Source organism: Mammaliicoccus sp. JADD-157 (genome assembly GCF_049310805.1).
Taxonomy (GTDB): Bacteria; Bacillota; Bacilli; order Staphylococcales; family Staphylococcaceae; genus Mammaliicoccus; species Mammaliicoccus lentus.
The window spans coordinates 115,344-173,014 of the sequence record NZ_JBMOVZ010000002.1; the positions used below are offsets into that span (position 1 = coordinate 115,344).

A 57,671-nucleotide genomic window follows, 5' to 3' on the forward strand; every position below is an offset into this window, starting at 1 on the left:
TCGATTTGTATAAGTCTTTAATTTCTTGCTCCATCATTTCTAATTGATCATCTTCATTTTTAAAATATATTATATAACCAAATTTTTTCAACAATTGTTGTACATCATATAAATTATTCATCTTTAACTCCTAAATGCTGCGATTTCTTTTTTCAAAGCACTGTAATTTTTATTATTTCCATTTAATTTTATCGCTTTGTTATTAAATTTCTCTGCTTTATCGTAATCATCTTTTGCACGATAACCTAATGCGAGTTGATAATTTAAATCTGCTGAGTCTGGAAAAGCTTTTAATCCTTTTTCCCATTCTAGTATAGCCTCGTCTAATGACTTATCATTAGCTTTAATTAGACCGCTAAGTATATATGTTTCATCTGACTCAAAGTGCTTATTTTTTATATGTGTAATCATCTTTTCAGCGCTATTAAAATTCCCTTGATTCATAGCATCTTTCGTTAATTCATCATAAATATAATGTTGTTGCCTATTAAAAATTACGATTATGAGAATAATAGTTAATACGAAAAATCCAATGAAATATAACCATTTACGCTTATCGTTGTCCATCCATTTTTGAATGCAATACATAATGATAGCACCACCGATAAATCCACCTAAATGAGCAAAATGGTTAACATTATTTATGAATAACGTAAATAATGAAATAATCAAAATACCTATAAATGTTTGTAAAACAAATTGTTTATTAATATTACTTTTAGTAAATAGATAAACGATAAACGCACCAATTAACCCGAATATTGCGCCACTAGCACCAATCGAAATAGAAGTTGTATCAATACTTAAAGAAACGATGCCAGCGAATAAACCGGAAATTAAGTATATCGTCCCCATCTTTATAGAACCTATGGCTCCTTCTATCAATTTACCAAATACGATTAACGAGAACATATTCATCAGTAAATGTGTGATGTCTGCATGTAAAAACATGGAGGTAAACAATCTATACCATTCGCCATGCACCACATTGAAATGAACGAGTCCTCCATAATCTATTAAGCTAATTTGTGAATCTCGCTTAAACACTAGAACTATTGATAACCATACAATGACATTAGTTGCGATTAAAAAATATGTTACTGGTGAAAATTTCAACATAAATTTATCTATAAAACTAGCGTTTAATAATTTATTTTTATATGTTGTAACAGACATTAATTTATTACGTTTAATTTGATGTTTTGTCACTACATGTGATGTTACTTTCTCAAAATCTTTAATTTCATTAATAACATAGTATTTAATTTTAGGACGACTAGTTTGCTTAAACTCTGTTAAGTCCATCTCTTTATCAGATATATAAAATACATCTAACTGTTCAAAACTAAACCCTATAAACTCTATTAAATTACTAAGATGGTCTGTGACTTTTTTAAAGTCAAAGTCCACTTCTTGATGAGTTGGTGTTTTATGTATAAATCGTTTAACTGTTTTTTTAGCTTCATGAGTCAGCCAAATTTCGTCATTATCCTCATCAATTGATAATATTGTATAACCTTCTGTGTACACTAAATAATAAATCGACTTCCACATTCTTTTTAATTTTTCCATTTATTTTTCTCCATATACTTCTCTTGGTAATAATAATTCTTGTACTGGTACATCATGACTTTCTATATCAAAACCATGAATTTGTATTGGATATACTAAACTTAAAGTTGAACCAGTATAATCCGCAAGATATTTGTCAAAATATCCTCCACCATAACCAATCCGATAACCATCATGACGAAATACAACACCAGGTACAATAATTAAATCGATATCAGCACTTATTTCCGTTTCTTTAGTAATAAATCTTATTCCTTTTGAATCGAATGATATAGAATTCATATCGTATAATCGCTGAAACTTCATTTCTTTTGTTAAGTAATTTGTTGTCGGTACATAAACTTCTTTATTTAATTTAAGCAATTCTTCGATAATAGGATCCGTATTCACTTCATGGTCCATGCTCAAAACAATTGCTACAGATTTAGCTTGTATAAAATAATCATGTTTAAATAATTGTTCATATAAATCTTCATCAAAAGTTAATTTTTGAGCTTTAGTTTGTTCTTTCATTTCTTGAAGTACTTTTTTTCTAAGTAATTTTTTAGTAGTCATGGTCTTCTACACTTCCTAAATAAATTATTTAAAACCACGTTAGACACCTTTAATAATAACATAAGAAATACAGGGTAAGGTAGTTGTTGCACCTTATAAATTCATTTTCATTATATAAAAATAAAAAACACATAACTATAAAATAGCCATGTGTTTTCATTCGTTTTATTATTTAGTTTCTCTATGAAGAGTGTGTTTACCGTCGCGAGCACAATATTTTTTCATTTCGATTCGCTCTGGGTTATTACGTTTATTCTTTTTAGAGATGTAGTTTCTTTCACCACAATCAGTACATGCTAAAGTTACGTTTACGCGCATGATGAACCCTCCTGTTCTTATTTCAATTAATATACGACCTTTTTATAATACCATCTATGGTTACAGAATTCCAGTATTATTTTTCAATAGATTCATAGTGTTCACCTGTTATATAGTAATAACAACTTTCACTTATATTTTTTATATGGTCGCCTATTCTTTCTAAATACCTTGCAGCTAAATGTGCTTGAGTCGAAATAAATGGATCATCATCTATTAAATAAGTTGTATTACTAATTTCTCTATACAAATCATCAATATCTGTATCTCTTTCAATAATCTCTTTGATTAATAATATATCTTTATTTCGAATTGCATTTTCTAAATCTTTTAACATTAACATCGCTAATTTACCCATTGTTTTTAATCTTGTAAGAATAAAATAATCAGTAATAATAACACGCTTCCTAATTTGTGCAATGTTCGTTGAGTTGTCCGCCATTCTTTCTAGTTCAGAAGCAATTTTAAGTGCAGAAATCATAACGCGCAAATCTGTAGCCATTGGTTGTTGTTTTGTAATTAACATTACTACTTTTTCATTAATATCATATTCCATTTTATTAATTTTACTATCATAAGCAATAAGTGCTCTAGCGTTTTTTTTATCTTCATCGCTTAACACTGACACAGACTGTTCTATCATATTATATACTTCTTTACCTAATTCAAATAAATCTTCTATAAGTGCTTTCAGTTCGCCTTCGTACTTTTCTCTTATAACCATATTAACCAAATCTCCCTGAAATGTAATCTTCAGTTTGTTTGTCAGCCGGATTAGAAAAGATTTTGTCAGTGTTATCAAATTCATTTACGTATCCATTTAAGAAGAAAGCTGTTTTATCAGAAATTCTAGCTGCTTGTTGCATGTTATGTGTAACAATAATGATAGAGTATTTTGATTTTAAGTCTTGTACTAACTCTTCAACTTTAAGAGTTGATATTGGATCTAAAGCCGATGTAGGTTCATCCATTAAAATAACATCAGGTTCTATTGCTAAACAACGTGCAATACAAATTCTTTGCTGTTGTCCCCCAGATAAACTGTAAGCATTTTGATCTAATTTATCTTTACACTCGTCCCAAATTGCAGCGCCTTTTAAAGAACGTTCTACAATTTCATCGAGAATTTTTTTATCTGTAATACCATGAATTCTAGGTCCATAAGTTATGTTATCATATATTGATTTAGGGAATGGATTTGGCTTTTGGAACACCATACCAACATTCGTTCTTAATTCTTCAACACTATATTTCTTATCAAAAATATTTTTATCTCTATAAATAATTTCTCCAGATGTTTTTACACTTGGAATTAATTCAATCATACGATTTAACGTTTTGATATAAGTTGATTTACCACAACCAGATGGTCCTATAATTGCTGTAACTTCATTTTCAGCAATATCTAAATTTATATTTTTTAAAGCATGGAAATCACCATACCATAAATCTAAATTGTTTGTTTTGTATACAATATTTTTTTCTTGTTCTATAATCTTTTTATTTTCTAAGTTTTCATTTGATGTAGCATTTTGAGATAACTCTCTTATTTTAACGTCTGTCATCATTATGACCCCTCTTCATTTTGATTTAAAGTTTACGTTGATATTTATTTCTAATATATATAGCTATTGAGTTCATTATTATGAGTATGATTAACAATACAATAATTGCCGCTGATGAGACCAATTGGAATTCAGCTTGTGGCAGTTTAGCCCAGTTGTATATTTGCATTGGTAATGCCTGGAATGAATCAAATATACTATTTGGTGTTTTCATTAATATGGCTGGTATACCGATTACTACTAATGGAGCAGTTTCTCCTAACGCTCTCGATAAAGCTAATATGGTACCAGTTAATATTCCTGGTATAGAAGCTGGCAATACTACATTTTTAATTGTTTGCCACTTAGTACTGCCTAAGCCTAAAGAAGCTTCTCTAATAGACGAAGGCACTGATTTTAGCGCTTCTTGACTAGCTACAATGATAATTGGCAATATCATTAAAGACATCGTTAGTGCTGCTGCTATTACCGATTTCCCTAATGATAAATTCTCAAATCCTGCGCCTCGAACAAATATTGTTAGCCCTAATAAACCAAAGACTACTGATGGTACACCTGCTAAGTTAGAGATGTTCACTCTAATGAATTTTGTGAACCAATTTTCTTTAGCATATTCCACCATGTATATAGCTGTTCCTACTCCAAGAATGATTGATATTGGTGCAATCGTCATCATTAACCAAAGTGTACCAATTAACGCACCTTTAATACCTGCACTGCTTGGTGTCGTAGATGAGAAATTAGTAAAGAAATCCACATTAAGATGTGTTATTCCTTTTCTAAATATATCAAATAACAAAATAGCTAATACGACTAAACCTATTAGTGTACAAATTAAAAATACACTTTTAATAACTTTATTCTTCATTAGCCTAGTAGGTAATTTTTTGCGAACTATTGATTGATCTACTAAATTTGTATTCGACATATTAATACTCCTCTCTAAAGCGCTTCGTTACCCACTGAGAAATGATGTTCATAATAAATGTGAATAAGAACAATGTGAAACCAACCGCATATATACTGTAATAAATATCAGAACCATATGTTGCGTCACCAGTTGCAACTTGAACAATAAACCCTGTCATGGTTTGTATAGAACCTATTAAACTAAATGATGAATCCGGTGTGCTACCAGCTGCTAGTGAAACAATCATTGTTTCCCCAATTGCTCTAGAAATCGCTAATACAATTGAAGCAATGATGCCTGATAACGCTGCAGGAAACACTATTTTTGTAGCAAGTTCAAATTTAGTAGCTCCTAAACCTAATGCACCCTCTTTAATAGAATCAGGTACTGAACTCATAGCATCTTCACTCATACTTGTAATCATTGGTATAATCATAACCCCCACGACTAAACCTGGACTAATTGAGTTAAAGCTGCCTAATTCTGGGAAAATGCTTCTTAATATTGGTGTAACAAAAGTTAAAGCAAAGAAACCATAAACAATAGTTGGTATACCCGCTAAAATTTCTAAAATCGGCTTAATAATTCTTCTTGATTTATCCGATGCATACTCACTTAAATACAGTGCTGCTCCTAATCCAACTGGTACAGCAAAGACTGTTGCAACTGCAGTTACTTTTAAAGTACCGAGAATTAGAGAGAAAATTCCGTATTTAGGATCGGAAGAAAACGGCGCCCATTCTTTTGATAGTAGGAATTCCATTGGATTTACTCTTGTAAAGAAAGTTACTGTCTCAGTTAAAAGTGTAAATAATATCCCGATAGTTGTAAGTACTGAAACAGAGGCAATAAGTAGCAATACAATTGGAACTGCTTTATCAGCAAATACTTTTCCTTTATTATTATTATTTTTCTTTATTAATTCTTGAACAGAAGTTTGTTCTTTCATACAATTGACTCCTTCATTTTGAAAAAGGGCGACATTAAGACGCCCTTAGCTTTGATTGATTTTTAATTATTTTTTAAACTTTTCTAATGTTTCTTTATCTTTGTCATATTCTTCATCTTTAAGTGGAACATATCCTGCATCTTTAGATGCTTTCTTAGAATGTTCAATTACATATTCCATAAATCCGTGGAATGCATCATTTTCTTCTAGTGATTTATTTTTAGCGTATACAAACAATGGTCTACTTAAAGGATAAGAATTATCATTTATTGTTTTTTCTTCTGGTGCTATTGCTTTATCTTTATCGTCTTTAATTTTCACTGCTTTTAATGAATCTTTATTTTCTTGATAGAAGTTATATCCAAAGAACCCGATTGAATCTTTGTTATCTTGCACTGATTTAACAATAACGTTTGTATCAGCATTTTTTTCTGATTTTAAATCTTTCTCATCTAATACTTCTTCACTAAAGAAATCGTAAGTACCGTGAGATTGGTCTGGTGAAAAAGCTTTTATTTTTTTATCTGGGAATTTAGAATTTACATCTTTCCAAGTTTTAGCTTCACCATTATAAATTTTTGCTAGTTCATCTTTACTCAATTCGTCTACAAAATCATTTTCTTTATTAACTGCTACTGTTAAACCATCTTGAGCTACTTTAAATTCTGTATATTCTATGTTTTCTTTTTTAAGTTTCTCTTTTTCTTCATCTTTAATTTCTCGAGATGCATTTGCAAAGTCTGTTTCACCAGCGATAAATTTTTCAAATCCTCCACCAGTTCCCGAAACCCCGATTGATACTGACACATCAGGCTGATCCTTTGAGAATTCTTCATTTATTTTTTCCATTACAGGTGCTACTGTTGAAGAACCATCACCTTTAACTTCACCACTTAATTTATCGTCTCCAGAAGATTTGCTTTCTCCTGAACTAGATTTTTCTGCTGCGCCTCCACAAGCACCTAATAATAGTGCAGAACTTAATGCAGTTGTAGTTCCAATCAATTGCCATTTTTTCATGTCAAATCCTCCTATTAATTACACCCTTAATATTTATTACATCTTCACTTTACAATTACTTTATTAATTACAAATAAACCTAATGTAAAGTTTGTGTTAAGACGTTATGAAAACGTTTATATCGTCATTAGTTGTGACAAATATAAGTCGAAAAGGCATAAAACAGCTAAATATAGCTGATAAAATAAAAAAGGAGCTTGGAACATAAATCCTAACTCAAAATAACTAAGTCCTCACTTTACTGATTTATTCAGTTAGAAATGAGATATTATTTTTATATAAACTTCAATTTTGTTCGTACATGCTTGCCTAGAGTATCTACTCTCTTCTTATTCTTCATAAACAATAAGCGCGAGTAGTAGATTGGTTGATTATGTTGCACGTGGACCTTCTCTTGCAACATTCGCTACTTTATTTACACAAATAAGAGGCTGAGACAAATTAATTGTCTCAGCCTCTTTATGAATTACTTCTTATCTTTAAAGTAATAATTTATGATATCTCTACCTAAGTCCCCACCTGGTAACCATGGTTCTGGTACTGGTTGGTTTGTATATGTGATTGAGAATGATAACTCAGGGTCTTTAGCTGGTGCATATCCTACATATGTCGAGTTAACCTGTGGTTTACCATCTTTAAATACTTCTGCTGTTCCAGTCTTACCTGCTGATCTAACTACAGTATCATGGAAACTAGAATACCCTGTTCCTTCTTCTTTATTAAATGCCATATCGAAACCTTTTTGGACTTGTTTTATTTCTTTATCATTATTGTTTACTTTGTTCATCACTTCACCTTTAAATGATTTCTTAATAGGTCCAAGTGAATCTTCATTAGTAGAATTTCTAATTTCTTTTGCTAAGTGTGGTTTTAAGCGGTAACCATCGTTAGCTATTGTAGAAACATATTGTGATAATTGTATTGGTGTATAAGTATCAAATTGTCCAATTGCTAAATCAATATAATTACCTGGATTATCTTTAATAGGTTCGATTTGACCTGCTGTTTCATTTGGTAAATCTATACCTGTTTTAACACCTAACCCTACTTGGTTTAACCCTTTTCTTAATTTAATACCGGCATCTTCCACATCAGATGGTAATGACATACCACTATTATATGGTGTGCCCGCTAATAATAATGCTGTTTTATACATAAACACGTTTGATGAATGCATAAGTGCTTCAGCATCTGTTATTCTCTTCGTACCATCTTGGTTAAAGTAAGAACGTTTCGTTAAACCACCACTAAATTTTAATGGTTCATCGACCATTGAATCTCCAACTTTTAATGCGTCGTTTTGATAACCCGCTAATAAAGTAGCGCCTTTTACAGATGAACCAACTGTATATTGACTTGTAATATTACCGATATGATTATCAGTAATTTTGCCATTTTCATCAATTTCTCTACCTGCCATTGCAAGTACATCACCATTTCTTGGGTCTTGTACAACAACCATCACTCGATCCATATCTTTGGCACCTTTATTTCGTAATGATTCTATATGTTTATCAACATATTCTTCAACTTTTTTCTGTAAATCTATATCGATTGTTAAGACAAGATCATTACCTCTAGATCCTTCAGATATAACTTCAGAACTTGTTATTTTTCCGGATTTATCAGTAACGTATTTCATTTTTTTCTTAGAACCTTTTAGAATATCTTCATATTGGTATTCTAAATATGATTTACCTACTCTATCGTTTCTTGAATATCCTTTTGATAAATAGTCGTTTACTAATTCTTTCGGTAAACCTTCCTCTTTGCTAGAAACATCACCAAATAATGTTCTTAGTGTTTCTTCATATGGATATCTTCTTTCCCAGTCCATTGTCGTATTAACACCTGGTAATTCAGATAAATGTTGAGATACAGCAGCATATTCTTCATTGCCTACATCTTCATTTTTTATGACTACCGGGCTTAACTGAGAACCTGAATTCATTTCTCTAAAAATAGCTAAAACTTGTAAATCGTCTTTAGATAATTCATCTGTATATTTCTTCGTCACTTTATTGTATAAAGCTTCATCATAATCATCTTGACTTATGTTACCGTCAGAGAAAAGTGCTTGTTCATCTTTCATAAGCTTTTGCACTTTATCTTGATTTTTGATAATCCAGTAATCTTGTTTATCTCGATCTGTGATACGAGAAGTATCCATTTTTATTAAATGAGATAATTTTTCTGCAATATCTAAAATATCATCCTGACTCGTTCTTCTATCTCTAGTATATGTAATTGCTTTCTTAGATTCATTATCGACTAGTACTTTTCCATTTCTATCGTAAATTCGACCTCTAGGGACCGATTCGTTCACAGTGATTGATTCTGTACTATCAATTGTTCTCTTATACTCAGCACCTTTTACAATTTGTAAATACCCTAATCGCATAATTAAGACTGAGAATAAAATGACAACTATCCCTAAGATGATACTTACGCGTTTATTCATTAAAAGTCGAAATTCTTCTTCTTTAGATTTCTTTTTTAATCGTTTCAAGAACTAAACCTACCTTTTCAACTCTAATATAATACTTTCATAATATATGATTATAGCTAACAATGCCATTGATATAGTTGAAATTTTATAAAAAAAGAGAGCGAGAGGAAAATCTCTTTTTTCTAAAAAGATTTCGTTATCTCACCCCAGCTTGGATGATTAGGAATGAAAAAAGCTTGATATAAGAGAATTTCAATCCAATCAACTACTGCCAATAAAAAACAAGTCCGGGACAATTAATTATGCCCCGGACTCTATTAATAAATTATTTTGCTGCTTGGTATAATTCGTTTACTTTATCCCAATTTACAACATTCCAGAATGCACTGATATAATCTGGACGTTTGTTTTGGTATTTCAAGTAGTAAGCGTGTTCCCAAACATCTAATCCTAATACAGGAATTTTACCTTCAGATAATGGGTTATCTTGGTTTGGAGTTGAAACGATTGATAATTCACCGTTATCTACAACTAACCATGCCCAACCTGAACCGAAGCGTCCAGCTGCTGCTGCTGCAAACTCTTCTTTAAATTTGTCTAATGAACCGAAAGTAGAACTGATTGCATCTACTACTTCGCCTGATGGTTCAGAAGCATTTGGAGTTAACATCTCCCAGAATAATGAGTGATTGTAATGTCCGCCACCATTGTTTTGAACTGCAGTACGGATATCATCTGGTACAGAATTTAAGTTTTTAATAATATCTTCAATAGATTTACTTTCTAAGTCAGTACCTTTAACTGCATCATTTAGTTTTGTTACATAAGTGTTATGGTGTTTCGTATGATGAATCTCCATTGTCTCTTTATCGATGTGTGGTTCTAATGCATCATACGCATATGGTAATTTTGGTAATTCAAAAGCCATAAATAATCATCCTCCTCATTTGTTTTACATACTTATCTTATCAAGTTTATTCTATTTTAACAAATCTTTTGTTTATTAATATTCAAAATATTTAGTTTAGTATTTAATCATGTTGCACTTAAATCGATTTATCATTATTATTAATTAAGAATGAGGTGAACGCATGCAATATGTTAATGAATTAAAGAGATTGATTAAGCATCCAAAAAAATATCCCATGTATAGAATTACTAAATTGAGATATGTTTTTCTACATATATTACTACTGAGTATAATTCTAATTGTACCGAATACTATTCAGTATTTTCAAATCACTCAAAATATATCTACATTAGCTCACGAAGAAGTTGATGAAATTCCTAAGTTTAAAATACATAATAATGAAATGAAACTGTCTGAAGAAAAAATCATTAAACTAAATGATAAACATTCTATTGTATTTACTAAATCACAACAATTTAAAATGAAACCCGAACATCTAGTCGTCTTTAAACCACAGGACATAGAAATATCAAATTATAATGATCATACTAAAATAAGTTATGGTTCTTTATCAAGTGTAATTCATGATGAAAAGGATTTATCTAGTTTTATCGATACTATTAATGCTTCCAAATATTTTTATTTCTCTATCATTATCTTACTATTATTGTTTATACAATTTATGAGTATTTCATTTAAAATTGCTATAGTTGCTTTTATAGGTCACTTAATTAGTATCCTGTTAAATAAAAAATCTAGATATATGACTTGGTTTAAAATGGTAACATTTATTATATCTATTCCTACTTTAGTCTTATTATTAGGTATTCTTATTGGGAACGCTTTATTAATGTTTGTATCATGGTGTATAATAATTGTGGGCATTATTGTTACGGCATATTATTTACCAAACGGAAAGAAACGTGCTAGTCTTAAACAATAATAAATTAAATAAAGGGGTCTTATCATGTCACAAATCACTCATCGTACTAAAACGAAGCCAGTTAAAGTGGGCAATTTAACAATAGGCGGTTCTGATGAAGTAGTTATTCAAAGTATGACGACTACTAAAACACATGATGTTGAAGCAACAGTAGCAGAAATCAAACGTTTAGAAGAAGCAGGTTGTCAAATAGTCCGTGTAGCTTGTCCTAACGAAGAAGATGCTTATGCTATTAAAGACATAAAGTCACAAATTAACATTCCACTTGTCGTGGATATACATTTCAATTATAAATTAGCATTAATTGCAATTGAAAACGGTGCTGATAAGATTCGTATCAATCCTGGTAATATAGGTAGAAGAGAAAAGGTAGAAGCCGTTGTAAAAGCATGTAAAGAAAAGAATATTCCAATAAGAATTGGCGTTAATGCTGGCTCTTTAGAAAAACATATTATAAAAAAATATGGTTACCCTACTGCAGATGGTATGGTAGAAAGTGCATTACACCATATTAAAATACTAGAAGATTTAGATTTCCATGATATTATCGTATCTATGAAAGCTAGTGATGTTAACTTAGCTATAGAAGCTTATACTAAAGCAGCACAAGCTTTTGATTACCCGTTACATTTAGGTATTACAGAAAGTGGTACATTATTTAATGGTACTGTTAAATCATCAGCAGGTTTAGGTGCTATTTTAAGTCTAGGCATTGGAAATACTTGTCGAATTTCATTATCTGCTGATCCAGTTGAAGAAGTTAAAGTAGCTAAATCTTTACTTAAAGCTTTCGGCTTAGCTAGTAATGCTACTACTTTAATTGCATGCCCTACTTGTGGACGTATTGAAATTGATTTAATATCCATTGCCAACGAAGTTGAAGAATATATTTCTAACCTTCAAGTACCTTTAAAAGTAGCGGTATTGGGTTGTGCAGTAAATGGTCCTGGCGAAGCTCGTGAAGCTGATATAGGTATAGCTGGAGCACGTGGAGAAGGACTTTTATTCATGAAAGGTAAAACAGTTCGAAAAGTGCCAGAAGAAACAATGGTGGAAGAATTAAAAAAAGAAATCGATAAACTGGCAATAGAAATGGAAAAAGCATAAAGTTCAACAAAACAGGAAAAACAAATTAAGGCACAATAAATTTTATTTATTGTGTTTTTATTAAATTTATAAAAAGGTGATTTAAATGACTCGGAAACCAAGATTAGGAATAGATATTGATGGTACAGTTACATGTCCCAAAACTTTCGTTCCTTATTTACAAAAAGATTTTAATGAGAAATTACGTTATGAAGATATAACTGAATACAATTTAGCTAATGTATTAAAGTGTGAGGAAGAAGAAATGTTAAACTGGTTCAAAAATAATGAATCTTATATATATCAAAATTCCCCAGTTGCTGAAGGCGCTAAAGATATATTAAACCAGCTAAAACACGAATATGAATTATATTACATCAGTGCCAGACACCACTATTTAGAAGATATAACTAAGACTTGGTTTGATACACACAATATTCCTTTTGATCAAATCATATTAACAGGGAGCCACGATAAATTAAAGGTTACTAAAGAACAACGTATTGACGTATTCTTTGAAGATAAATTGGATAATGCTTTAGATATTAACGAAAAGCTTAATATCCCGGTCTTTTTATTCGATACGCCTTATAATCAAAAATCACTTAATAAAGGCATATATAGAATTAATAATTGGCATGACGTATCAAGCATTTTAAGTAAAATATAAAAAAGGACTTCTTCACTAGATTTAACAACTAATGAAGAAGTCCTTTTAATTTATCCCGTTTTACAATTTTCGCATTTACCGTATACTTCTAATTTATGTGAAGTAATTTCAACATTTCCTAACTGTTGTTTGATTACATCCATTGGACAAAAATCAATAACTTTTGTGTTTCCGCATGATTCACAAATAAAGTGATGATGGTGATGATCTTGACATGAAATTCTAAACTTCATTTCTCCATCTATTTCCGTACTTTCTATAATATTTAGAGATTTAAATAAATATAAGTTTCTATAGATAGTATCAAACGATAAACCTTTATAATCATCTTTCAAAGCTTCTTGAATATATTTAGCCGTTATATATTTATCTTCATTAACAAATAATGAAATAATATCGCGACGTTTATTTGTATATTTATGTCCTTCACTCTTCAAGATTTGAATGGCCTCTTCTACTTTCAAGATGATAGCCTCCTTTTTTTATCAATACTTTACTATAAGTAATACTTCCTAATAACTCTATTATCAATAAACCTACTATAATACCACCCGGAGAAATATTCAAATAGAATGAAAGTATTAATCCCAGTATCACAGATAATTCACCAAATAAGATACTTAATCCTATTAGTTGTTTAAAGCCTTTTGCTAGTCTCATACTCGTAGCAACTGGTAAAGTCATTAAACTACTGACTAATAATATTCCTACAACTCTCATTGAAGCGGAAATAACTAGCGCTACAATGACAATGAATAATAATTGAATCCACTTAGGCATCCCTATTACTCGAGAATATTCTTCATCAAATGATAAAACGAAAAGCGATTTATACAGCAACATAACAAATATTAATACGATGATTGTTATAGCCAATATCGTAAATAAGTCACTTAAATTTACAGCACTAATTGACCCAAATAAATAACCAAATAAATCTTGATTAAAGCCACTAGCTAAAGAAATAAAAATAACACTTATTCCAATACCTGCACTCATAATAATAGGTATCGCGATTTCTTGATAATGTTTGTATTCAGTTCTTAACTCTTCAATTAATAATGCACCAGCTATCGAAAAGATAATACCGAACCATATAGGATTTACAGCAGCAAACACTGGACTAATGCTCATAAAGAACAGTCCCATAGAGATACCACCAAGCGTCACATGGCTCAATGCATCCGCGATGAGAGATAATCTTCTTACAACGATAAAAGCACCAATTAAAGGCGCAATTAGCCCAACAAGAATACCACTAATAAACGAATATCTTATAAAATCAAAATTCATAAAAGCATCGATCATACACAGCACGACCTTTCGAGCTCATATGATTGTGTATGCTGTTCATACGTAACCCAATACGCATTAGAATCATTGGGTGTACCTTCCATATATCATAACTCCTAACCATTTTTGTTTTGTTTATTATACTTTAGTTTATGTAGCAAGAAGCTAATCACTTAAAATCATATTTATCCTATTAACTAACATTTTCATTTAAGTTACACAATTCTTACTTTTTTATTAATAATTCTTATAGTCATTTAAAGTACTATTAGTAGTGTAAATCGTATTCATTACTAAATCAACCTTAATTGCTTTATAAAATAAAATTTTAACCTCAATGTATTATTTTAAAATAGTAATAAAAAATAGCCGCTTGTGTAGCACCACAAACGACTAAACTTCAATAAGCTATGGTAAGGTAGACCTATTATTATCTATGGCCTAACATTTTACACTTAGTACACCATCCAAAGCTACTGAGTGTTTTTAGATTTATATAGTAACATTACATTTTGTAATGCGCAATATTTTTTGTCTATTCGCTTATGGCTTCTTCTTCAACACAACAACTTCTATCGTGCTGATGGTCTACGAACTGGACTGGATGTCCATATATTTTAGAAATCGCTACTTCATCTAATGATTTGAATGATTCGCTGGTTCCATGGAAATGTATGTGTTGGTTTAGGCATGCTACTTTACTTGCTGTGTCTGCAACTACACCAATGTCGTGTGTTACTAAAATAATTGTGATTCCCTCTTCTTTCAGTTGTGTTAATAACTGATAGAATTCTGATACGTGTCGTGCATCTATACCAACAGTTGGTTCGTCTAATATTAAAATGCTTGGTTTAGATATTAAAGCACGTGCGATAAAAGTTCTTTGTTGTTGCCCTCCTGATAATTGGGCTATATTTTCATTTTTTAAATTACTTATATTTAAACGTTCTAATATTTCATCGACTTTTGCTACATCATCTTTATTAAACCATTTAAACAAACCTTTATTTTTAGTTAATCCACTCATAACAACTTCTTTTACAGTTGCAGGAAATCCTGAACTAAATGCGTTAGATTTTTGAGATACATAACTTATTTTTTCCCATGATTTATATTGGTTTATTTTTTTACCACTTATATATATATCACCCTTTTGTAAAGGTAATAATCCTAAAATTAATTTTAATAACGTAGACTTACCTGATCCGTTCGGACCTACAATAGCTAAAAAGTCTCCTCTGTATATTTGGATATTAATATCTCTTAATGCTAATTTACTAGGATAACTATAACTTATGTTTTTTAATTCGAAAATTGGTGTTTCATTTTCCACATTATTCACCTCGTCAATAGATTACTATACAACGATTATTTATAAATGTAAATAGTAATGTTTACGAATAAAAAAGAATGCTATATGATTAGCATTCTTTTTTATTATTGATTAAATATTTTATCTTTTAAATCTGGATCAAATGTACCATTCTTTATCATTTCAATCTCAAATTTATATGGTGGTTTTTTATTTTTCTTATCATCACCGACATATGGTGTTTCTAATATTTTTGGCACGTCATTGAAAGCTTCATGGTTTACAATATAATGCAATGCATCATAACCAATAGAACCAAAACCTATATTTTCGTGTCTATCTTTTCTCGCACCTTGTGGGTTTTTACTATCGTTAACATGTAGCACTTTAATTCTATCAAGCCCTACAATTTTATCGAACTCATTTAATACACCGTCAAAGTCTTCTTTAACATTATATCCAGCATCATTTGTATGACATGTATCAAAACATACTGATAACCTTTCGTTATGTTCTACACCATCAATGATTTGAGCAAGTTCTTCGAAAGTTTTACCACATTCTGAACCTTTACCTGCCATTGTTTCTAAAGCAATACGAACATCATTATCGTTAGTTAAAACTTCATTTAAACCTTCAATAATTTTTTTAATACCTTTTTCTTCTCCAGCCCCAACGTGAGCGCCTGGATGTAAAACAATATCTTTCGCCCCAAGTGCTTCAGTACGTTCAATTTCAGATTGTAAAAATTCTACGCCTAAATTAAACACTTCAGGTTTCGTTGTATTCGCAATATTAATAATGTAAGGTGCATGAACAACAATATTTGAAAGGCCATACTCTTTCATAGCTGCTTGACCATTTTCAATATTTAAATCTTCTATTTTTTTGCGTCGTGTGTTTTGAGGCGCTCCAGTATAAATCATAAATGTTGAAGCATTATAACTAGCAGCTTCCTCTGCTGCTTGAAGTAACATCTTCTTACCACTCATAGAAACGTGAGATCCAATTAACATATCTGACACCTATCCTTTTCTACTTTGCTTTTTTGTACGTTTAGAATGTGCTTTTTTCTCTTTGAATTTCAACTCATCTAATTCTTTCTTGAATTTCTTTTTATATCCTGGTTTTACTTTATTTTTGTTGTTACGTTTAATTCTTTGTTTTAAACTTTGTTCTATATTATTTTCTTTTTTAACACGTCTTGTACGTTTTTGACGATCTTTAATCTCGACAAATTCACCATTTTTTATATCAACGTGATTAAATTTATAGTTTTTCTTTTCGATTTGCGTAATTAAATCATCTTCATCAGGCGTATATAAAGTAATAGCAATACCTTTATAGTCTCCACGACCTGTACGACCAACTCTATGTGTAAAGAAGTCAATTTCTTTTGGCAAGTCATAGTTAATAACATGGCTTACACCTTCAATATCGATACCTCTTGAAGCTAAGTCACTCGCAACAACAAATTCGAAGTCTAACTGCTTAACACGTTTCATTTGTTGTGTACGTTCTCTTGGTGATAATCCACCATGAATAACACCAACTTTATAACCATGTTCAGATAAATAAGCCACTAACTCATTTGCTCTATCACGACTATTAGCAAAAATAATCGCTAAGTATGGATTAATAACGTCCATTACTTTTAACATTTTCGCTTGTTTCTCTTCACCTTTAGTAGGTATTAAATAAAAATCTATATTATTTTTATTAGATGATTCTGTTTCAATTTCAACAAATTCTGGTTTATCTAAATATTTATTTAAAAATGGATGTAATGCTTTAGGTATAGTTGCACTAAATACAGAAATTTGAGCAGATTTATCAAGTCTACTAGCAATGCTGTCTACTTTAGGCATGAATCCTAAATCAATCATTAAATCCGCTTCGTCAATTACTACTGATTTTGCTAAATGTAAATCTAATGCTTTTTCTACAGCCATATCATCAATTCTATTTGGAGTCCCTACCACAACTTGTGGCGTGTTCTTAGACTTATCTATATCTCTTGATTTATCTGTACCACCAATATATAAATTGACTTTTATACCTTTTTTATATTCCGCTAAATGAGATGCAGCGTCATACAATTGTTTAGCTAACTCTCTTGTTGGAGCTAATATAATAACTTGTGGCTCTTTTAAATCTACATCTATTTTATCAAATAGTGGTAATAAAAATGCATGAGATTTACCCGTACCAGTTTGTGATTGTCCTATTATATTTGAACCCTTTTTAATTTTTGGTATTACACGTCGTTGTACTTCTGTCGGCTGGTTAAATTTCAAATCTTTAACTGCCTCAACTAATTCATTTTCTAATTGAAAATGTTCAAACGGATGCTTAGACATAAGCGACCCTCCTCGTTTCTTTTTCACTTCATATATTATATAGTAAATGAAAGTAATATGATAGAGTTTAAGGTTATTTTGATACTTTAATTAGTTTCAATCATTCTTGACACTTGTTATAATGATTAAGAATAAGGGGGGCTTTGTATGGAAATCGTTAAAATAACGCCTAGAGGATATTGTTATGGTGTTGTAGATGCCATGGTTATTGCACGAAATGCTTCATTAGATAAAACGTTACCGCGTCCGATATATATTTTAGGTATGATTGTTCATAATAAACATGTGACTGAAGCTTTTGAATCTGATGGTATTATTACTTTAGATGGCCCAAACAGACTAGAAATTTTAGAACAAATCAACGATGGAACTGTTATATTTACTGCGCACGGTGTTTCTCCAGAAGTTAAACGTCGCGCCAAAGAAAAAGGGCTTGTATGTATTGATGCCACTTGTCCTGACGTAGAAAACACACACCAATTAATTAGAAATATGAAATCAAATGGCTATAACGTTGTTTATATAGGTAAAAAAGGCCATCCAGAACCAGAAGGTGCAGTAGGAGTAGCACCAGATATTGTACATTTAGTTGAAACAATTGATGATATTAATGCTTTGCCCGAGTCTTTAAAAGACAAAAAATTAATCGTAACTAATCAAACTACAATGTCTCAGTGGGATGTTAAACACCTTATGGACGAATTAAAAGAACAATATCCAAATATCGAAATACACGAAGAAATCTGCTTAGCGACTCAAGTTAGACAAGAAGCTGTTGCTAACCAAGCAAACCAAGCTGATTTATTAATTGTTGTTGGCGACCCAAAAAGTAACAACTCTAATAGATTAGCACAAGTCTCTAAAGAAATTGCACATACAAATGCCTATAGAATTTCAGATATAAGCGAACTAAAAGTTGAGTGGTTGCAAGGTGTGAGTACCGTTGCAGTAACAGCAGGTGCTTCCACTCCTACACCAATTGTTAAAGAAGTAATTGATTATATTAAAAATTATGACCCAACAAATATTGACGTTGAAAAACTTAAAAGTAATGTGCCAGTTGAAAAAATATTACCAAAAATTAAAAAACCAAAGCCTGTAGAAATTATGAAGTAATAATGATTAAATATTATAAGTTGCAGTGAAAGATTCCAAATCGGTGGAGTTTTTCACTGCTTTTTTATAGGGTAAGTATTAAGTAGATAAGTTTTATTGGATTAATTAAATAAAAAAAGTCTGCGACACAAACCAATGTCCCAGACTAATTGATTAAACCTATTAATTGTACTTTTAGTTTATTACATATATTCGTAAGGATCAGTATTAATATTTGATGATACAACGTTTATTTCACCATTAGTCCAATCTTCTAGTAATGATTTTAATCCGTCTTTCAGGACATATTCACTATAGTGATTGGCATCTAATACGTTTATACCATCCATTATTGAATCTAAAGCTTCATGATGTTTCACATCGCCTGTAATAAATAAATCAGCCTGTTTATTTTTAGCGATATGAGCATAACCAATACCTGCTCCACCTACTATAGCAATTCTCTTAATAGTAGCTTTTTTATCACCTATAAAACGAACTGCTGGTATATCTAACTGTGTTTTATAATGTCCAACAAAATCCTCTACAGAAAGTTCTTGTGGTAATTCTCCTATAATACCTAAACCTACTGAAGAAGCTTTCTCCATTTTAATAAAATCAAAAACAGGTTCCTCATAAGGATGATATTCGTATAATAATCGTGTTGCTAAAGCTTTATCTTTCCCATCAATCATTAACTCTAATTTCGTTTCATAAACTATTTCTGTTTTATTAGATGTACCTATATGGGGATTAGCATTTTCACTTGGCTTGAATTGGCCTTTACCTTGTGATTGGAAAAATACATTACTATATTCTTCTGTTTGAGCTAATTGATGATTATCAAATGCCTTTTTCATTTCTTCTACGTTTTCATCTGGTATAAATATTTGCAGTTTATAATATGTTTCATTTTGCTTATCTAAAATTTCCATATTAGTAAGTCCTATTTTCTGACCTATCATATAACTTACACCTTTATCATACACATCTAAATTTGTATGAAGAGCAATTAATTGTATGTCATTTTGGATTAATTTTCTTATAATCGGTCCATAACTATCATTTGTGATGTTTTGAACACCTTTAAAAATTAAAGGATGATGTGCGATAATCGTATTGATATTTTGTTCAATTGCTTCATCTACTACTTCGTTCGTGCAATCGAGAGTTGTTAGTATACCATTCACTTCATTTTCTTGGTTACCAATCAACAAACCTACATTATCCCATGATTCACTACTTGAGAATGGTACATGCTTATCTATTACTTGTAATAAGTCTTTAATAATCATCATAGCACCTCTTTAATCTGTTTTATTTGCGCCTGTATTTCATTATAACGAGCTTGGTCTTTATGATTTTTTAGCTGATTACTAATATTCTCTAAAGATTCAATTTCTCTTTCCCATTTTTCATAAAATAATTCATCTTTTTCTATCATCAATTTAGGACCAAACTTTAATTCATTCTCACTTAATTGCATTTTCCCTTTTTTAGCAACAATAATCTCGTATATATGCTTTTTATCTTTAATCAATTGCTCTGTTTCAATGTTGTATCCTAACTTTTGCAATACTTGTCTAATTGGTAACGCATGTATATTAGCTTGTAATATTAAATCAGGGTAATGTGTCAATTTTTCTTTACCTTCATCTAATATTTGAGCAATTAAAGGTCCACCCATACCACATATTGTAATAACATCTACCGTATCATTTACAACTTCTAATCCATCGCCTAACTTTATCTCAATAGACTTCGAAAGTCCGTGTAACTCGGTGTTTTTTTGAGCTGATAGAAATGGCCCTTTAACAACTTCCCCTGCGATAGCTTCTTTTACTAAATTATTTTGAATGGCGTAAATAGGCAAATAAGCATGGTCTGATCCTATATCTGCTAATTTATTATGATTTAAGTACTCACTAACTTTTGTTAAACGTTTATTTATTTGGATCATGACATTTTCCTTTCATTAAAAAAATCTTTTGCCAAGGCAAAAGATTTTTTATTATTATTTAGCATCTTCTTTTAAATATTTGACAAGTGTGTCTAAATCTTTGTCTGAAATAGTCGCTTCGTCATGCGCAGGCATTGAACCTTTACCATCACGGATGATTTTTTTCATTTCACCAGCGTCTTTAGAACTACCAGCTAATTTAGGACCCATTCCACCTTCAAGATTTTGTCCATGACAACTTGTACAATTATCTTTTGCAAATGTTGCAGCGTCAAACTTCTCAGTTTTTTCACCGCCACCTTTGCCTTCTTTTTCTTCATCCTTGTTAGCACCATGTGCTGACATGAAGAATATTAATCCCACACCGAGTAATAAAATCAGAATAAACGGGAAAACAGGATTACGATTCATTCATACAACCTCCCTTTTATTAAACCTTCATACAATTATATTTTATATTAAAACAACGCATTGTCAAAGGCTTTTTGGGATTAATATTAACTTTTACAAATTAGTCCATAAAATCTTTCAAGCGTTTACTTCTTGATGGGTGTCTTAATTTGCGTAAAGCTTTTGCTTCGATTTGTCTAATACGTTCTCTTGTTACACCAAATACTTTTCCTACTTCTTCTAAAGTACGTGTACGACCATCATCAAGACCAAAACGTAATCTTAATACATTTTCTTCTCTATCCGTTAATGTGTCTAAAACATCCTCTAATTGCTCTTTTAATAATTCATAAGCAGCGTGGTCAGAAGGACTTTGTGCATCTTGATCTTCTATAAAGTCACCTAAATGACTGTCATCTTCTTCACCAATAGGCGTTTCAAGTGACACTGGTTCTTGAGCAATTTTCAAGATTTCGCGTACTTTTTCTGGTGGTAAATCCATTTCTTCACCAATTTCTTCTGGTGATGGATCTCTACCTAAATCTTGTAATAATTGTCTTTGAACACGAATTAATTTATTAATCGTTTCTACCATGTGTACAGGAATACGTATAGTACGTGCTTGGTCAGCTATAGCTCTAGTGATAGCTTGACGAATCCACCATGTAGCATAAGTTGAGAACTTGAATCCTTTGTTAAAGTCGAATTTTTCTACAGCTTTAATAAGCCCCATGTTACCTTCTTGAATAAGGTCTAGGAATAACATACCTCTACCAACGTAACGTTTAGCTATACTTACTACAAGTCTTAAGTTCGCTTCAGCTAAACGAGACTTCGCTACTTCATCGCCTTTTTCTATTCTTTTAGCTAATTCAATTTCTTCTTGTGCTGTTAATAGATTTACACGTCCTATTTCTTTTAAGTACATTCTTACTGGGTCATTTATTTTTACACCTGGAGGAGCACTTAAGTCATTTAAACTTAATTTATCATCAGTATCAGTAGAATCTTTTTCGTTAATAAGATTGATTTCATTTTCATTGATCAAATCAAAGAAATCATCCATTTGATCTGAATCCATTTCATAATTTTGCAATTTATCAGCAATTTCTTCATGACTTAAATGTCCAGCTTTTTTACCTTGTTCAATTAATTGATGCTTAACTTGTTCAATTGTTAAAACTGCTTCATTGTTAGCGCTATTGATTTTATTTAATTCTTTGTCAGACATGAATAGGCCTCCCGGTTATTTAACTCTTACATTCTATTCCGATTATATTGTACAATTTGTTCCAAATACTGTCTTTGCAACGCCATATCACCTGATTGCATTGCTTTATTTAATTGTTCATTTAAATATTCGATTGTATTTTCTTTAATTTCTTCAGGACTGATTATATTAATATAGTCTTCAATTTCTTCACTTTCTGGATCGTCATTAATAAGCAATGAATCGAGGTACATAACGGTTTCCATAATATTATGATCTTCAATGTAACTCGAAAAATCACTAATATTAAAGACATCGTTATTCTTATAATACCCATTTAAACGTGAAAAAATCACTCTATTATTCAATGAAGTAAAATCTTCTTGATTAATCCTAGAATGATATTCTAAAAATAACTGTTTTTGATTCATAAAATGTTTTATTAATGCTTGTTCAGCTCTACCGACTTTATCTAGTTTTTTTTCCTTGAAATCCGGAACATATTGGTCATAATCGATAGTATTTTGAACTATATTAGGCGAGAGTTGATTTTTTAGACTGTTAACATCTACTTTATACAAATCAGCAACTTGTTGCAATACTTTTTTTCTTAAAAAGTCTGAGCGAATAAGATTTATATCATTAATTAATTCTTCTAAGTGTTGCTCGTGTTTTAAATCGTTGTTTTCATTAGCATAATATAATTGTTGTGCTTTAAATCCAACAAATGATTGTTTTTGGCTATCTACAAACGATTTAAACGCTTCGTTTCCGTACTCTGTAATATAATCATCAGGGTCCATTTTTTTAGGTAAATGAACTACATAAACATTTATGCCTTCATTTAATAATATTTTACCTACATTTAAAGCCGCTTCATTCCCTGCGAAATCTCCATCATACAGCAAAGTTACATTAGATGCCAGTTTTTTGACCATAATAATATGTTCTTTTGATAAAGCTGTTCCCATTGTTGCTACAACTTGCTTTATATCCGCTTGATCTGCTTTAATAACATCCATAAAGCCTTCTAATAATATCACTTCATCGTTTTGTCTAATAAACTTTCTTGCTCGATCGATATTATAAAGCATTTTTCTCTTTTGAAATATAGGAGTTTCTGGGCTGTTTAAGTATTTAGGTGTCTGATCTGTATATGTACGCCCTGAGAAACCAACTGTTTTACCTTGAAAGTTTAATAACGGGAATATTATTCTATCTCTAAATCTGTCGAAATAATCAAAAGTTTCATCATTCCTACTTAATAACCCTGCCTCAAACGCTAATACTGCATCATATCCATTTTTTTCAAGAAAATCATGGGTAAATTTAGAATGGTTAGGGGAATAGCCAATTTTTCTATCATTAATTAATTCATCTGTAAATCCTCTAGATTTTAAATATGCTAAAGCTTCTTCGCCTTCTTCAGTATGTTTCAAAATATAATGAAAGTTATTTGCCATTAGTTCGTGCATTTCAATCATTTTTATATGATCGTCTACTATTGCCTCAGAAGAACTCGGTTCATTACTTTCAACATGAATATCTACTCTACTTCCAAGTTCTTTTACTGCTTCAACAAATGGAATATCCTTAATTTCTTGAATAAATTGAAAGACGTTACCACCTTTTTTACAACCAAAACAATGACATATTTGTTTATCTTCAGAAACAGAAAAGGACGGTGTTTTTTCATCATGGAAAGGGCAAAGTCCAATATAATTACGACCTCTTTTTTCTAACTTTACATATTCACTTACAACATCTAATATGTCATTTTTTTCCCGAATTTCGTTTATTGTTTCTTGTTCAATTCTCATTATTTCACCCTTTAGCGGTTTTGTTGAGTAATGATTTTTATAATATCATTAGCTGTTTCTTCTATTGCTTTATCTGACACATCAAGTACAGGACAGCCAATTTTATCAACTACTTCTTCAAAATAGTGTAACTCTTCTTCAATACGGTCATCTTTCGCATAATTTGCATCATCACTTAAACCTAATTGTATTAATCTCGCTCTTCTAATGGCATTTAAATTTTTTTGATTAATTTTAAGCGCTATACATTTTTTTGGATCAATATCAAATAATCCTTCTGGAGGTGCTACTTCCGGAACTAATGGAACGTTCATCACTTTATATCTTTTGTGAGCTAAGTATTGCGATAAAGGGGTTTTAGAAGTTCTAGATACGCCTATGAGTACAATATCTGCTTTAGGTAATCCTCGTGGGTCTCTTCCGTCATCATATTTAACAGCAAATTCAATAGCTTCTATCTTCTTAAAATAATCTTCATCTAATTTATGAATATTTCCTGGTTCATTAAGAGACTTTTCATTTAACTCATTGCTCAGTATTGTCATTAATGGCCCCATAATATCTACGTTTTCTATGTTATGTTCTTCTAGTTGTTCCTTTAAGTAATTTCTCATATCAGGTTTAACCAATGTATATACAACGATTGATTTTTGTTCTAAAGCAAGTGATACTACTTCATTAATATTATTTTCATTTTCGATGTAAGGTAATCTAACAATATCCAATGCATTACCTTCTGTTTTAAATTGTGAAGTACATGCTTTAGTTACAAGTTCAGCTGTTTCTCCTACTGAATCAGATGCAATGATTATTCTAATTTCTTCCATTTGAAATATTCCTCCTACTCGTCTTCGATAAGTGAAACAAAAGCTCTAGTTATAGTAGTTTTTGTTATTCTACCTTTAACCTTCAATTTATTATTTTTTACTTTTTTCACTACTGGTAATGCATCAATTTGCTTATCAATTAATAATTTAGCAGCATAGATTAATAAATCTTCTTCTAAACAAACTGTAATATTTGGCATGCGGCTCATATTTATACTTACTGGTGTCTCTTTTAAGCTTTGACCACCAATTGCTGCTCTTAAAAGGTCTTTTCTTGAACATACACCTATTAAATAACCTTCTTTATCGATAACAAACAATGTTCCTACATCTTCTAAAAACATTTTACAAATTGCTTCATATACTGAAACACTTTCTTCTATAACAACTGGTATAGCCATAGATTCTTTAATTGTTATTTTTTTGATAGAATCACTTAATAATTGTGTACTAGATTTCCCTGTATAAAAATACCCTACCCTCGGTCTGGCATCTAAATATCCAGCCATTGTTAAAATAGCGAGATCCGGTCGTAAAGTTGCTCTCGTTAAGCTTAATCGTTGAGCAATTTTTTCTCCTGTTATCGGGCCATTATTTTTCACAATTTGAACGATTTGCTCTTGTCTTTGATTTAATTCGATTTCTCTCACCCCTTCAAACACAACTCAGTTATATTGATTATAACATGACTGATAAAATATACTCAATTTGAATACTTGTTTTTACTTGATTAGTACCAGATTGCGTGCTATATTTTAATTAACTTTGAAATTAAAAGCGAGTTAAGGACGGTGAAAGCTTAACAATAAAGTTTTGGCTTACAAATATATATATAAAGTGAGTGGCTACACTAATTTGGGTGGAACCGCGGGTAATATACTCGTCCCAAGGCATTGATACTTGATGTCTTGGGGCTTTTTTAATTAAATGAGGAGTGAATTTTTTTATGACAAAAGATATGGATAAGATAGTTACGTTAGCGAAACACAGAGGTTTTGTATTCCCAGGAAGTGAAATTTATGGTGGTTTAGCTAACACATGGGATTATGGTCCTCTAGGTGTAGAATTAAAGAATAATATCAAAAAAGCTTGGTGGCAAAAATTTATTCAGCAATCTCCGTATAACGTTGGTTTAGATGCTGCAATTTTAATGAATCCAAAAGCTTGGGAAGCATCAGGACATTTATCAAACTTTAACGACCCAATGATTGATAACAAAGATTCAAAAATTCGTTATAGAGCAGATAAATTAATTGAAGATTACATGCAAAATGTTGAAGGCGATGAGAACTTTATTGCTGACGGCATGAGCTTTGATGAAATGAAACAGTTAATTGAAGACAAAGGTATCACTTGTCCAGAAAGTGGAACAGCTAACTGGACTGACATTAGACAATTCAATTTAATGTTTAAAACTTTCCAAGGTGTAACAGAATCATCTACAAACGAAATTTTCTTACGTCCTGAAACCGCACAAGGTATTTTTGTTAACTACAAAAATGTTCAGCGTTCAATGCGTAAAAAATTACCATTCGGTATTGGACAAGTTGGTAAATCATTTAGAAATGAAATAACACCAGGTAACTTTATTTTCAGAACAAGAGAATTTGAACAAATGGAACTAGAATTCTTCTGTAAACCAGGTACTGAAATTGAATGGCAAAATTACTGGAAAGATTTCGCAGCAAATTGGTTAACAGATTTAGGTATTAAAAAAGAAAATACTAAAATGCGTGATCATGATGAAGATGAATTAAGTCACTATTCAAATGCTACAACTGATATTGAATATAAATTCCCGTTTGGTTGGGGAGAACTATGGGGTATCGCCTCAAGAACAGACTATGATTTAAAACAACATAGTGAATTCAGTGGTGAAGACTTCAATTATCACGATCAAGAAACAAATGAAAAATACATCCCTTATTGTATTGAACCATCACTTGGTGCAGACCGTGTAACATTAGCATTTTTATGTGATGCTTATGAAGAAGAAAACGAAGGTGAAAAAGAGCAACGTACAGTAATGCATTTCCACCCTGCTCTAGCACCATATAAAGCAGCAATTTTACCATTAAGTAAAAAGCTATCACCTGACGCTATTAAAGTTTATGAAAAATTAAGTGCAAACTTCGCAATCGACTTTGACGAATCACAATCTATTGGTAAACGTTACCGTCGACAAGACGAAATTGGTACACCTTACTGTATTACTTTCGACTTCGACTCATTAGAAGATAATCAAGTAACAGTACGTGACCGTGATACAATGGAACAAATTCGTATGCCAATTGATGAAGTTGAAAACTTCTTAGCGGAAAAAATTAAATTCTAATTTTTAATTTAGAAAATAAACACCCCTTAAATGAGCGTTTAAATCTCATTTAAGGGGTCTTTTTATATTTTTAAATTTTCAAGTTGCTTTATTAACTTTTTGGTTTTAAAAATAACGCCTATATATTCATCGTACATATTATCGATAAGGTTTTGTATTTCTTTTTTTATATCATCATTGATTTTAAAACTATTTAAATTCTGTATTGGTAATTGATACATTAAATTCATAAGATACAATGCTCTATTTGAAATTCTAAATGCATGCTCATCATGAATTAATGCCTGATTACTTAAGGGACCATTATATATAAAGCTGTAAGCATTAAGTTGTTGTTGATCCATATCACCTGTTACAACACATGCATTAAACCTTGGTTCATAACCATATTTAGGCATACATTTTAAAGCAACAATCATACTCATTGTGTCAGCGTTAACACCCTTCTCTACCGCTTGAAAAACACCTAGCAATAATTCATAGAAAAATGCATCATGCTCTTCAGCTTCAAGTGCTTTATCTATTACTTCTATGCAATAAGCACCATAAGCGCTTTTAAATATATCACTTTGCATCATTCTATGACTATTAATAATGTCAGCAGAAGTTAAAGTGCCCATTCCTTTAAATTTAGAAAAAATAAACAAGCCATGTACAAAGGGTTGAGTAGCACCTTGTAAATGATGACTTGTTTTTTTTGCACCTCTAGCCATAAGCGGAACTTTATGACCATGTTCATTTAAAATTGTAATGATTTTATTATTTTCACCGTAATCTACAGAGCGAATGACAAAACCTTCTTGTTTATAAAGCACTTTATCATCGCCTCCATTCTCATTAATACTCGTCTTCGCGATAACCCATTTGCTTAATAAAGTTAGGTTTATTACGCCAATCTTTTTGTACTTTAACCCATAAATCTAAATAAACTTTAGAACCTAACAACATTTCAATGTCTCTACGTGCCCGTTTACCTATTTCTTTAAGCATTTTTCCACCTTTACCGATAATAATACCTTTTTGTGAATCACGTTCTACATAAATTGTTGCTTCTACATGAACTTTTTCATTTTCAGCTTTTGTCATTTTATCAACATTTACACCTATTGCATGTGGTATTTCTTGATTCGTCAAATGCAAAGCTTTTTCTCTGATTAATTCTGCTACAACAAATTGTTCAGGGTGATCAGAAATTTGGTCTTTTGGATAATACATTGGACCTTCTTCAAGATATTTTTTGAATTGAGCTAATAACGTTTCAATATTTAAGCCTTCTAAAGCTGATATTGGAACAATTTCTGCAAATTCCATAGTTTTTTGATATTTTTCAATTTCAACTAACAATTGGTCAGGGTGTATTAAATCAATTTTATTTAAAACTAAAAACACTGGTGTTTTAGTTTGTTTAAGTAACTCAATGATATATTCATCACCTTTACCTATGCTTTCATCAACATTTACCATAAACATGATTAAATCCACTTCTTTTAAAGTGTTTTTCGCTATTTTCATCATGTAATCTCCTAAAGCATGTTTAGGTTTATGAATACCTGGAGTATCAATAAATATCATTTGTGCATCATCCGTTGTTAATACACCTTGTACTTTATTTCTAGTAGTTTGTGCTTTATCTGACATAATCGCAACTTTATGACCTATAACTTTATTCATAAATGTTGATTTGCCGACATTAGGTCTACCTATAATAGATATAAAACCTGATTTAAATTCGCTCATTTATCCTAAATCCTTTCCTGAGAAACCGAGTGGTAATAATTCATTAACAGTCGTTTCAATTCTTTCTTCTGTTTGATTTGTTAAAAATACTGGCATATCATCGTCACATAGTTCTTTAAGTACTTGTCTACATGTTCCACATGGTGAAGAAGGTTTATCAGCATCAACTGTAATTGTAATACATTTGAAATCACCAGGTCTATAACCATCTGACATTGCCGCCACTAAAGCTGATCGTTCTGCACAAATAGTTGATGGATAGGCTGCGTTCTCAATATTTGCGCCATAGTATGTTTTCCCGTCTTTCGTTATTAAATAAGCACCTACATTGAATTTAGAGTAAGGTGTATACGCTCTTTTTTGCGCTTCTCTAGCACCTTCATACCATTCTTTTAAAAATTCCATATTTTCCATCCCCTTAAAAAATATTTAACAATTTAGGTAAAAATATTATTATCCCGATAATGATAGCCATAATAGATGCTAATAATACTGCTAAAGCAGCTGTATCTTTAGCGTGCTTTGCTAGTATATGAAAATCATCAGTGTACATGTCTACAATGTATTCTATTGAGGTATTGAGCACTTCTGTTATTAAGACTATAAAAATGGCAATTAAAACAAATAACCATTCATACATATTTAACTTAAAAACAAAACTCAAAACAATAACAATCAGTGCCATTAATAAATGAAATAAAAAATTATTATCTTTCTTTAGAATCGTAAAAAGTCCTACTACAGGAAATTTAAACCTATTAAAAAATTTATTCACGTGTAAGTCCAAACTCAGTTAAAATTTCATCTTGTCGTGAAAACATTTCTTTTTCTTCTGATTCTGTCATATGATCATAACCTAGTAAGTGTAAAAAGCCATGTAATGCTAAAAATCCTAATTCTCTACTTAAGCTATGATTATATGATTCTGCTTGCTCTTTAGCAACTTCTAAACAAATTATGATATCACCTAATATTCTAGGCATATCTAACCCTTCAATCTCTGGTTCATCTTCTTCTAGAGAAAATGAAATAACATCTGTTACTTTATCTTTATCTCTATAGTCTCTATTGATTGCTTGTATTTCGCTTTCATCGACAAATGAAATAGATAATTCTGCTTCTTCTTCAATTTTTTCCTTTTTAGCAGCAAATTTTAATAGTGATTCTATTTGTTCTTTCGTTTCTTGATTAATGACGTTGTGATCATCAATAAAATCCATTGTTAACATGCTATTTCTCCTCTTCATAAGCGTTAATTATTTTACCAACTAATGGGTGTCTGACAACATCAGTTTGTTCTAAGTAAGTAATTTCAATACCTTTAATACCACTTAGCTTTTGGTCCGCTTCAATTAAACCACTTTTAACGCCTTTAGGTAAGTCAATTTGTGTTCTATCACCCGTGACTACCATTTTTGAGCCAAAACCTAATCTTGTTAAAAACATTTTCATTTGCGGTAAAGTTGTGTTTTGGGCTTCGTCTAATATAACGAATGCGTCATCAAGTGTACGCCCTCTCATATAGGCTAAAGGAGCAATTTCGATTGTACCTCTTTCTATTAAGCGCGCTGTTTGCTCAGTCCCTAATATAGTGTGCAAACCATCATAAAGTGGTCTTAAATAAGGATCGACTTTTTCTTTTAAATCGCCAGGTAAGAATCCTAAAGATTCTCCAGCTTCAACTGCTGGTCTTGTTAATACGATTCTTTTAACTATACCTAAGCGTAACGCTCTTGCAGCCATTACGACAGCTAAGAATGTTTTTCCGGTACCTGCTGGTCCTATACCAAACACTAAATCATTATTCTTAATGTTATTAATATATATTCTTTGGCCCATTGTTTTGGCTCTAATTACTTTACCATTACTATCTTTCGCAACTTCTTCGTCGTATAAATTGACTAATTTATCAATTGTACCTTTTTCAGCCATTTTCACTGCTGCTTGTACATCATTTATCGTTATATTCGAACCACTTTCAATTACTTTAAGTAAATTCATTAATACACGTTCAGCTTTTTCAACATTTTCTAAACGTTTACCACGAACACTTATTTCTTGTCCTCGTGTTAAAATATCCACCTCGAGTTCTTCTTCAATATATTTTATATGCTCATCTCCATTACCTAGTAATGCTTGAGCTTGATCCATACTCTCGATTTGAATTAGTGTAGGCATTAAATAACTCCTTTATTAGTTGAATTGTTACCACTTTAAATGTACCAAACCTTTGTCTAACGTGCAATCTTATGCACTTTATTTTGAATATTATTTAAGTTTTCCTGTGATTTAATCATTTTATTTATTTTTTGAAATTCACGTAACCTATTACTATTATTTAACTTAATATTCGGATTGATTCGAATTAATGTAATAATAAATTCTCTTTCTTCTATTGGAGAAACTTTTTCTATAATTTCTCCTTTGTATACTATTTCTATCATACTATTTCCTTCGATAGATTTCGCCATATTTAACTGTTCAATATTAAATATATTATATGTTTTTTTGAAAAGACCTCTACGTATAGTCAAGAAGTGTTCTTTTACACTATATCTCTCTAGAAGTATATTAATTATAATTAAAAACACTAGAACAAAAGTAATAAAAATTAGTAATTTATTACTTATAAGTAACGGAATTAAAGATATTAAAAATAGTAAAATTGATATCATTATAGATGAAACACTTAGTTTCTTTTTAAATATCATTTTTATCACACCTTTGTTCTTACTAAGTTTATTGTAATTCTAAATCTACAATTTGTGAATAAAAACTAAAGGTATTATCAAAATAAAAACTCAGAGAAAATTCTAGTTGTAAGAATTTCCCCTGAGTTATGCTACTCTAATAAATGTTAATCTCTAGCTATTCATCTTATTTGATGCCCTCTGGTCTTTTAAGAATTTCTGACCAAATAATACCGTTAACAACATTGTTCTCGTCAATATTTACAGCTTCATCATTAAATTTATGTTTACTATTTAAGTAGAGTTGTTTAACCATCGTTCTTCTAGTTCTTTCAGAAAGTTGAGTATTATGAATAATCTCATTAGCTTCTTCTTCAAGCTTTTCAAAGCTTTCCTGTTGAACTTTAGATAAAGATTGTTTTTCTTCTTTACTAAATTCTAATAAATTTTTGATTGCTTCTTTTTGACGCTTTGGTTTATTTTTATTAATTTCTTCTTTTCTTTTATTAATCAATTCATTTTCATGAGCATCTGTTGACTGAGCTTGGCTTTGAGTTTGTCGCTGAGATTCACTATTATTTTGCTTTGTATTTACTTGCTCAACATCTATCCCTTGTTTCTCTAGATGAGTGGATAGTTGTTTAGCTAATTGTTTATAGTGGTTAGACATTCGATCAGTCGAACTAGTTTCAGCCTTTTCTTTATAGGAATAGAACTTTTTAACTAATTCTTGTAATTCTAGTTGAGCATTATCCACTTGATTACTAGCTTGTCTTTGGACTGGCTTTTTACTCGGATTTGGATGTGCAGGCCATTGAGTATTTTGCTTTTTCTTTTTATTTTTAGCGCCATTTTCAACTATGCCACTAATCACACTAATAATAATCCAAATAACAAAGATTATAATGCCTATCTCCATTTAAATCACCTCTCTTATTCGTTCGGTGAATTTGCGTCTTGTGGATTAGTACTCTTATTTATAGCTTCTCTCATACCAGTATCAGCTTCTATATTTTTTAAATTATAATAATCTTTAACGCCGATATTGCCTGATTTAAGTGCTTCAGCCATTGCAAGAGGTACTTCAGCTTCAGATTCAACAACTTTAGAACGCATTTCTTGTACACGTGCTTTCATTTCTTGTTCTGTAGCTACAGCCATTGCACGACGTTCTTCAGCTTTAGCTTGTGCAATATTTTTATCTGCAAGTGCTTGCTCAGTTTGAAGATCTGCACCGATGTTTTTACCGATATCCACGTCTGCGATATCTATAGATAAGATTTCAAATGCTGTACCTGAATCTAAACCTTTACTTAACACTGTTTGTGAAATACTGTCTGGATTTTCAAGTACTTTCGTATGATGTTTACTTGAACCAATTGTTGATACAATACCTTCACCAACACGTGCGATGATTGTATCTTCACCAGCACCACCAACTAAGCGATCAATATTTGCTCTAACAGTAATTCTAGCTTTCGCTTTAACTTCAATACCGTTCATAGCAACACCAGAAATAAATGGTGTTTCAATTACTTTAGGGTTAACTGACATTTGTACAGCTTCTAGAACGTCACGACCAGCTAGATCGATAGCTGCACCACGTTCAAATGCTAAGTTAATCTCAGCTCTTTGTGCTGCAATAATCGCATCTACTACTCTATCAACGTTACCTCCAGCTAAATAGTGAGATTCTAATTGATTTGTAGTTAATGCTAAACCTGCTTTATGTGCTTTAATTAACGGATTAATAACTCGTCTTGGTGAAACACGTCTTAAACGCATTCCGACTAATGTTCCTATTCCTACTTTAACGCCTGCAGCTACAGCTGAAATCCATAATCCAACTGGTACAAACGAGAATAGAATCATAAGTAATACAATAACAATTACCGCAATAATGATTATGGCGATTAAACCTGATAACATATGCAACTCTCCTTAATTTAAATTTCTCTTACGACTACTCTTGTACCTTCAACCTGTACAATTTTAACTTGTTGGTCTTTTTGAATAAAATTACCATCAGAAACAGCATCTATTCTATCATCATCAACAAGGATAATACCTGAGGGTCTCAACGCTGTAAAAGTTGTACACACTTTACCAATTAAATGACTTCTATCATCATGTGATGTATAACCTGACTCTTTGTTTGTAGAATCTCTAAGAATGACTTTTTCAAAGAATGGTATTTTTCGATTAAAACCTTTCACTAATATCACCCACTCTATAGTTGTTAAAATTAAAGCAACTGCAATAATAGCGCCCATGATTAATAAATTATCACCAACTAATATAAAACTACCGATAATTGCAATAAAACCAAGGATACCAAGTACAGCGCCTACAACAAATAATTCAATAATGACTAAAATAACACCAATTGAAAACAATAAAACGGACATTAAACTAATTTCATCAACTATTACAAAACCTATAAAAAATATAAGTGTACATATAAAACTTGCAATGCCGGCAAAGTTTATACGTTCTGAATATAGTTGATAAAGTGCGCCTAGAAAAATAATACAAGTCAAAATCAATGTAATAATTGGCGAAGATATAAAGTCACCAAATGAAGAAACACTTTGACTTGAAACAATACCTAAATTTATGTTGTTTTGAATAAACATAAGTATGTATTCATACGCTGATGTCAATATTACCACCCCTCTATTTCATTATACAATAAATCACCAGTGAACTAAAACGTATATATCTTTTATTCTAAATATTTTATAGAAAATTTTTTTATTTTCAATTTTTACTATATTTTATTTAGAAAAAAGAGATGGATTGAAAAAGCTTGATATATTTATATTTTACTTAAGTCAGCTATTGCCTATATAAAAAAGCAGTCCGAGACTTATAGGTCTCGGACTGCTTTAACATTTAATTTACGCAAATAGATTTCATTATAATTAATTAATATTCTTTGAGGGAGTTCAATAGAAAATTAATTATTTAAATTTACGTTTGCGAGCTGCTTCTGATTTCTTCTTACGTTTAACGCTAGGTTTCTCATAGAACTCACGTTTACGCACTTCTTGAATCGTACCGCTTTTTGAAACTGTACGTTTAAAGCGACGTAATGCATCTTCGATTGATTCGTTTTTACGAACTACTGTTTTAGACATCTGTATTTCCCTCCCTCCAAATATCAACAAAGCTTTATATGTCAGTTACATAGTAAATATATTACTATGTACTTAAACATTATAAAATAAGTCATTTTTTAAGTCAATAATCATTTGCAATGAATCTTAATATGCAACTAATCTTTCGTCTTTATTTGTTGCATGATTGATTACTTTTACAAGTTTTCCTTTATTAATTGGATAACCTGGTTCTATTACTTTAACTTTTACTAATTCTCCAATTAGAGATTCATCTCCATCAAATTCTATCTTCATGTAATTATCTGCATAACCAACTAATTTACCATCTTTAGAGCCTTTTTCTTCAGGAATGACTTCTAATACAGTTTGGTCAAATTTTGATGCATAATCTTTTGCAAGTTGATTTGATAGTTCTATAAGTCTATGAACACGGTCATTTTTAATGTCTTCATCTACTTGATCTGTCATTCTTGCTGCAGGTGTACCTGTTCTCATTGAATATGGGAAAACATGCAGTTCAGAGAATTGATGCTTAACTATGAAATCATAAGTTTCTTGGAACTCTTCTTCAGTTTCACCTGGGAAACCAACTATAACATCACTTGTTACTGCTAAACCAGGTAATGCTTTATGAAGTTTTTGTAGTCTTTCTGAAAAATGAGCCATAGTATATTTTCTTCTCATACGTTTCAATACAGAATCAGAACCGGATTGTAATGGAATATGCAAATGCCTTACGACTTTTGTAGATTTATCGATAACATCGATAACTTCATCTGTTAATTGACTCGCTTCTATAGAAGAAATTCTAATTCTTTCTAAGTTTTCTACTTCTTCTAAATCACGTAATAATTGCGCTAAGTTATAATCTTTTAAATCTTCACCATATCCACCTGTGTGAATACCAGTTAATACGATTTCTTTATATCCTGAATTTACAAGTGTTGTCGCTTGGCTAACTACTTGTTTAGGATCTCTTGAACGCATTAATCCTCTAGCCCATGGAATAATACAAAAAGTACAGAAATTATTACAGCCTTCTTGAATTTTTAATGAAGCACGAGTTCGGTCAGTGAAATAAGGTACTTCTAGTTCTTCATATTTTCTATTCTTCATGATGTTTCCAACACCATTTATTGGCTGTCTGCTTGTCTTATAGTCTTCAATATAAGAAATTAACTTATGACGATCTTGAGTACCTACAACGATATCTACCCCTGGTATCGCCATGATTTCTGCTGGAGATGTTTGCGCATAACAACCTGTTACACATACTACTGCATCAGGGTTTTTACGAATAGCTCTTCTTATAACTTGTCTACTCTTCTTGTCTCCTGTGTTAGTCACTGTACAAGTATTTATAATAAATACATCAGCGTTTGTTTCAAACTCTACTCTTTCGTAATCATTTTCCTTAAATAATTGCCAAATTGCTTCAGTTTCATAATGATTAACTTTACAACCTAAAGTATGGAATGCTACTGTAGCCAACTATATTCACCTCATTAATTCTAATTGATAGCTTAAAGCAGCTAAAGCATACAATGGAGCGGTTTCAGCCCTTAATATTCTCGGTCCTAGACTTATGTTATATCCATCTTCAAATAAAGCAACTTCTTTTTCAGAAAGCCCACCTTCTGGCCCAAAGATGATTAAAACTTTTTGTCCCTTTTTTAAGTTAGAACCAATTTGATGTAAATTACTTGTTCCCCCACGTTTAGCTTCTTCTTCATAAGCTATTAATACATAATCATATTCATTTATAATATCACAAACAGAATTAAAATTCGACATATACCTGATATCTGGGATAGTCAAACGCATGCTTTGCTCACTTGCTTCTTTAATGATTTTTTGCCATCTATCAATCTTTTTAGACTGCTTTTTATGATCTAATTTAACTACAGAACGTTCAGATTGAACAGCAATAAAATAGTGTGCGCCCATTTCTGTTGCTTTTTGAATCATCCACTCATATTTATCGCCTTTTATTAATCCGCTAGCGATTGAAATCTCGACAGGTAATTCTGTCTGTCTCGTCGTATCTTCTAATGTCAGTACTTCTATATTTTGTTCATGAAAATCTATAATTTTGCAAATCATCGATTTTTGATCATTAAAAGTGATGATAATCTCATCATCAACTGTCATTCTCATTACATTTTTTATATGGTGTATGTCTTCGTTATTATGTAGAAAAAAACGCTGATTTAACTCAGCGTTTTCAAGTAAGAAGTATCTTTGCATTGTTCTCCTACTTTCTAGCTCTTATTGAAACCCAGCCGTTTTCTTTTAAAACTTTCTCAATTTTAAAACCAACTTCGGTTAATCTGTTAGTGATTTCATCGCATTTCTCATCAATGATGCCAGATGTTATAAAGAAACCACCATCGTTAAGTCTATCGTAACTATCTTCTATCATTAAATCTATAACATGCGCTAAAATATTTGCAATAATAACATCGTATTGCTCAGTTTCTTCTGTTAATAAATTCCCAGTCTCAACTTTTATACTATTTTCGCAATGATTTTTTTCAAAGTTTTCTTTAGCAACTTTAACAGCTAAGTCATCTAAATCAATAGCTTTGATAGATTTAACGCCTAATAAATAGCACCCAATGCTTAAAATGCCTGAGCCGGTACCAACATCAATCACTTTATGATTTGGCTCTACAACTTCTTCTATGTGTCTTAAACACATACTTGTAGTTGGATGATCTCCTGTACCAAAAGCCATCCCTGGATCAAGTTCTATACATAAACTGTCATCAGCGTTTTCATATTCTTCCCAACTAGGAACAATCGCAAAGCGTTCTGAAGCTTTAAAAGGATGAAAATAATTCTTCCATTCATTTTCCCAGTCTGATTCTTGAATGACTGTCTTTGAAAAAGCCAATACTTCCGGTTTAATACCATCAATATTTGAAATTGTATTTTTTATTTCTTGTTCTAGCGATTCAGTAAATACTAGTTCACTAAAATAACATTTCACTCTAATATCATGATCTGGGTAATCATCAGGATTTAATTCATATATTTCACCATAAACATCGATGTGTTCTTTATCTAGTTCAGATGAATCTTCAATAACAACACCATTTGCACCTAATTCATTTAATAGTGCTGTTACGACAGGTTCTGATTCTTCATTTATCATTATAGAATACTCAATCCAATTCACGGGCTATTCTCCTTTAAAGAACTTTTTAGCTCTATCTTTTAAACTTGAAGGTTGTTCTGTTAATGTTTCTCCACCAATTTCAGCGAATTCACGTAGTAATTCTTCTTGACGTTCTGTTAATTTATCCGGTGTTACAACTTTTACAGTTACGAAATAATCACCTTTACCATAACCATGAACATTTTGGATACCTTTTTCACGTAATCTGAACTGCTTACCAGTTTGTGTTCCTGCAGGTACTGTTAGTGCCACGCTGCCATTTAATGTCGGAACAGTTACTTCATCACCTAATGCTGCTTGAGGGAATGATAGATTTAAGTCGTAGAATATATCGTCTCCATCACGTTTGAATTTATCATGAGGTCTAACTCTAAATACCACATATAAATCACCTGCTGGACCACCATTAACACCTGGTCCACCTTTGCCTGCTAAACGAATTTGTTGATCATTATCTACACCTGCTGGTACTTTAACTTTGATTGTAACTTTTTTGTTTTGAGTACCTTTACCGTGACAATCTGGACATTTCTCTTCAAATTCTTGTCCAGTACCATTACATTCAGGACAAACTTTTTGCGTTTGCATTCTACCAAGAATTGTATTTTGTTCTACTGTTACATGACCTTGTCCATTACAATATGAACATGTTTTCTTCTTAGTTCCTGGTTTAGCACCGTTACCATGACAAGTATCACATTCTACATCTTTACGAACTGTAATATCTTTTTCAGTACCAAATACTGCTTCTTCGAATGATAACGTCATGCTATATTGTAAGTCATCACCTTGTCTCGGTGCATTAGGATCTCTTCTTGCACCGCCACCAAAGAATGAACCAAATATATCTTCGAATCCACCAAAGCCAGAGAAGTCTTGACCTCCAAATCCTTGTGATCCTCCACCAAATCCTTGTTGTGATGCATTATGTCCAAATCTATCATATTGAGCACGTTTATTTTCATCACTAAGAATTTCGTATGCTTCAGATAATTCTTTAAATTTGGCGTCAGCACCTTCTTCATGGTTTATATCTGGGTGATACTTTTTTGATAATTTTCTATAAGCTTTTTTAATTTCATCTTGTGAAGCATCTTTAGATACACCGAGTACTTCATAGTAATCTCTTTTAGCCAAAAAAATCTCTCCTTTACACATTAATATATTACTAGAAAAACTTGAATTAAAAAAGCCAAAGCCAATCACATTGACTTTGACTTTTTAATGAGTAATATTATTGTTTTTTATCTTCGTCGTTAACTTCAGTATACTCTGCATCTACTACATCATCATCTGAATTCCCTTGTCCTTCAGCTGATTCTGCACCTTGTTGTGCTTGAGCAGCTTGTTCATACATTTTCACTGATAATTGTTGAACGATTTCTTCAAGAGCATCTTTTTTAGTTCTGATATCTTCAATATCGTCGCCTTCTAATGCTTTTTTCAATTCTTCTTTAGCATCTTCAGCTTTAGTTTTTTCACTTTCGTCAACATTATCACCTAAGTCAGATAATGTTTTATCTACAGTGAATACCATTTGGTCTGCTTCGTTTCTTAAATCGATTTCTTCACGACGTTTTTTGTCTTCTTCCGCATTTTTCTCTGCGTCTTTAACCATACGGTCGATTTCATCGTCTGATAGTGAAGAACTAGATTCGATTGTGATTTTTTGTTCTTTATTAGTACCTAAATCTTTAGCTGTAACATTTACAATACCGTTTTTGTCGATATCGAATGATACTTCGATTTGAGGTACACCACGTGGAGCTGGTGGTATATCAGTTAATTGGAATCTACCAAGTGTTTTGTTATCAGCTGCTAATTGACGCTCACCTTGTAATACGTGAATGTCTACCGCTGGTTGGTTATCAGCTGCTGTAGAGAATACTTGAGATTTAGATGTTGGGATAGTTGTGTTTCTTTCGATTAATACTGTAGAAACGCCACCCATTGTTTCAATACCTAATGATAATGGTGTTACGTCTAATAATACAACGTCTTTAACATCACCAGTTATAACGCCACCTTGAATAGCAGCACCCATTGCTACTACTTCATCTGGGTTGACACCTTTGTTAGGATCTTTACCGATTTCTTTTTTAATTGCATCTTGTACAGCTGGTATACGAGTAGAACCACCTACTAGAATTACTTCATCGATATCTGAATTAGATAATCCAGCATCTTTCATAGCTTGTCTAGTTGGTCCCATAGTTTTTTCTACTAATTCACTAGTTAAAGCTTCGAATTTAGCTCTAGTTAAAGTAGTTTCTAAGTGTAATGGGCCATTAGCGCCACCTGAGATAAATGGTAATGAAATTTGTGTTGAAGATACACCTGATAAATCTTTCTTAGCTTTTTCTGCAGCGTCTTTCAGACGTTGTAAAGCCATTTTATCTTGTGATAAATCAATGCCATTTTCTTTTTTGAATTCTTCAGCTAAATATTGAATGATAACGTCGTCAAAATCGTCACCACCAAGTTTATTGTCACCAGCAGTTGCTAATACTTCGAATACACCGTCGCCTAATTCTAGAATAGACACGTCAAATGTACCGCCACCAAGGTCAAATACAAGTACTTTTTGATCTTGCTCTGTTTTATCTAAACCGTATGCTAAAGCTGCTGCAGTTGGCTCGTTAATAATACGTTCTACTTCTAAGCCAGCGATTCTACCAGCGTCTTTAGTTGCTTGACGTTCAGAGTCATTAAAGTAAGCTGGAACTGTGATTACTGCTTTAGTTACGTTTTCGCCTAAATAACTTTCTGCTGTTGATTTAAGATTTTGTAGAATCATTGCTGAAATTTCTTGTGGAGTATACTCTTTATCTTCTACTTTTTCTTTGTAATCAGTACCCATATGACGTTTTACTGATTGAATTGTATTAGGGTTAGTTACTGCTTGACGCTTAGCAACTTCACCTACTTGAGTTTCACCGTCTTTAAATGCTACTACTGATGGTGTAGTTCTATTACCTTCAGGGTTTTGAATAACTTTAGGTTCTCCACCTTCTAATACTGATACTACTGAATTTGTTGTACCTAAGTCTATACCTATTACTTTACTCATAAGAAAATTCCTCCAATTATTTATTTGCGTTTTAAATTCAATTAATTATTCATTTACTTTAACCATTGCTGGTCTTAAAACGCGTTCTTTTAATTTGTAACCTCTTTGTAGTTCTTCAGTAATAACACCTGATTCAAAATCAGGATTGCTATCTTGCATAACTGCTTGATGTACAGTTGGATCAAATTCTTTATTCTCTGACTCAATTTCTTCTAGACCATTTTCTTTTAATGATCTCAATAAGTCATCATAAACCATTTGTACACCTTTTTTAAATGATACGAAATCTTCTGATTCGCCTTCTTGTTTTAGTGCGCGATCCATGTTATCCAATGCTGGCAACACATCTGTTAAAACACGTTGTGCTTGGTAATCTTTCGCCACACTAGCTTCTTGTTTCATTCTACGCTTGTAATTTTCAAACTCAGCATACAAACGTAAGTATTTTTCTTCTTCTTCGTTTAATTTTTCTTTTAATTGTTCGAGTTCAGTTTCCGGAATTTCGACTGTTTTTTCAGTCTCTTCAACCTCTTCTACATTTTCAACTTCTTCATTTTCGTTACCATTAGTTTCTTCAGTGGCAACGTTTTGAGTTTGTTCAGACGACTCGTCGAATTTTTCATTTTGATTTTCTTCCGTCATTTCATGCCCTCCATTTTCTTTCCTTATTTAAAAATGATTCAAAAGTTGAATCACTTTATTGTAATGCATTGCAGTTGGACCTATAACGGCTAAATGACCGCTTATATCTCCCGAAATCTCATAACTTGTACTTACTATTGAAATACCTTCTAAGTCCTGATTAATTTCCTGTCCAATGTTTACGCTAATGGAATCATTAGCTGTTTCGTTTAAAAATTGGGCAATTCGTTCAGATTCCAGATACTTTAAAATTGACTGTATCATGGACACATTCGAAACGTTTAACGCCTCAATCAAGTGCATTTTTCCACCTAAAAACATTTCTTCATTTTGATCATTAATTTGTGTAATTAGTGCGTACTTAAAATTATTTATAAATTGTTGATCAATAAATGACAACGTTAATGATTCTAACGTGTTTATCAATGTAGATAAAGTATTTTGCTTAAAATGTAGATTCAAGTAATTCATAAACTTTTCTATTTGTTCATGTGTTATGAGTTTAGAAATTTGTAAATGAACTTTCTCTACATATCCATCTGCAAAAACGATAACACTCATTAAATGATTAGGGTTCACTCTAACGAAATGAATTTCAAAAATATGTCTTGAAAATTTATTGGGTCCTAATACAACAGTCGTATAATGAGAACGATTGGATATTTCCAAAGCTAACCATTTTAGCATTGCATTAACATCATATTGATTATCATCATAAAATTGGTTGAACCAGTCTATTGATTGTTTACTACGTGATTTAACCTTTAGTAATTGGTCAACATAATGTCTAATTCCTTTTTCAGAAGGAACTCTTCCTGATGAAGTATGTGTCTTCTCGAGGAGTTCTAATTCTTCTAATTGTTTCATCTCATTTCTAACTGTTGCTGGGCTTATAGGCAATTGATGCCTTTCAATAATCGACTTAGAACCAATTGGCTGGCCTAACTCAACATAATCCTCAACAATTACATTTAGTATTTGTAATTGTCTCTTAGTAATCATGTTATCACCTCGATTAGCACTCTATCTATCCAAGTGCTAATTATAATTTATCAAATTGGTCAAAGTAAGTCAACATTAAACCCTCGAATTTTTGAAAGATTTTTCATTCTTTTATTTAAGTTAATAAAAACTGCTCAAATACTTCGTTACCAATGATTTGACCACGTTCACTTAAGTATAAATAATCTTCATTTTCATTTAACAAACCATTTTCCAATAAATTATTAACCTTTTGACCAAATACTTCTTCAATCGTTTGATCAAATTTTTTATAAAATCTAGATTTTGAAACACCTTCAGTCATGCGTAAGCCTAGGAACATTTGCTCTTCCATTTGCTCTTTTAATGTAACTTCACTATTTTGCAGTACAGGCATTTCTCCATTAGTTAGTTTATTTATATATTGATTAACCGGATTAATATTACTATATCTCACACCGTTTATATATCCGTGTGCGCCAGCTCCGAAACCATAATATTCTTCATTCTTCCAATATACTTTGTTATGAAGTGATTCATGGCCTACTTTAGAAAAATTAGATATTTCATATTGATGTAGAGGTGATTTTTTTAATTTATTTTGTAAGTGTTGATACATTTCTTCACCTAAATCTTCATTAGGTAATTTTAATTTTCCTTTTCTATATAAATTATAGAATTGAGTTTTAGGTTCAAGTATAAGTGCATAGCTTGAAATGTGATCAACATCAAGTGATAACGCTTTATTTATTGATTCATCAAATTGTTTCAACGTTTGACCAGGTAAGTGAAACATTAAATCTAAACTAACTGAGCCTATATTATGTTTTTTAGATAACTTAACTGCTTTTTCAATATCGTCACTATGATGTGTACGTCCTAATATTTCTAATAAACCATCATCAAAAGTTTGCACTCCAAGTGATAACCTATTAACACCATATTTTTTTAAAAGTTGAATTTTACCTTCAGTTAGTTCATCCGGGTTTGCTTCAAATGTATATTCATCAGTTACAGTAAATAAATCATTTATTGATATTAGTAGTTTTTCTAATTGAACTTCTGATAATGCTGTTGGCGTCCCACCTCCAACAAAAATTGTTTCTACAACTTTATCTTTGCGAGTAGACATTTCTTTTATTAAGCAATCTAAATATTCATCAACAGGCTGATTGGCTATAAAAAACTTATTAAAATCACAATAAGTACAAATTCTAACGCAGAAAGGTATATGAATATATACACTTTTAGCCATTTAAATCCTCCTTTAAAAATAAAAACAGCTACTTAAACGCAGCTGTTTCTTGTTTAATCTTCATCCATTTTCAGTACTGCTAGGAATGCATCTTGTGGAATCTCAACGTTTCCGACTGACTTCATCTTAGCTTTACCGGCTTTTTGTTTTTCAAGTAATTTACGTTTACGACTAATGTCACCACCGTAACATTTTGCTAATACATTTTTACCCATAGATTTTATGTTTGTACGTGCTACTATTTTATTACCAATTGCTGCTTGAACTGGCACCTCAAATTGTTGTCTAGGAATTAATGTTTTAAGTTTATCTACAATTGCTTTACCTCTTTCGTAAGCAAATTCTTTATGCACAATAAAGCTTAACGCATCTACTTGGTCTCCATTTAATAAGATATCCATTTTCACAAGTTTACTTTCTTGATATCCGATTAATTCATAGTCGAAAGAAGCATAACCTTTCGTATTAGACTTCAATTGATCAAAGAAATCAAATACAACTTCAGATAAAGGAATTTCATAAATAATATTCACTCGAATATCATCTAAATAATCCATTGTAACGAAATTACCACGTTTTTTCTGACATAATTCCATTACTGCTCCTACATAGTCACTTGGTACCATCATAGTCGCTTTAACATACGGTTCATAAATCGTGTTGATTTTTTGTGGATCTGGGAATTGTGAAGGGTTATCAATTTCAACTTTCTCTCCATCTGTTAATTCACATTCGTAAATAACTGATGGTGCAGTTGCTATTAATTCAATGTTAAATTCACGTTCAATTCTTTCTTGTATGATTTCCATGTGTAATAATCCTAAAAATCCAGTTCTGAACCCGAAGCCTAATGCTTGAGATGTTTCTGCCTCAAATTCTAAAGAAGCATCATTCAATTGAAGTCTTTCTAAAGCTTCTCTTAAGTCATTATATTTACTATTGTCTATTGGATAAAGCCCACAGAATACCATTGGATTCATTTTCTTATAACCTTGAAGTGGTTTGTCTGCAGGTCTGTCAGCATTTGTTATCGTATCACCTACGTCAGAATCAGCAACATTTTTAATAGATGCAATTATATATCCAACATCACCTACTGATAAAGTTTCAACTGGTAATGGTTTAGGTGTATTAATACCTACTTCCGCAACTTCAAAAGTTTTACCTGTGGACATCATTTGAATTTTGTCTCCGGCTTTAACTGACCCTTCAACTATTCTAATTGAAGAAATTACACCTCTATAAGCATCGTAAGTAGAATCAAATATTAATGCTTGTAGTGGATTTTCTGGGTCACCTTCTGGTGGTGGTACTATTTCAACGACTTTCTCTAATATTTCTTCTATACCAATATTAGCTTTCGCACTTGCAAGTACCGCATCACTCGCATCTAAACCAATAACATCTTCAACTTCTTGCTTTACCCTTTCCGGTTCAGCAGCAGGTAAATCGATTTTGTTTATTACTGGAATCAACTCTAAGTCATTGTCTAAAGCAAGATAAACGTTTGCTAAAGTTTGTGCTTCGATACCTTGAGCTGCATCTACGATTAGAATAGCCCCTTCACATGCAGCTAATGAACGTGATACTTCATAAGTAAAATCGACGTGTCCCGGTGTATCAATTAAATGTAGTATGTATGTTTCCCCATCTTTCGCTGTATAATTTAATTGAACAGCGTTTAATTTGATAGTTATACCACGCTCTCTTTCTAAATCCATTGAATCTAATAATTGAGACTTCATATCTCTCGTCTCAACACTTTTCGTATTTTCCAAAATTCTATCAGCTAATGTTGATTTTCCATGATCAATATGAGCAATAATAGAAAAGTTTCTTATTTTCTTTTGGCGCTCTAGGCGTTTCATTCTGTCCATTTGAACTCCAACTTTCTCGTTAATTTTACATCTTCAGATGTAAGTAGCATCTTTGATATGATACCTTCTTTATAGAATAAATGCAAACCAATTACCAAACTGTTCATAAAGTGTTAAGCTTTATAAGGAATATGTAAATAATGATTGCACTTAAGGCGTACATTTGATAAAATATTTTTTGTTGCAATCAAATTATTTGATCACGGACAACATATTTAGGAGGTGACTCTCATGCCAAACATTAAATCTGCAATTAAACGTGTTTCTGTAACTGAAAAGAAAGACGCTGCAAACATTTCACAAAAAAATGATATGCGTTCAGCTGTTAAATCTGCAAGAACTGCTATCGAAAATAATGCTGATAACAAAGGTGAATTAGTTTCATTAGCTATCAAAAAAGTTGATAAAGCTTCTAAAAAGAACTTAATTCATTCAAATAAAGCTAACAGAATTAAATCTAGCTTAATGTCTAAAGCTAACTAATTAACAAAAGCTACAGTTCATCTGTAGCTTTTTTATTTTTAAATTTTCAAGATAAACAACTCTAAAATTAAAACTTTATCCATGTATGAAGATTTTAATTCATAATCAGTATCAGCACATATATCTATCGTCTTTAACAGTCTTTCTAAAGATAAATTTCTTATAATTCTTAAGGCTAATTTCACTCTATAAGGATGTACTCCTATTGTTTTAGCAATTTGTTGCTCACTGTAACTTTTGCCAGCTAATATTTTACATTGATAGTACAACCTATAATTACTTGTTATTAATGCTAACAACTTAATAGGCTCTTCTTTCAAATTTATTAAATCTTTTAGCAATTCAATAGACTTCTCTTTTTTTCCTTTTTGTATATACTCCGTTAATAAAAATACATTTTGTTCAAGAGAACGGCTAACTATTTCAGTAACATCTTTTTTATTAATAACTGGTTCATCACCAATAAATAAAATTAATTTTTCTAATTCTGCATGTATAATATTAAATTGAATACCAGTTAACTCTAAAAATGCGACGAGTGCGTCTTCTTTAATGTCTTTATACTGCTCGTTTAAATATGACTTAATCCATTGTTTCATTTCTTGTTCTGACATTTGCTCTATTTTATTTAGTGTTGCATTCTTTTTAACAGTTTTTACGAGTTTCTTTCTTTCGTCTAATTTTTCGTTACTTACATCAAAAACTACTAGCGTATCTCCATCATATTGCTCTATAAATTCAAGTAAAGCATCAGTACTATGGTTAATGCTATTATTCACTTTTTCACCTGTAAATAAGTAAGCATTTTTAATATGAACAACTTTCTTGTCTGAGAGGAAAGGTAAAGTTAACGCTTCTTCTATTGCATTAGAAATGGGTGTTTCGTATAAATCATATTTGGCGTAATTGAATTCATCACGCCCTTCTTTTAAATATTGATTGATAATTTCGTTAGATTTTTTCTCTATTAATGCATCTACTGCACCATAATTTAATACAATATTATCTTTCAAAATAAGTCTTCCTCTCTTATAAAGTTCTAATTAAGTATAGCATTTTTAAGCTTATTATCATATAATGAATGTAAGTATAGGAGGGAGTCATATGAACAGATTTGAAGGTGAAAATACTCAAGGGCGTAACAATGACGTTAAAGACTCTGGATTAGGTTTTATTGTAGGCTTCTTATTTTTAGCAGCGATTTATATCATTGCTCAAGTATTCAGCTTACTACCTAACTAATAGTACATATTTATATTTTTTAATCAAGGCTGGGACATAATAATGTCTCAGCCTGATTTATTGTAATCGTATAAACCATTAGTTGTTGATATCCCAGCTTTAGTCAATGTGATTGTTATCCCCCCCATATCTTGCGTGTTTAATATTTTACATTTATGGTTTTGAAGTTTTTTAATAGTTACTTTTTTAGGTAAGCCATATTTATTTCCTCTACCAGCACTTATAATACATAACCTAGGTTTCACTCGAGATAAAAATTCTTCAGTTGAACTCGTTGAACTACCATGATGTCCAACTTTTAAAATATCATATTGATGATCAATTTTATTTAAAACTGTTCGTTCATTATTCTGCGTTGCATCTCCTGTAGAAATTATCTTCTTATTGTAAACTTCTAATTCCGTTATGATTGAATTTTCATTTTTATCAGGATGACTTTTTGTATCCTGATTATAAAACCTATAAATCGCTTTACCTACTTTTATATTTTTCAACCCTACACTATCAATAATAGTTATTCCTTTTTGTTCAAGGCTACTAATTAGTAACTTCAATTCTTTGTTATCCCAAGTTCTTTTATTTATTATTAGATTTTTAATGTTTATTTTTTGGCTTAATTCTTCTAGTTCTCCCATATGATCTAAATGTGGATGTGATACAATTAAATAATCGATTTTTCGAATGCCTTTTTCATGAAGTTCAGGTATTAATACAGACTTTGTATAAGAAAGTTCATTATCTTTGATTTGCCAGTCTTTTTTATTTGATAACATTTTACCGCCTGTATCTATCATTACAATTTGATTTGTATCTTTATGATATGAAACCATTGCATCCCCTTGTCCCACATCCAAAAACCTTAATATCACTCTCTCTTCTTTAAAATCATAAGTTACAGTTATAATAACTAATATAAAAATAATAATAGCTTTAAAAATTTTCTTTTTAAGAATATACATACTTATCATCACACAAATAATAAATATTAGAAAATACGATATATGAGAAAGATTCCTTACTACAATATCTTCTATATTGAAATTATTTATTATTTGTATAATATCAATAGTTATACTTAACATTAAATCTGTTAAATATATCAAAATATTAGGTACAAAGCCGATTGTTACATAGATAATCAAAAAAATCATAACTAGAGGGAATAATATTAATTCAAACCAAGGAATAAAAAAGAAGTTGGTTAATAAACCTAACCATTGAAAAGTATTAAAATGCATAATAAGAATAGGAAAAGTAGAAATTTGAGCTATTAAGTTAATACATATTAGTTTATAAATGAAATGAAATGTTTTAATAATGGGGATAGTAAGTAGTAAAAATGTAGAAACTAAATAAGATAATTGAAAACCTATGTCATAAATTATAAACGGTTTATACATGACAGACAAAATAAAGGTAATTGAAAGAATTTGTAGTGAATCAAGACGTGTAAACTTTTTAATCACAAGATATAACATTACAACAGCTACTGCTCTAATAACACTTGGACTTAATCCTGTTAATACTGCATATATAGGTAATAAAATAAAAATAATCAGTTCTGCCTGATGATATCTTAGCTTAAATTTCAACAATATATTAAACAAAAACACACTGAGTAAGGCAACATGTGAACCACTTACTGCATACAAGTGGTATATACCTAAATGTTTTAATTCTTCAATTCGTTCGCTAGATAAATACTTCGTTTCGCCTAAAGTCAATGCAATAATACCTTCAATATATTCTGAATTTAACTTTATTAAATTTAAAATAAGATGTTCCCTATGAAACTGCAATTTTTCTAAAAGATTCAATTTACTATTAATACAAGATTTGAGAAACGGTTGTTTAATTTTAATGATGCCTTCAATATCTTGTTGGATAAGATATTCTTTATAGTTAAACTTCAAACTATTAGTATTAGGTAAAGGGTCACTATAATCATAATAAACTTCACATTTTTTAAATAAAGGTAAGTTATTAAGGATTTTTTCTTTTTCTTCTTTAGATTTAATTGTGTAATAAACTTGATAAGTTTTACCTTTTTGTTGAGCAATTGATTTAAATAAATCACCGTCAATTACTATATCATCTTTAAATTCTATAAAATCATGTAACGGTGCTTTGTTACGCTTTTCATGATTAAATGAATCCAATTGTGGTAGTTGTATTGACGGTAAAATTAAATAACCAATTACGACAAAGATAATACCAAGTATCGCAATTCTATATGATTTCAATTTGATCATACAACTTAGTATGACTATACTTAAAAATATCATCCCGATATAAATATTAAAGACAATTAAAATACCTGATAATAAATATAAGGCTAAGTAGAAATACATAACGCTGCGTAACCTATTATTTTAAATATTTCACAATATCTTCAGGATGGAAATCAATTCTTTCAAAATGAACACCTGATTGTTCTAATAACTGAATCGCATATGTATGATTGTGATAATCGTCTGCATAATAAATTTGTTTAATGCCAGCTTGTATTATAGATTTAGTACAGTTTAAACAAGGAAAGTGTGTTACATATATTGTTGCGTCTTCTGAAGATACACCCAATTTTGCGCACTGAATAATAGCGTTCATTTCAGCATGAATTGTTCTTATACAATGTCCGTCGACAACTAAACATCCATTATCAATACAATGTTCTTCACCTGAAACAGACCCATTGTATCCCCCTGCAATCACTCTATTATCTTTAACGATAGTTGCACCTACCGACAACCTTTCACATGTTGATCTTAGTGATAACAAATGGCTTTGAGCCATAAAATATTCCTTCCACTTGATTCTTTCCATATTAATCATCCAACCTTTCATATACTATTATTGTAAGTATTATGTTTATGAAATGCAATTTCAATTTAAAATGACATATTCTTTCAAAGATTCTACTGTTTTATCTCCAAATCCTTTTATCTTCTTCATATCGTCTATAGATTTAAAATCTCCTTTTGCTTCTCTATACTTTATAATTGCGTCTGCTTTACTTGGTCCTATCCCGGGTATTTTCTGTATTTGTTCTTTAGTTGCAGTATTAATATTTACTTCAACATTTTCATTTTGACTACTTTGCTTATTCAAATTTGAAGGTATTTGTTCACCTTTCATTGGTACATATATACTCATTTGATCTTTTAATTTCTCTGAAAGATTTAGTTTAGATAAGTCAGCTTGCTCATTTATTTGTGCTTTCTTTAAAACATCATTTATTCTTTCTGAAGATTTCATTTCATATGTTTTTGGAAATTTAACAGCTCCTTTAACATCTACAATTACTTCTTTAATATTTTCTTTAGATGATATTTCTCTCCTATCTATTTCTTGCTTTGATTCTTTACTTTCTTGATTTTCAATCATTCCACTATTATTTTTATTTATAGTTTCTATTGGCTCTTCATCTGGTTCATTCATTCCAAAAATTAATTTCAGTATGATAATAAAAACTATAAATCCAATTAAAATATAACGATAATATTGCGAAAAATACTCCTTAATCATTTTGATTTTATCCAAAAAAACACCTCCTACATATATAAACGTAAAAGGTGTCAAAAATTACTTATTCATTTTTTGAGCAACGATAAATTGTCTATTGCCTTGTTCACTATACGTATCTATAACAAAATCAGTGAATTTTGTTTTAATTTCAAATCCTGCTAGTTTTAATAATTCTTCGTATAAACTTATTTCAAAAGTACATTGGTAGTGCTCTTCATCAAATCGTTCGTATAAACCATCTTCGCGTTCTACAAAAAATGACATCTGATGATAAACGCTATTAGGTTCTTCACCTGTTATAGCCTGCCAAATTAGCGTAAGACGTTCTTCTTCATCGATATAATTTTGATTATTAAATTGATGATTCATCTTATATATGCTGTGGACATCAAAAATAAATATACCCTCGTCTTTTAAATATTTATCTATATAATTAAATACTTGTAGTATATCTTCCGGTTCAGTCACATAGTTTAAACTATCACAAAATATAGTAATCATATCATATTGATTTGGTAGTTCTAAATCTCTCATATCTTGACAATACCAATTTATAGATGGATTACGAGACTCTGCTATTTCTAGCATTTCTTGACTAATGTCTACACCACTCACTTGACCATATTCAGTCAATTGTGAAGTTAATGTACCTGTTCCACAACCTATATCTAATATTTCATTTTCTGAGCTACCTAAAAAATGCTCAACTATATATTTCCACTTATGATAAGGTTGATCAGCTGTCAACAAATCATAATAATCGCTCATTCTATTATAAGCCATTAAGACATAACCTCATTCAAGGTAATGATTGGTGCATCTTTGTATAATCTTTCCAAGTTATAATAATCTCTTTCTTCTCTATGGAATACATGTACGACTACATTACCTAAATCGATTAAAATCCATCTTGCTTCGTTAAAGCCTTCTAGTCTTTTGACATTAACTTCATTGATTTCCGCTTCGTCTTTTACATTTCTAGCGATAGCTTGTACTTGTTTATCACTATTACCATGACAAACTACAAAGTAATCAGCAACATCACTAATACCTTGCATATCGATTGCTATTATATCTTCTGCACGTTTATCATCGCATGCAATTAAACTTTGTTTCATTAATTCATTCGAATTCATTTAATCATTCCTTTATTGTTCTGTATGCATATTATAATAATTTAAGCATTCAATTGTTTTTAAATGTACCGTTTTATCTTTACCAACTAAATGTAACACTGTTCGTTTAGATATTTCATAAATCGCTTTATCTAAATTTTTATCTTTAAACACGATATCTCTAATATCATCTACACCAGGTTGCGTTCTTTTAGGTTCAATATAATCAGCGATAAAGATTATTTTCTCAGTTTTATTCATATGCGCTCTACCAGTAGTGTGGTTATATATCGCATAATATACTTCCTCATCATCAATTTCATATTCATCTTTTAATCTTGCAGCTGCCACTGGCCCATGTAAAATCTCAGATCCATAGCTTAATAAATCTTGACCTAAATCATACTTCGTTACACTTTGATACAACTCTGATAACTCTTCATATTTACATAAGTCATGGAGAATACCTGCGAGCTCAACTTTTTTCGGATCTCCATCGAAAATTTCCGCCATTTTCTTACCAGTTTCTGCTACTCTTATTGAATGGTTATAACGTTTTGTGGGTAAAGTTTCTTCTACGAGTTTAACTGCTTTTTTAATCTTCATACAACCGTCCCCTTTTGATATATCTTTCAATTCTTGGTGTAACTAACATCTTGACTGAATGATGATTTTTACAACGATTTCGTATATCCGTCGAGCTTATATCCATTCTTGGGATATTTAGGGATAACATACCACTATCAACATTTTGTTTATCTACTTCTCTATTGACCACTACAAACGTAACCATTTCTTTCAATTTATCAATATTTCTCCATTTATCTAAATTTACATATTGATCTGTTCCGATGATTAAATAGATTTGATATTCTGGATATTCATTTTGAATTTCACTAATAGTATCAAAAGTATAACTCGTTCCTTGTCTGTTTATTTCTCTTTTATCAATTACGCCGAATTCTAAATCTTCAATTGCTAACTTTAGCATGTCAACTCTTTCATTTTCTAACAACTGAGATTCATTGTGGCTTTTTAAAGGTGATTGATAACTAGGTAAAAACACAAACTCATCTGGTTTAACAAATTGATAGGCTTCACTCGCAACTAACATATGGCCAACATGTATTGGATTGAATTGGCCACCGTATATCATGATTTTTTTCATTTTATTTAAGGTAATTCTATTTTTTTGTTTTCTTTAGATTCTTTATAAAGAATAATGATACTACCTATAAGTTGAACGAGTTCACTTTCAGTTTGTTCAGATATTGAATTTGCTACTTCTTTATGATCATCCATGTTGTTTTGTAAAATGTGTACTTTAATTAATTCTCTTTTTTCTAATGCCTCGTTTAATTGTTCTATCATGTTTTCACTTATTCCGCCTTTACCTATTTGGAATATTGGATCTAAGTGATGAGCTTCTTTTCTTAAATATCTCTTTTGTTTACCTGTTAACATATTTATCTCCTTTTAAGTTCTTCTAAAACTTTATTTTTCATTGTTTTTATATCGGCAGTTTCACCTGTCCATATTTTAAAACTTTCTGCACCTTGGTATATAAACATATCTAAACCATTATATATAGTTAATCCTCTACTTTCACATACTCGTAAAAGTGGTGTTTTGTCTGGGATATAAATAATATCACAGACTAAAGCATTTGCGTGAATTTCTTCTATAGGTATAATGAGTTCGTCCGACGATTCATTCATACCAACTGGTGTCGTGTTAATAATAATATCGAATTCGTTCAAAATAGGCTTTATTTTATCTAATTGATACTGATTAATATCTAAATTCCAATTTTCAAATCTTTCAAGACTGCGATTTGCTACAGAAATTTTCCTTTCAGTATACTTCATCATTTCAGCGACTATGCCTTTACTTGCACCGCCAGCACCTAGTACAAGTATATTTTTGCCAGCTATAGAACCATAATTATCTAGTAAACCTTTAACAAATCCAATACCATCTGTATTATAACCTGTCCATTTATCACCATCTATATGAACAGTATTAACAGCTCCTATATGCTCAGCATTTGTAGAAATTTCATCTAAGTATGGAATAATCGTTTCTTTATGTGGAATCGTAATATTAAATCCATCAAGTTCTTTTTCTTTTATGATATCTCTTATATGCTGCATATGTTTAGGGTCTATATCAAGTGCTATATATTCATCATCTCTTTCTAACGCTTCAAAGTTATTTAAATGCATAATTGGAGAAAGAGAATGTCCTATTGGATGTCCTATAACTGCAAATTTCATGTCGCTCACCTCTTATAAAATTGATTTTCTTGATGTAACCTCTACCTCTTTAGGTGCTATTACGTTTATTTCTGCGCCTTCGTCCACTGTAATAAAGCCTAACCCAGAAATCATAATATCACGTCTTTCATCTTTAACAAATATTACATTGTTTTTCAAATTATTAAAATCAAAATTTTCTTTAGAATATGGTGGTTTTAATAAATCCCCAATTTGGCGTTCCCATAGATCATCAGCATTTTCTAGCTTTGTTCTATGAATGTTCAAATCATTTGAAATGAAACAAGTTAATGAACGACGTCCACCTTTTTTATAATCAACTCTTACTAGCCCACCTAAGAATAAAGATTGTTCTTCATTCAATTGATAAACTTTAGGTTTAATTTCTTTTTTCGGCATTATTACTTTTAATTCTTTATCTGTAACATAATGAGTCATTTGATGACTTTGGATAATTCCCGGTGTATCGAACATATAAGAATCATCATCTAAAGGTATATCTATCATATCTAAAGTTGTACCTGGAAAATGACTTGTTGTGATAACATCTTTTTCTCCAACACTCTTTTCAATCAAACGATTTATAAGCGTAGATTTACCTACGTTTGTCGTACCTACAACAAAGACATCTTTTCTATCTCTGATTTCTTCTATTGTGCCTAATAGTTCATCAATTCCTTGATTTTTAGCGGCGGAAATAAGTACAACTTTATCAGGATTTAAACCATAATCTTTCGCTCTTTGTCTCAGCCATATTTCTACTCTCTTTTTATTAATGGCTTTTGGTAAAATATCCATCTTGTTTGCAACTAAAATCACTTTTTTCTTTCCTACAATATCCTTTAGTCGATGTATCATTGAACCTTCCAAATCAAATACGTCCACTACGTTTACAATCAAACCATCTTCATTATGAAGTGATTTCAACATATTTAAAAAGTCATCACTTGTTAAATCTACATCTTGTACTTCATTATAATTTTTTAGTCTGAAACACCTTTTACAAATTACATCTTCTTTATTCAAGCTGGATTTTGGAACGTAACCCGCTTCGTTCGGGTGTTCTGATTGTAAGGTTGCCCCACAACCAATACATTTTGCTATTTCTGTCAAATTTATTCCTCCCAATTAATTAAACCTTTTCTTTTGAAACGATTTAATAATCTTCTTTCTATTAATCGATTAAATTTAGTAATTAAACCGTCTGTTTTTTTCACAGGAACAACCATAATTGTATATAAACCATTTCGGTTGCCTCCAAATACATCTGTTAACATTTGATCGCCTATTACAACCACTTCTGATTTTTGTACATTCATAAGATGAGAAGCTTGTCTAAACGCTTTACCTCTTGGCTTACGAGCTTTAAATATAAAATCAATGTTTAATGTTTTTGAAAATGATTCTACACGCTTTTGACCATTATTAGAAACAATCGTTACAGTAATATCATTTTCTTTCATTCGTTCAAACCAATTTCTCACATCATCTGTTGGATCTTTAACATCCCAACCAACTAAAGTGTTATCTAAATCTGTAATAATAGCTTTAATGCCTTTACTTTTTAAATGCTCTGGACGAATATGATAAATTGATTCTACATATTCATTTGGTAAAAAATATTTTGTAAATATACCCATGTTTACACCTCTATATTATTTCTTATTCTAACATAAAAATAACTTAAATTTCTTTTACATAAAACAAAATAAAAGTGTTGCAAACCTTTAAAGATTTGCAACACTCAATATTATTCTGTAATTTCACGGTCAGAAGATTTTTCAACATCTGTATTCGCATAAATTACAAATCCAACAAGTGCTGTAGCAATGACAGCGATAGCCATTAATATTAACATTTTACTGCCTCCTTATGCCACTCTATTTAATAATAATTTTACAATTTTACTTGAGTTCACGCAAGCAACTTTTAAGAATTCATCAAAAGTCACATCTGATTCTTTATCAGCTAAATCTGAAACTGCTCTTGTTACTATAATCGGAACTTCATATTGATAACAAGTTTGCGCAATAGCGCCAGCTTCCATTTCAACGACACTAGCTGTAGGGAATGTTTCTTTTATTACTTTTCTTTGTTCTAAAGAACCAATAAAACTATCAGCTGTTGCAACTTCTCCAACAACTCCGTTTAATTCTAATTCTTCAATTGTTGAACGCGCATTTTTAATTAAATGATTTTCTGTCGTATAAGATTCAGGCATACCAGGAACTTGTCCCATTTTATACCCAAATGCAGTAGCATTTACATCATGATAGTAAACTTTATTACTTATAATAATGTCACCTATATTTAAATTAGGATCAATAGCTCCAGCTGAACCAGTGTTAATAATTAGATCTGGTTTAAAATCATTAATCATTAAAGCGGTAGTAATTGCTGCGTTAACTTTACCAATACCACTTTGGGCAAGAACTATTTCTTTTCCTTCTAGATGTCCTTTATAGAATATAACATGTGCTTTTTTAATTGTTTCTTTATTTTCTATAGCGGATTTTAATATTTCAACTTCTTCTTCCATTGCTCCAATAATACCTATCATGTTAAATCACTCCATCATGTTCATTCTTATATATATTAACATAATAGACTTAATTATAGATATAAATTTAATTATTCCATAAATCTTGTAGACCTTGTAAAGATAAGACACCTGCTATCAATGTCGTTAATACAGCTATTACACCTATTACAAGCATCCAAGTTGGATGTCTATAATCTCCAACAATACTCTTTTTACGAGACGCTATTAAGATTGTTCCTAAAGTAACTGGTAATATTAATCCATTCATAGCACCTGCAATTATTAATAACTTAACTGGTTTACCAATCGTTAAGAAAATAATAGAAGAAATTACAATAAATAATATAATTACTAAGTTTTCATGGTTTTTAATTGATGGATGTA

Annotated in this window: 64 protein-coding genes (2 of these 64 cut by a window edge); 7 read left to right on the forward strand and 57 right to left on the reverse strand. The window is 30.9% G+C overall.

Annotated elements, in window-relative coordinates; genetic code table 11:
* The 11 genes from ACO6VN_RS07085 to ACO6VN_RS07135 all read right to left on the reverse strand — a co-directional run.
* Window positions 1–121 carry the 5' portion of a YqgQ family protein gene (locus tag ACO6VN_RS07085; RefSeq protein WP_017000229.1) on the reverse strand. It extends 71 nt beyond the left edge of the window, so 121 of the gene's 192 nt are visible here — the first part of the coding sequence; it begins with the start codon at window positions 119–121; the stop codon falls past the left edge of the window.
* 2 nt (window positions 122–123) lie between these two features.
* Complete coding sequence (locus ACO6VN_RS07090) at window positions 124–1,572, reverse strand: rhomboid family intramembrane serine protease (RefSeq protein WP_194201285.1); 1,449 nt, start codon at window positions 1,570–1,572, stop codon at window positions 124–126.
* On the reverse strand, window positions 1,573–2,127 hold the full coding sequence (locus tag ACO6VN_RS07095; RefSeq protein ID WP_194201286.1) for a 5-formyltetrahydrofolate cyclo-ligase: 555 nt from the start codon (window positions 2,125–2,127) through the stop codon (window positions 1,573–1,575).
* A gap of 168 nt (window positions 2,128–2,295) precedes the next feature.
* Window positions 2,296–2,445, reverse strand: a complete 150-nt coding sequence (gene rpmG, locus ACO6VN_RS07100) for a 50S ribosomal protein L33 (RefSeq protein WP_016911879.1) — start codon at window positions 2,443–2,445, stop codon at window positions 2,296–2,298.
* A 76-nt stretch (window positions 2,446–2,521) separates the two neighbouring features.
* Window positions 2,522–3,169, reverse strand: a complete 648-nt coding sequence (phoU, locus tag ACO6VN_RS07105) for a phosphate signaling complex protein PhoU (protein ID WP_064211048.1) — start codon at window positions 3,167–3,169, stop codon at window positions 2,522–2,524.
* Window position 3,170: 1 nt separating this feature from the next.
* The gene (gene pstB, locus ACO6VN_RS07110; RefSeq protein WP_017000224.1) at window positions 3,171–4,013 is read right to left on the reverse strand and encodes a phosphate ABC transporter ATP-binding protein PstB; all 843 of its coding nucleotides are present in this window, start codon (window positions 4,011–4,013) and stop codon (window positions 3,171–3,173) included.
* A 22-nt stretch (window positions 4,014–4,035) separates the two neighbouring features.
* The gene (gene pstA, locus ACO6VN_RS07115) at window positions 4,036–4,938 is read right to left on the reverse strand and encodes a phosphate ABC transporter permease PstA (RefSeq protein WP_017000223.1); all 903 of its coding nucleotides are present in this window, start codon (window positions 4,936–4,938) and stop codon (window positions 4,036–4,038) included.
* Window position 4,939: 1 nt separating this feature from the next.
* Window positions 4,940–5,869: a phosphate ABC transporter permease subunit PstC gene (gene pstC / locus ACO6VN_RS07120; RefSeq protein WP_194201287.1), complete on the reverse strand. Its 930-nt coding sequence runs from the start codon at window positions 5,867–5,869 to the stop codon at window positions 4,940–4,942.
* A 66-nt stretch (window positions 5,870–5,935) separates the two neighbouring features.
* The gene (locus tag ACO6VN_RS07125; protein WP_194201288.1) at window positions 5,936–6,889 is read right to left on the reverse strand and encodes a PstS family phosphate ABC transporter substrate-binding protein; all 954 of its coding nucleotides are present in this window, start codon (window positions 6,887–6,889) and stop codon (window positions 5,936–5,938) included.
* Window positions 6,890–7,355: 466 nt separating this feature from the next.
* The gene (locus tag ACO6VN_RS07130) at window positions 7,356–9,350 is read right to left on the reverse strand and encodes a peptidoglycan D,D-transpeptidase FtsI family protein (protein ID WP_216683396.1); all 1,995 of its coding nucleotides are present in this window, start codon (window positions 9,348–9,350) and stop codon (window positions 7,356–7,358) included.
* Window positions 9,351–9,663: 313 nt separating this feature from the next.
* A complete protein-coding gene (locus tag ACO6VN_RS07135; protein WP_016998592.1) occupies window positions 9,664–10,266 on the reverse strand; it encodes a superoxide dismutase in 603 nt (200 codons plus the stop codon).
* Window positions 10,267–10,429: 163 nt separating this feature from the next.
* On the opposite strand from ACO6VN_RS07135, the gene ACO6VN_RS07140 reads away from it, so the two are divergent.
* The 3 genes from ACO6VN_RS07140 (at window position 10,430) to ACO6VN_RS07150 (ending at window position 12,947) form a co-directional block, all read left to right on the forward strand.
* On the forward strand, window positions 10,430–11,191 hold the full coding sequence (locus ACO6VN_RS07140; protein WP_194201289.1) for a DUF1189 family protein: 762 nt from the start codon (window positions 10,430–10,432) through the stop codon (window positions 11,189–11,191).
* A gap of 33 nt (window positions 11,192–11,224) precedes the next feature.
* Window positions 11,225–12,298 (forward strand): flavodoxin-dependent (E)-4-hydroxy-3-methylbut-2-enyl-diphosphate synthase, encoded by a 1,074-nt coding sequence (gene ispG / locus ACO6VN_RS07145; RefSeq protein ID WP_422404568.1) that lies wholly within the window; start codon window positions 11,225–11,227, stop codon window positions 12,296–12,298.
* A gap of 85 nt (window positions 12,299–12,383) precedes the next feature.
* Window positions 12,384–12,947: a 5' nucleotidase, NT5C type gene (locus ACO6VN_RS07150; protein ID WP_064204530.1), complete on the forward strand. Its 564-nt coding sequence runs from the start codon at window positions 12,384–12,386 to the stop codon at window positions 12,945–12,947.
* Window positions 12,948–12,997: 50 nt separating this feature from the next.
* Here the strand turns inward: ACO6VN_RS07150 and ACO6VN_RS07155 are convergent, their stop codons facing one another.
* The 5 genes from ACO6VN_RS07155 to ACO6VN_RS07175 form a co-directional block, all read right to left on the reverse strand.
* Entirely contained in the window at window positions 12,998–13,411 is a 414-nt protein-coding gene (locus tag ACO6VN_RS07155) for a Fur family transcriptional regulator (protein ID WP_016998588.1), read from the reverse strand.
* Window positions 13,374–14,255, reverse strand: coding sequence for a metal ABC transporter permease (locus ACO6VN_RS07160; RefSeq protein WP_016998587.1), 882 nt, complete (start codon window positions 14,253–14,255; stop codon window positions 13,374–13,376). The genes ACO6VN_RS07155 and ACO6VN_RS07160 overlap by 38 nt, the downstream gene beginning before the upstream one ends.
* Before the next feature lie 520 nt (window positions 14,256–14,775).
* Complete coding sequence (locus ACO6VN_RS07165) at window positions 14,776–15,573, reverse strand: metal ABC transporter ATP-binding protein (protein ID WP_064211044.1); 798 nt, start codon at window positions 15,571–15,573, stop codon at window positions 14,776–14,778.
* A 104-nt stretch (window positions 15,574–15,677) separates the two neighbouring features.
* Window positions 15,678–16,568, reverse strand: coding sequence for a deoxyribonuclease IV (locus ACO6VN_RS07170; protein WP_016998584.1), 891 nt, complete (start codon window positions 16,566–16,568; stop codon window positions 15,678–15,680).
* Between the two features lie 9 nt (window positions 16,569–16,577).
* Window positions 16,578–17,912, reverse strand: coding sequence for a DEAD/DEAH box helicase (locus ACO6VN_RS07175; RefSeq protein ID WP_422404425.1), 1,335 nt, complete (start codon window positions 17,910–17,912; stop codon window positions 16,578–16,580).
* 147 nt (window positions 17,913–18,059) lie between these two features.
* On the opposite strand from ACO6VN_RS07175, the gene ACO6VN_RS07180 reads away from it, so the two are divergent.
* On the forward strand, window positions 18,060–19,028 hold the full coding sequence (locus ACO6VN_RS07180) for a 4-hydroxy-3-methylbut-2-enyl diphosphate reductase (RefSeq protein ID WP_194201291.1): 969 nt from the start codon (window positions 18,060–18,062) through the stop codon (window positions 19,026–19,028).
* A gap of 182 nt (window positions 19,029–19,210) precedes the next feature.
* On the opposite strand, the gene ACO6VN_RS07185 is transcribed toward ACO6VN_RS07180, so the two are convergent.
* From ACO6VN_RS07185 to ACO6VN_RS07215, 7 genes are all read right to left on the reverse strand, one after another.
* Window positions 19,211–20,302 carry a Nif3-like dinuclear metal center hexameric protein gene (locus tag ACO6VN_RS07185; protein WP_216683395.1) on the reverse strand — a complete coding sequence of 364 codons (1,092 nt, stop codon included), beginning with the start codon at window positions 20,300–20,302 and terminating at the stop codon, window positions 19,211–19,213.
* Window positions 20,302–20,967 carry a tRNA (adenine(22)-N(1))-methyltransferase gene (locus ACO6VN_RS07190; protein ID WP_216683382.1) on the reverse strand — a complete coding sequence of 222 codons (666 nt, stop codon included), beginning with the start codon at window positions 20,965–20,967 and terminating at the stop codon, window positions 20,302–20,304. Before ACO6VN_RS07190 ends, ACO6VN_RS07185 begins: the two co-directional genes overlap by 1 nt.
* Window positions 20,968–21,021: 54 nt before the next feature.
* Entirely contained in the window at window positions 21,022–21,378 is a 357-nt protein-coding gene (locus ACO6VN_RS07195) for a c-type cytochrome (protein ID WP_064204527.1), read from the reverse strand.
* Between the two features lie 100 nt (window positions 21,379–21,478).
* Window positions 21,479–22,588 carry an RNA polymerase sigma factor RpoD gene (gene rpoD / locus ACO6VN_RS07200; protein WP_016998578.1) on the reverse strand — a complete coding sequence of 370 codons (1,110 nt, stop codon included), beginning with the start codon at window positions 22,586–22,588 and terminating at the stop codon, window positions 21,479–21,481.
* A gap of 26 nt (window positions 22,589–22,614) precedes the next feature.
* A complete protein-coding gene (gene dnaG / locus ACO6VN_RS07205) occupies window positions 22,615–24,387 on the reverse strand; it encodes a DNA primase (protein ID WP_016998577.1) in 1,773 nt (590 codons plus the stop codon).
* Window positions 24,388–24,398: 11 nt separating this feature from the next.
* Window positions 24,399–25,214 carry a pyruvate, water dikinase regulatory protein gene (locus ACO6VN_RS07210; protein ID WP_016998576.1) on the reverse strand — a complete coding sequence of 272 codons (816 nt, stop codon included), beginning with the start codon at window positions 25,212–25,214 and terminating at the stop codon, window positions 24,399–24,401.
* A gap of 14 nt (window positions 25,215–25,228) precedes the next feature.
* Window positions 25,229–25,864: a helix-turn-helix transcriptional regulator gene (locus ACO6VN_RS07215; protein WP_147640717.1), complete on the reverse strand. Its 636-nt coding sequence runs from the start codon at window positions 25,862–25,864 to the stop codon at window positions 25,229–25,231.
* 296 nt (window positions 25,865–26,160) lie between these two features.
* Between ACO6VN_RS07215 and ACO6VN_RS07220 the strand changes: the two genes are divergently transcribed.
* Complete coding sequence (locus ACO6VN_RS07220; RefSeq protein ID WP_147640718.1) at window positions 26,161–27,549, forward strand: glycine--tRNA ligase; 1,389 nt, start codon at window positions 26,161–26,163, stop codon at window positions 27,547–27,549.
* 62 nt (window positions 27,550–27,611) lie between these two features.
* Here the strand turns inward: ACO6VN_RS07220 and recO are convergent, their stop codons facing one another.
* From recO to lepA, 20 genes are all read right to left on the reverse strand, one after another.
* Window positions 27,612–28,364: a DNA repair protein RecO gene (gene recO / locus ACO6VN_RS07225; RefSeq protein WP_422404426.1), complete on the reverse strand. Its 753-nt coding sequence runs from the start codon at window positions 28,362–28,364 to the stop codon at window positions 27,612–27,614.
* A gap of 22 nt (window positions 28,365–28,386) precedes the next feature.
* Window positions 28,387–29,286 (reverse strand): GTPase Era, encoded by a 900-nt coding sequence (era, locus tag ACO6VN_RS07230; protein ID WP_422404427.1) that lies wholly within the window; start codon window positions 29,284–29,286, stop codon window positions 28,387–28,389.
* A complete protein-coding gene (cdd, locus tag ACO6VN_RS07235) occupies window positions 29,287–29,691 on the reverse strand; it encodes a cytidine deaminase (protein ID WP_194201294.1) in 405 nt (134 codons plus the stop codon).
* Window positions 29,692–29,704: 13 nt separating this feature from the next.
* Window positions 29,705–30,061: a diacylglycerol kinase family protein gene (locus ACO6VN_RS07240; RefSeq protein ID WP_016998571.1), complete on the reverse strand. Its 357-nt coding sequence runs from the start codon at window positions 30,059–30,061 to the stop codon at window positions 29,705–29,707.
* Window positions 30,054–30,515, reverse strand: a complete 462-nt coding sequence (gene ybeY, locus ACO6VN_RS07245) for an rRNA maturation RNase YbeY (RefSeq protein WP_194201295.1) — start codon at window positions 30,513–30,515, stop codon at window positions 30,054–30,056. The genes ACO6VN_RS07240 and ybeY overlap by 8 nt, the downstream gene beginning before the upstream one ends.
* A 1-nt stretch (window position 30,516) precedes the next feature.
* Window positions 30,517–31,464, reverse strand: a complete 948-nt coding sequence (locus tag ACO6VN_RS07250; protein WP_194201296.1) for a PhoH family protein — start codon at window positions 31,462–31,464, stop codon at window positions 30,517–30,519.
* A gap of 56 nt (window positions 31,465–31,520) precedes the next feature.
* Window positions 31,521–31,997 (reverse strand): PH domain-containing protein, encoded by a 477-nt coding sequence (locus ACO6VN_RS07255; protein ID WP_016998568.1) that lies wholly within the window; start codon window positions 31,995–31,997, stop codon window positions 31,521–31,523.
* Window positions 31,998–32,163: 166 nt separating this feature from the next.
* Window positions 32,164–32,895, reverse strand: a complete 732-nt coding sequence (locus tag ACO6VN_RS07260; RefSeq protein ID WP_194201297.1) for a hypothetical protein — start codon at window positions 32,893–32,895, stop codon at window positions 32,164–32,166.
* A 14-nt stretch (window positions 32,896–32,909) separates the two neighbouring features.
* On the reverse strand, window positions 32,910–33,905 hold the full coding sequence (gene floA, locus ACO6VN_RS07265) for a flotillin-like protein FloA (protein WP_016998566.1): 996 nt from the start codon (window positions 33,903–33,905) through the stop codon (window positions 32,910–32,912).
* A gap of 17 nt (window positions 33,906–33,922) precedes the next feature.
* Window positions 33,923–34,612, reverse strand: a complete 690-nt coding sequence (locus ACO6VN_RS07270; protein WP_026023587.1) for an NfeD family protein — start codon at window positions 34,610–34,612, stop codon at window positions 33,923–33,925.
* 327 nt (window positions 34,613–34,939) lie between these two features.
* Window positions 34,940–35,116, reverse strand: a complete 177-nt coding sequence (rpsU, locus tag ACO6VN_RS07275; RefSeq protein WP_016998564.1) for a 30S ribosomal protein S21 — start codon at window positions 35,114–35,116, stop codon at window positions 34,940–34,942.
* A gap of 126 nt (window positions 35,117–35,242) precedes the next feature.
* Window positions 35,243–36,589 carry a tRNA (N(6)-L-threonylcarbamoyladenosine(37)-C(2))-methylthiotransferase MtaB gene (gene mtaB / locus ACO6VN_RS07280; RefSeq protein ID WP_016998563.1) on the reverse strand — a complete coding sequence of 449 codons (1,347 nt, stop codon included), beginning with the start codon at window positions 36,587–36,589 and terminating at the stop codon, window positions 35,243–35,245.
* 6 nt (window positions 36,590–36,595) lie between these two features.
* Window positions 36,596–37,345, reverse strand: coding sequence for a 16S rRNA (uracil(1498)-N(3))-methyltransferase (locus tag ACO6VN_RS07285; RefSeq protein WP_216683380.1), 750 nt, complete (start codon window positions 37,343–37,345; stop codon window positions 36,596–36,598).
* A 7-nt stretch (window positions 37,346–37,352) separates the two neighbouring features.
* Complete coding sequence (prmA, locus tag ACO6VN_RS07290) at window positions 37,353–38,279, reverse strand: 50S ribosomal protein L11 methyltransferase (RefSeq protein WP_103268841.1); 927 nt, start codon at window positions 38,277–38,279, stop codon at window positions 37,353–37,355.
* A gap of 3 nt (window positions 38,280–38,282) precedes the next feature.
* A complete protein-coding gene (gene dnaJ, locus ACO6VN_RS07295; RefSeq protein WP_016998560.1) occupies window positions 38,283–39,416 on the reverse strand; it encodes a molecular chaperone DnaJ in 1,134 nt (377 codons plus the stop codon).
* Between the two features lie 97 nt (window positions 39,417–39,513).
* On the reverse strand, window positions 39,514–41,349 hold the full coding sequence (dnaK, locus tag ACO6VN_RS07300; RefSeq protein WP_016998559.1) for a molecular chaperone DnaK: 1,836 nt from the start codon (window positions 41,347–41,349) through the stop codon (window positions 39,514–39,516).
* A 45-nt stretch (window positions 41,350–41,394) separates the two neighbouring features.
* Window positions 41,395–41,991, reverse strand: a complete 597-nt coding sequence (gene grpE / locus ACO6VN_RS07305) for a nucleotide exchange factor GrpE (RefSeq protein ID WP_422404428.1) — start codon at window positions 41,989–41,991, stop codon at window positions 41,395–41,397.
* 27 nt (window positions 41,992–42,018) lie between these two features.
* Entirely contained in the window at window positions 42,019–42,993 is a 975-nt protein-coding gene (hrcA, locus tag ACO6VN_RS07310) for a heat-inducible transcriptional repressor HrcA (protein ID WP_422404429.1), read from the reverse strand.
* Window positions 42,994–43,108: 115 nt separating this feature from the next.
* Window positions 43,109–44,227 (reverse strand): radical SAM family heme chaperone HemW, encoded by a 1,119-nt coding sequence (gene hemW / locus ACO6VN_RS07315; RefSeq protein WP_422404430.1) that lies wholly within the window; start codon window positions 44,225–44,227, stop codon window positions 43,109–43,111.
* Between the two features lie 53 nt (window positions 44,228–44,280).
* Complete coding sequence (gene lepA, locus ACO6VN_RS07320; protein WP_016998555.1) at window positions 44,281–46,104, reverse strand: translation elongation factor 4; 1,824 nt, start codon at window positions 46,102–46,104, stop codon at window positions 44,281–44,283.
* 231 nt (window positions 46,105–46,335) lie between these two features.
* On the opposite strand from lepA, the gene rpsT reads away from it, so the two are divergent.
* Window positions 46,336–46,587 carry a 30S ribosomal protein S20 gene (gene rpsT, locus ACO6VN_RS07325; protein ID WP_064204513.1) on the forward strand — a complete coding sequence of 84 codons (252 nt, stop codon included), beginning with the start codon at window positions 46,336–46,338 and terminating at the stop codon, window positions 46,585–46,587.
* Window positions 46,588–46,625: 38 nt separating this feature from the next.
* On the opposite strand, the gene holA is transcribed toward rpsT, so the two are convergent.
* The gene (gene holA, locus ACO6VN_RS07330; protein WP_016998553.1) at window positions 46,626–47,600 is read right to left on the reverse strand and encodes a DNA polymerase III subunit delta; all 975 of its coding nucleotides are present in this window, start codon (window positions 47,598–47,600) and stop codon (window positions 46,626–46,628) included.
* A gap of 91 nt (window positions 47,601–47,691) precedes the next feature.
* On the opposite strand from holA, the gene ACO6VN_RS07335 reads away from it, so the two are divergent.
* A complete protein-coding gene (locus ACO6VN_RS07335; protein ID WP_016998552.1) occupies window positions 47,692–47,829 on the forward strand; it encodes a YqzM family protein in 138 nt (45 codons plus the stop codon).
* Window positions 47,830–47,876: 47 nt separating this feature from the next.
* On the opposite strand, the gene ACO6VN_RS07340 is transcribed toward ACO6VN_RS07335, so the two are convergent.
* The 13 genes from ACO6VN_RS07340 to ACO6VN_RS07400 form a co-directional block, all read right to left on the reverse strand.
* Window positions 47,877–50,081, reverse strand: coding sequence for a DNA internalization-related competence protein ComEC/Rec2 (locus tag ACO6VN_RS07340; RefSeq protein WP_422404431.1), 2,205 nt, complete (start codon window positions 50,079–50,081; stop codon window positions 47,877–47,879).
* A 115-nt stretch (window positions 50,082–50,196) separates the two neighbouring features.
* Complete coding sequence (locus ACO6VN_RS07345) at window positions 50,197–50,652, reverse strand: ComE operon protein 2 (protein ID WP_026023586.1); 456 nt, start codon at window positions 50,650–50,652, stop codon at window positions 50,197–50,199.
* A 60-nt stretch (window positions 50,653–50,712) separates the two neighbouring features.
* Entirely contained in the window at window positions 50,713–51,354 is a 642-nt protein-coding gene (locus ACO6VN_RS07350; RefSeq protein WP_422404569.1) for a helix-hairpin-helix domain-containing protein, read from the reverse strand.
* A gap of 57 nt (window positions 51,355–51,411) precedes the next feature.
* The gene (locus tag ACO6VN_RS07355; protein ID WP_422404432.1) at window positions 51,412–52,137 is read right to left on the reverse strand and encodes a class I SAM-dependent DNA methyltransferase; all 726 of its coding nucleotides are present in this window, start codon (window positions 52,135–52,137) and stop codon (window positions 51,412–51,414) included.
* Complete coding sequence (gene rsfS, locus ACO6VN_RS07360) at window positions 52,137–52,490, reverse strand: ribosome silencing factor (RefSeq protein WP_016998547.1); 354 nt, start codon at window positions 52,488–52,490, stop codon at window positions 52,137–52,139. The genes ACO6VN_RS07355 and rsfS overlap by 1 nt, the downstream gene beginning before the upstream one ends.
* A 12-nt stretch (window positions 52,491–52,502) precedes the next feature.
* On the reverse strand, window positions 52,503–53,075 hold the full coding sequence (yqeK, locus tag ACO6VN_RS07365) for a bis(5'-nucleosyl)-tetraphosphatase (symmetrical) YqeK (protein WP_016998546.1): 573 nt from the start codon (window positions 53,073–53,075) through the stop codon (window positions 52,503–52,505).
* Window positions 53,065–53,637 (reverse strand): nicotinate (nicotinamide) nucleotide adenylyltransferase, encoded by a 573-nt coding sequence (nadD, locus tag ACO6VN_RS07370; RefSeq protein ID WP_194201302.1) that lies wholly within the window; start codon window positions 53,635–53,637, stop codon window positions 53,065–53,067. Before nadD ends, yqeK begins: the two co-directional genes overlap by 11 nt.
* A gap of 5 nt (window positions 53,638–53,642) precedes the next feature.
* Window positions 53,643–53,933, reverse strand: coding sequence for a ribosome assembly RNA-binding protein YhbY (gene yhbY, locus ACO6VN_RS07375; protein ID WP_016998544.1), 291 nt, complete (start codon window positions 53,931–53,933; stop codon window positions 53,643–53,645).
* Window positions 53,934–53,935: 2 nt separating this feature from the next.
* The gene (gene aroE, locus ACO6VN_RS07380) at window positions 53,936–54,745 is read right to left on the reverse strand and encodes a shikimate dehydrogenase (protein ID WP_194201303.1); all 810 of its coding nucleotides are present in this window, start codon (window positions 54,743–54,745) and stop codon (window positions 53,936–53,938) included.
* A 12-nt stretch (window positions 54,746–54,757) separates the two neighbouring features.
* Entirely contained in the window at window positions 54,758–55,858 is a 1,101-nt protein-coding gene (yqeH, locus tag ACO6VN_RS07385; protein ID WP_422404433.1) for a ribosome biogenesis GTPase YqeH, read from the reverse strand.
* Between the two features lie 2 nt (window positions 55,859–55,860).
* On the reverse strand, window positions 55,861–56,385 hold the full coding sequence (locus tag ACO6VN_RS07390; RefSeq protein WP_016998538.1) for a YqeG family HAD IIIA-type phosphatase: 525 nt from the start codon (window positions 56,383–56,385) through the stop codon (window positions 55,861–55,863).
* Between the two features lie 230 nt (window positions 56,386–56,615).
* Entirely contained in the window at window positions 56,616–57,305 is a 690-nt protein-coding gene (locus ACO6VN_RS07395) for a 5'-methylthioadenosine/adenosylhomocysteine nucleosidase (RefSeq protein WP_194201305.1), read from the reverse strand.
* Window positions 57,306–57,372: 67 nt separating this feature from the next.
* Window positions 57,373–57,671: the end of an NRAMP family divalent metal transporter gene (locus tag ACO6VN_RS07400; protein ID WP_422404434.1), read on the reverse strand. The gene runs 940 nt beyond the window's last position; the window shows 299 of its 1,239 coding nt (coding positions 941–1,239); the start codon falls outside the window, past its right edge — the gene reads right to left on this strand; its stop codon occupies window positions 57,373–57,375.

Coding starts and splice junctions, on each gene's coding strand:
- ACO6VN_RS07255 (WP_016998568.1), bottom strand. CDS start 31,997: ATGATATTTAAAAAGAAACTAAGTGTTTCATCTATAATGATATCAATT.
- ACO6VN_RS07170 (WP_016998584.1), bottom strand. CDS start 16,568: ATGTTAATTGGATCTCACGTTTCTATGAGTGGTAAGAAGATGTTACTT.
- aroE (WP_194201303.1), bottom strand. CDS start 54,745: ATGAAATTTGCAGTTATAGGACATCCAATAGGACATTCTCTTTCTCCA.
- cdd (WP_194201294.1), bottom strand. CDS start 29,691: ATGGAATTTTTAAAAGAATGGTATGAAGGTGCTAGAGAAGCGCAAAAA.
- ACO6VN_RS07210 (WP_016998576.1), bottom strand. CDS start 25,214: ATGGAAGAAATTAGAATAATCATTGCATCTGATTCAGTAGGAGAAACA.
- rpsU (WP_016998564.1), bottom strand. CDS start 35,116: ATGTCTAAAACAGTAGTTCGTAAAAACGAATCAATCGAAGATGCATTA.
- nadD (WP_194201302.1), bottom strand. CDS start 53,637: ATGAAAAAAATCATGATATACGGTGGCCAATTCAATCCAATACATGTT.
- ACO6VN_RS07160 (WP_016998587.1), bottom strand. CDS start 14,255: ATGATCGATGCTTTTATGAATTTTGATTTTATAAGATATTCGTTTATT.
- dnaK (WP_016998559.1), bottom strand. CDS start 41,349: ATGAGTAAAGTAATAGGTATAGACTTAGGTACAACAAATTCAGTAGTA.
- ACO6VN_RS07190 (WP_216683382.1), bottom strand. CDS start 20,967: ATGATCCAAATAAATAAACGTTTAACAAAAGTTAGTGAGTACTTAAAT.
- ACO6VN_RS07135 (WP_016998592.1), bottom strand. CDS start 10,266: ATGGCTTTTGAATTACCAAAATTACCATATGCGTATGATGCATTAGAA.
- ACO6VN_RS07180 (WP_194201291.1), top strand. CDS start 18,060: ATGGAAATCGTTAAAATAACGCCTAGAGGATATTGTTATGGTGTTGTA.
- rsfS (WP_016998547.1), bottom strand. CDS start 52,490: ATGAATTCGAATGAATTAATGAAACAAAGTTTAATTGCATGCGATGAT.
- pstA (WP_017000223.1), bottom strand. CDS start 4,938: ATGTCGAATACAAATTTAGTAGATCAATCAATAGTTCGCAAAAAATTA.
- ybeY (WP_194201295.1), bottom strand. CDS start 30,515: ATGTTAACAATGGATTTTATTGATGATCACAACGTCATTAATCAAGAA.
- ACO6VN_RS07260 (WP_194201297.1), bottom strand. CDS start 32,895: ATGGAGATAGGCATTATAATCTTTGTTATTTGGATTATTATTAGTGTG.
- pstC (WP_194201287.1), bottom strand. CDS start 5,869: ATGAAAGAACAAACTTCTGTTCAAGAATTAATAAAGAAAAATAATAAT.
- yqeK (WP_016998546.1), bottom strand. CDS start 53,075: ATGAAGATTAAAAAAGCAGTTAAACTCGTAGAAGAAACTTTACCCACA.
- ACO6VN_RS07095 (WP_194201286.1), bottom strand. CDS start 2,127: ATGACTACTAAAAAATTACTTAGAAAAAAAGTACTTCAAGAAATGAAA.
- ACO6VN_RS07390 (WP_016998538.1), bottom strand. CDS start 56,385: ATGGGTATATTTACAAAATATTTTTTACCAAATGAATATGTAGAATCA.
- pstB (WP_017000224.1), bottom strand. CDS start 4,013: ATGATGACAGACGTTAAAATAAGAGAGTTATCTCAAAATGCTACATCA.
- ACO6VN_RS07185 (WP_216683395.1), bottom strand. CDS start 20,302: ATGATTATTAAAGACTTATTACAAGTAATAGATAAGCATGTACCATTC.
- rpmG (WP_016911879.1), bottom strand. CDS start 2,445: ATGCGCGTAAACGTAACTTTAGCATGTACTGATTGTGGTGAAAGAAAC.
- hrcA (WP_422404429.1), bottom strand. CDS start 42,993: ATGATTACTAAGAGACAATTACAAATACTAAATGTAATTGTTGAGGAT.
- era (WP_422404427.1), bottom strand. CDS start 29,286: ATGAGCGAATTTAAATCAGGTTTTATATCTATTATAGGTAGACCTAAT.
- floA (WP_016998566.1), bottom strand. CDS start 33,905: ATGTTATCAGGTTTAATCGCCATAATCATTATTGCGGTAATTGTTATT.
- ACO6VN_RS07335 (WP_016998552.1), top strand. CDS start 47,692: ATGAACAGATTTGAAGGTGAAAATACTCAAGGGCGTAACAATGACGTT.
- ACO6VN_RS07285 (WP_216683380.1), bottom strand. CDS start 37,345: ATGCAAAGATACTTCTTACTTGAAAACGCTGAGTTAAATCAGCGTTTT.
- ACO6VN_RS07355 (WP_422404432.1), bottom strand. CDS start 52,137: ATGGCTTATAATAGAATGAGCGATTATTATGATTTGTTGACAGCTGAT.
- yhbY (WP_016998544.1), bottom strand. CDS start 53,933: ATGTTAACAGGTAAACAAAAGAGATATTTAAGAAAAGAAGCTCATCAC.
- ACO6VN_RS07195 (WP_064204527.1), bottom strand. CDS start 21,378: ATGAATCGTAATCCTGTTTTCCCGTTTATTCTGATTTTATTACTCGGT.
- phoU (WP_064211048.1), bottom strand. CDS start 3,169: ATGGTTATAAGAGAAAAGTACGAAGGCGAACTGAAAGCACTTATAGAA.
- rpoD (WP_016998578.1), bottom strand. CDS start 22,588: ATGTCTGACAAAGAATTAAATAAAATCAATAGCGCTAACAATGAAGCA.
- ACO6VN_RS07130 (WP_216683396.1), bottom strand. CDS start 9,350: ATGAATAAACGCGTAAGTATCATCTTAGGGATAGTTGTCATTTTATTC.
- ACO6VN_RS07140 (WP_194201289.1), top strand. CDS start 10,430: ATGCAATATGTTAATGAATTAAAGAGATTGATTAAGCATCCAAAAAAA.
- ACO6VN_RS07150 (WP_064204530.1), top strand. CDS start 12,384: ATGACTCGGAAACCAAGATTAGGAATAGATATTGATGGTACAGTTACA.
- lepA (WP_016998555.1), bottom strand. CDS start 46,104: ATGGACAGAATGAAACGCCTAGAGCGCCAAAAGAAAATAAGAAACTTT.
- ACO6VN_RS07340 (WP_422404431.1), bottom strand. CDS start 50,081: ATGATCAAATTGAAATCATATAGAATTGCGATACTTGGTATTATCTTT.
- ACO6VN_RS07270 (WP_026023587.1), bottom strand. CDS start 34,612: ATGTTTATTCAAAACAACATAAATTTAGGTATTGTTTCAAGTCAAAGT.
- dnaG (WP_016998577.1), bottom strand. CDS start 24,387: ATGAGAATTGAACAAGAAACAATAAACGAAATTCGGGAAAAAAATGAC.
- rpsT (WP_064204513.1), top strand. CDS start 46,336: ATGCCAAACATTAAATCTGCAATTAAACGTGTTTCTGTAACTGAAAAG.
- ACO6VN_RS07345 (WP_026023586.1), bottom strand. CDS start 50,652: ATGGAAAGAATCAAGTGGAAGGAATATTTTATGGCTCAAAGCCATTTG.
- ACO6VN_RS07090 (WP_194201285.1), bottom strand. CDS start 1,572: ATGGAAAAATTAAAAAGAATGTGGAAGTCGATTTATTATTTAGTGTAC.
- ACO6VN_RS07175 (WP_422404425.1), bottom strand. CDS start 17,912: ATGTCTAAGCATCCGTTTGAACATTTTCAATTAGAAAATGAATTAGTT.
- grpE (WP_422404428.1), bottom strand. CDS start 41,991: ATGACGGAAGAAAATCAAAATGAAAAATTCGACGAGTCGTCTGAACAA.
- ACO6VN_RS07250 (WP_194201296.1), bottom strand. CDS start 31,464: ATGCCTACACTAATTCAAATCGAGAGTATGGATCAAGCTCAAGCATTA.
- ACO6VN_RS07125 (WP_194201288.1), bottom strand. CDS start 6,889: ATGAAAAAATGGCAATTGATTGGAACTACAACTGCATTAAGTTCTGCA.
- ACO6VN_RS07350 (WP_422404569.1), bottom strand. CDS start 51,354: ATGATTAAGGAGTATTTTTCGCAATATTATCGTTATATTTTAATTGGA.
- ACO6VN_RS07220 (WP_147640718.1), top strand. CDS start 26,161: ATGACAAAAGATATGGATAAGATAGTTACGTTAGCGAAACACAGAGGT.
- ACO6VN_RS07395 (WP_194201305.1), bottom strand. CDS start 57,305: ATGATAGGTATTATTGGAGCAATGGAAGAAGAAGTTGAAATATTAAAA.
- hemW (WP_422404430.1), bottom strand. CDS start 44,227: ATGGCTAAAAGTGTATATATTCATATACCTTTCTGCGTTAGAATTTGT.